The organism is Amycolatopsis anabasis, assembly GCF_009765355.1.
Classification (GTDB): Bacteria; Actinomycetota; Actinomycetes; order Mycobacteriales; family Pseudonocardiaceae; genus Amycolatopsis; species Amycolatopsis anabasis.
Window position 1 is genome coordinate 56941 of the sequence record NZ_VTHK01000023.1, and the last position, 57671, is coordinate 114611.

The following is a 57671-nucleotide window of genomic DNA, read 5'->3' on the forward strand; positions in this document are numbered from 1 at the left end:
GTGGACGCGCTGCAGCTCGTCCGGCTGCCGTACCACCTGTCGGCGCTGACCCAGGCCGCCGCGCGGGCGGCGCTGCGGCACGCCGACGCCACGCTCGCGTCGGTGGCGAAACTGGCCGCCGAACGCGACCGCGTGGTGGAAGCCTTGCTGGGCCTGGGTTTCACCCCGGTGCCCAGCGACGCCAACTTCGTCCTCTTCGGACGGTTCGCCGACGCGCCGGCCACCTGGAAGTCCTATTTGGACGCAGGCGTGCTGATCCGGGACGTCGGCATCGAGGGGCACCTGCGGGTGACCATCGGCACCCCCGAGGAGAACGACGCGTTCCTCGAAGCGAGCAAGGAGGTCGTCCGATGACGAGGGTGGGCAAGGTCGATCGGACCACCAAGGAGTCGTCGATCTCCGTGGTCCTCGACCTGGACGGCACCGGCGAGGTGGAGATCTCCACCGGCGTGCCGTTCTACGACCACATGCTGACCGCGTTCGGCGTGCACGGTTCGCTGGACCTGAAGGTCGACGCGACCGGTGACGTGGAGATCGACGCGCACCACACGGTCGAGGACACCGCGATAGTGCTGGGCCAGGCGATCCGGCAGGCGCTCGGCGACAAGACGGGCATCCGCCGGTTCGGCGACGCCTGGATCCCGATGGACGAAACCCTGGCGCACGCCGCGATCGACGTGTCCGGCCGCCCGTACTGCGTGCACCTGGGCGAACCGGAGCAGTTCAACGCGTTCACCATCGGCGGGAACTACCCGTTCGTGCTGACCCGGCACGTGTTCGACTCGCTGTCCTTCCACGCGCAGATCGCGTTGCACGTGCGCGTGCTGCACGGCCGGGATCCGCACCACATCGCCGAAGCCCAGTACAAGGCGGTCGCCCGGGCACTGCGCGCCGCCACCGAACCCGATCCACGAGCGGGCGGCATCCCGTCCACGAAGGGTGTGCTGTAGGTGTCGAAAGAGATCGTCGCCCTCATCCTGCTGGCGGTCGCCGGGTTCCTCATCGGCGGCGTGTACAGCACCTGGAAGACCGTGAAGTGGCTGGCGATCGTGCTCGGCGCCGCCGCCGCTCTCGCGGTCGGCGGCGCCGTCGTCTGGCTGACCTAACGCCCGGCGGGCTCCAGCACCTTTTCGTCCGGTTCGTGCCCATCGCCGAGCCGGCGGGTCAGGCCCTCACCTTCGACGTCCACATTGGGCAGTGCGCGGTCCAGCCACTTCGGCAGCCACCACGCGCCCTTCCCGAGCAGGGACATGACCGCGGGCACGATCGTCATCCGGACCACGAACGCGTCCACCAGCACGCCGAACGCGAGCGCGAACCCGATCGACTGGATCAGCGCCTGCTCGGCGAGCACGAACCCGGCGAACACGCTGATCATGATGAGCGCGGCGGCCACCACGACCCGGGAACCGTGCCGGAAACCGGTGACCATGGCCCGGTCCGGTTCGGCGCCGTGCACGTGCTCCTCGCGCATCCGGGTGACCAGGAAGACCTGGTAGTCCATGGCCAGCCCGAACAGCACGCCGATCAGCAGGATCGGCAGCATGCTCATGATCGGGCCGGTGGACGCCACGCCGAGCACGTCGTTCAGCCAGCCCCACTGGAACACGGCGACGACCGCGCCGAACGTGGCGGCGACCGAGAGCAGGAATCCGGCGGTCGCCTTGAGCGGCACCACGACCGAGCGGAACACCAGCATCAGCAACACGAAGGCCAGGCCGACGATCAGCGCCAGGTAGGGGAGCAGCGCGCCGGAGAGCTTCTCCGACACGTCGATGTTGGCGGCGGTCTGGCCGGTGACCGACAGCTGGGCGCCGGTCGTGTCGCGCAGCCCGCCCGCCTGGCCGCGGATGTCGCCGACGAGCTGTTCGGTCTGCTCGCTGCTCGGCCCGCTCTTCGGGACCACGGTGAGCAGCGCGGTGTCGCCGGGCTGGTTGATCCGCGGCGGGGTCACCAGGGCGACATCGGGCAGCTTCGAGATCCGTTCGACCGCCTGGCGCACCGAGCCCTGCGGATCCTGGGCGTGTGCGGTGTCCACCACGACCATGAGCGGACCGTTCATGCCTTCGCCGAAGCTCGAGCTGACCAGGTGGTACGCCTTGCGCTGGCTGGACTCCGGTGCGGCGGTGCTGTCGTTCGGCAGGCCGAGCTGCATGTCCATGGCCGGAACCGCGACGATCAGCAAGCCGATCACGGACGCGAGCAGCACCGGAACCCGGTGCCGGGCCACGAAACCCGCCCACCGCTCGCCGTGGGTCGGCTTGGCCGCGTCGGCGCTCTCCTCGCGGGCCCGCTTGCCGAGCACCTTGCGCCCGGCGAAGCCCAGCACCGCGGGCAGCAGGGTCAGCGCGATCAGCACGGCGATGGCCACGGTGAGCGCGGCCGCGATGCCCATCTCGGCGAGGAACGGGATGCCGACGACGGTCAGCCCGGCCAGCGCGATGATCACGGTCAGCCCGGCGAAGACCACGGCCGATCCGGCGGTGCCGGTGGCCCGCGCCGCGGCCTGTTCGGGATCCCGGCCCTCGGCGAGTTCGTGGCGATAGCGGGAGACGATGAACAACGCGTAGTCGATCCCGACCGCCAGCCCGATCATCAGCGCCAGGATCGGGGTGTTCGCGTTCAGTTCGAGGAAGCCCGAGGCGATCGTGATCCCGGCCATCCCGACGCCGACGCCGACCAGCGCGGTCAGCAGCGGCAGCCCGGCCGCGACCAGGGAGCCGAAGGTGATCACCAGGACGAGCGCGGCGACCGCGACGCCGACGCCCTCGGTGGCCTGGGTTTCCGGCGCGCCCTGCATGGCGTCCCCGCCGAACTCCACCGCCAGGCCCGCCTGCCGGGCCGGATCCGCGGCCGCCTGGAGCGCGTCCCGGTCGGCGTCGGTCACCTCGAAGGCCTGCACGCGGTAGCTCACCTGGGCCAGCGCGACCCGCCCGTCCGGCGAGACCATCTTGGCCTGCAGGGGATCGACGACGCTCGCGACCTGCGGCGCGGACTTCAGCTTGGCGACCACCTGTTCGACGGCCGCCTGGTTCGCCGGGGTGGTCAGGCTCTGCCCCTCCGGCGCGGCGATGGCCACGCGTGCGGTCCCGCCGCCCGCCGAGGACTGCGGGAACTTCTCCTTGAGGTGGTCGATGGCTTGCTGCGATTCGGTGCCCGGGATGGAAACGGAGTTCGACATCTGACCGGACAGGGTGAGCGCGCCGAGCCCCAGCGCGAGCAGAACGGCGGTCCACACGGCGGCGACCAGCCACCTTTTGCGGAACGAGAACCGGCCGAGCCGGTACAGAAGTGTGGCCACGACAAGGACTCCGTTCGGGGCGAGCTGAAGCGCGTACCTCTTCGAAGCTAGCCAATCGGCTAGTGAGCTACAAGCCGATCGGCAAGTATGTGACTAGCCACACGGCTAGTGTGACGCTAGCCGTTCGGCTAGTGGATCGGCTTGCCGATCGGCCAGACGGCGGGGTAATGTCGGTTCGCTCGACGACGAGGAGTGCGATGACGACCGGAACGACCGTTGGGGCGCGCGAGGACACCAGGGCGCGCCTGCTGACCACGGCGCTGCGGTTGTTCACCGAGCACGGCGTCGAGGGCACCTCGCTGCAGATGATCGCCGACGCGCTCGGGGTGACCAAGGCGGCCGTCTACTACCACTTCAAGACCAAGGACGAGATCACCGAGGCGGTTACCGAACCGGTGCTGCGCGAGCTGTACGCGATCACCGAAGAGGCGGTGAAGCAACGCCGGCGGGGCGCGCAGATCGACCACATGCTGGCCGGTTTCGTCGACATCGTGGTGCGCCACCGCGCGCTGGTCGCGCTGTTCAGCAGCGACCCGGGCATCGCCCGGGCCATCGAGAAATCCCTGCACGGCGAGGAAAGCCTGAAGACCCGGCTGTTCTCCGTGCTGGCCGGGCCGGAACCGCGGATGGCCACGATCGTCGCCGTGCACGTCCTGCTGCCGGGGATCGCGCTCGCCGGGGGCGCGCCCGATCTCGCCGATCTGGACGACGAAAGCCTCCGCGAGCACCTGCTCGCCATCGGCCACAAGATGCTCGGCCGCCCACGCCGCCACTAGGCCGAACGGACGCACCCCGGGCCGACCGCACCCGGAAACCCTTGACAGCAAATGCGTGTCATAGGTCACACTGGCCGCACTGGTGGAATCAAGGAGGCTTCTCCCATGGTGCGGCCCGATGGTTATGCCTGTTTCTACTGCGCGCTTCCGGTCCGGCTGACCGGAGATCATCGGCATCCCGGTTACGGAATAGTTGATCATGTGGCCCCGGCGGTCCCGCCGATTGGTCCGGACGGGCTGCCCGATCTCCGTGTACTGCATCGGTTCTGTAACCGTGCGTTGAAGAGCCGGCTGGACAACGGGCAGTCCGGTTGCGGGCTCATCCTCCGCCGCGCGTGGCTGGGCTGGGCCACCGCCCAGTTCGAGGCCGGGGAGTCCGAAAAGCATTACGGCGCAAGGCATTATGAGCGGCTCGGGCTGCATCCGGACCAGCTCCGCAGCCCGCGCCTGTTCCCGAAGTACTGGCAGGTGCGCAAAATGCGCTGCGCGTCCCACGCCTGCCATTACTACGCCGTCGCGCGGTGATTTCCGGGCCGGAAAAATACGCTGAGTGATGCACTTCACAGCGTTGCCTACCACGGGGTAACGTCATCGCCTGCCTCACAGAGCGACAGCGGCGTGCGATGCGGAGGGCCCGTGGCGGTTCGGCTGATTCTCGGTCTCCTGATCACCGTGGTAGGACTGGCTTTCGCGGCGCACCGAGCGCGCTGGCTGTACCGCCTGGTGCGGTCCGGGCAGCCCGTCGAGGGGCGCACCGAGCACATCGGCGAGCGCGTCCGGACCCATCTGGCCGAGGTTTTCGGCCAGCGCAAGCTGTTGAAGTGGTCGGTGCCCGGTTTGGCCCACTTCTTCACGTTCTGGGGTTTCGTCATCCTCGCCTCGGTGTACCTCGAGGCCTACGGGAGCCTGTTCGACCACGACTTCCACATCCCGATCATCGGCCGGTGGGCCGTGCTGGGCTTCCTGCAGGACTTCATCGCGGTCGCGGTGTTCGTCTCGCTGGTCGTCTTCGCGATCATCCGGATCCGCCAGGCGCCCGCGCGCCGGGCCCGGGCTTCCCGGTTCTACGGTTCGCATCTCGGCGGCGCGTGGCTGATCCTGCTGATGATCTTCAACGTCGTCTGGACGATGTTCCTGTTCCGCGGTTCCTCGGCCGCGGTCGGCAACTTCCCCTACGACTCGGGGGCGTACGCCTCACTCGGCATCGGCGACCTGCTCGAGCCGCTGGGCGCGGGGACCAACGAGGTCCTGGAGACGATCGGGCTCCTGCTGCACATCGGCGTGATGCTGTCGTTCCTGATCATCGTGCTGCACTCCAAGCACCTGCACATCTTCCTGGCGCCGATCAACGTCACGGTCAAGCGCATGCCGGACGGGCTCGGCCCGCTGCTGCCGATGGAATCCGGCGGCAAGCCGATCGACTTCGAGGATCCGGGCGAGGACGACATCTTCGGCCGCGGCAAGATCGCGGACTTCACCTGGAAGGGCATGCTCGACTTCGCGACCTGCACCGAATGCGGTCGCTGCCAGAGCCAGTGCCCGGCCTGGCACACCGGGAAACCGCTGTCCCCCAAGCTGGTCATCATGGATCTGCGGGACCACCTGTTCAACGAGGCGCCGTACCTGTTGAACGGAAAGGATTCCCCGGACCACGAGGAGCGCCCCCTGGTCGGCCCGGAGAGCGACGGCGGCGTGATCGATCCGGACGTGCTGTGGTCGTGCACCACCTGCGGCGCCTGCGTCGAGCAGTGCCCGGTGGACATCGAGCACGTGGACCACATCGTCGACATGCGCCGCCACCAGGTGCTCATCGAATCGGCGTTCCCGACCGAGCTCGGCACGCTCTTCCGCAACCTGGAGAACAAGGGAAACCCCTGGGGCCAGAACAACAACGAGCGGATGGACTGGGCGAAGGACCTCGGCTTCGACGTGCCGGTGTGCGCGGGCGAGCTCGCCGAGGACACCGAGTACCTGTTCTGGATCGGCTGCGCCGGGGCGTTCGACGACAACGCGCGCAAGACCGTCCGCGCCACGGCCGAACTCCTGCACCACGCCGGGGTGAAGTACGAGGTGCTCGGCAAGGAGGAGACCTGCACCGGGGACCCGGCGCGCCGCTCCGGCAACGAGTTCCTGTTCCAGATGCTGGCCCAGCAGACCACCGAATCGCTGAACGCCGTGTTCGACGGCCGCGAACCGGGCCGCCGCAAGATCGTCACCACCTGCCCGCACTGCCTGAACACCCTCGGCCGCGAGTACCCGCAGCTCGACGGGCACTACGAGGTCGTGCACCACACCCAGCTGCTGAACCGCTTGGTGCGCGAGAAGAAACTGGTCCCGGTCACCCCGGTCGAGGGCACCACGGTCAACGGCGTCGGCCCGGTCGACGGGAAGCGGCTCACCTACCACGACCCGTGCTACCTCGGGCGGCACAACAAGGTGTACTCGCCGCCGCGCGAACTGGTCGAGGCCACCGGCGCCGAGCTCACCGAAATGCCCCGGCACGCGGACCGGTCGCTGTGCTGCGGCGCGGGCGGGGCGCGGATGTGGATGGAGGAGAAGATCGGGAAGCGGATCAACCTGGAACGGGTCGACGAGGCGATCGGCACCGAGGCGAGCACGATCGTCACCGGCTGCCCGTTCTGCAAGGTGATGATCTCCGACGGCCTTGTGCAGCGGCAGAGCGAGGACCTGGCCGCCGGCGTGGACGTCCGCGACGTCGCCCAGGTCCTCCTCGAATCCGTCCAGCGCGGCTCCTGACCTCCTGACGGGTGTCATGAGGGGACCCCTCCGGACGAAATTTGTCCGGAGGGGTCCCCTCATGGAAGTCCGGCTCGGGGTCAGGAGCCGTCGCCGAGGCGGCGGCCCGAGTGTTCGGCGGGGATCTGGCCCATCCGGCCGTGGCGGAAGTCGTCCACGGCTGCCAGGATCTCCTCCCGGGTGTTCATCACGAACGGTCCATATTGGACAACCGGTTCGCGCAGCGGCTGCCCGCCCAGCAGCAGGAACTCGAACTGGCCGGTGCGGTTGTCCTGGTGCGCGTCCGCGCGCACGGTGATCGCGTCCCCGGCGCCGAGGACCGCGAGCTGCCCGGTGTGCAGCGGTTTGCCTTCGGCGCCGGCGGCCCCCGATCCGGAGAGCACGTACACCAGCGCACTGAAGTCCGGCCGCCACGGGGTCCGCACCCGCGCGCCCGGGCTCAGCGAAACGTGCGCGTAGCTGATCGGCGTGTAGGTCAGCCCCGGGCCCTCGTGCCCGGCGAGGTCGCCCGCGATGAGCCGGATCAGCGCGCCGCCGTCGGCCGAGGTGAGCAGCTTCAGCCGGTCCGCCTTCAGGTCCTGGTACCGCGGGTCGACCATCTTCCGCGCGCGGGGCAGGTTCACCCACAGCTGCACGCCGTGGAACCAGCCGCCCTTGAGCACGAGTTCCTCGCTGGGCAGCTCGTCGTGCAGCACGCCGGAGCCGGCGGTCATCCACTGCGTGTCGCCCTCGCTGATCACCCCGCCACCACCGTGTGAATCGTGGTGCACGAGGGTGCCGTCCAGCACGTAGGTCACGGTCTCGAAGCCGCGGTGCGGGTGCCACGGCGCGCCCTTGGCCTCATGCGGTTCGTAGGCGACCTCGCCGAGGTGGTCGAGCAGGATGAACGGATCCGCCCCGGCCAGCTCGGCGCCGGGGAACGGGCGGCGCACCGCGAAGCCCGCGCCTTCCAGCTGCTGGTGCGCGGTGACGACCTGCCGGACCGGGCGGTCGGCGGCCTCGGGGAGCGGATCGGGTACCCGGGGGAGTACCAACAGGTCGGGCACGGTGATACCGGGCATGGTGTGATCCTTCCAGTGTTTCGTCAGGAGTGGAGGTGGCCGGGATGCCGCGGACCAGGCAGTCCGTATCGGCCTGGGAGTCGTTGTTCCGCGCTCAGGTTGCGGTGATGCGGCGGTTGCGGCGGGCGCACCGGAACGCCGAGATCTCGATGCGCGAGTACGACGTGCTGTACAACCTGTCCCGCTTCCCGGAGACCGGGTTGCGGCTGCACGAGCTGAACGAGCACATCCTGCTCGCCCAGCCGAGCCTGTCCCGGCTGGTCGAACGGATGGAGTCGGACGGCCTGGTCCGCCGGTTGCCGGACCCCGACGACAGGCGCGGGACCGTGGTGCGGCTCACCGAACGCGGCACCGCCGTCCAGCGCCGGGTCGGCACCGACCACGCGGCGGCCATCGGCAAGTACGTGGGCGGCGCGCTCACCGCCGACGAGCTGCGGACCCTGCAGCGGCTGTGCGACAAACTGCGGGCCGCGCAACGGGGAATCCCGGACTGACATGGTCCGCACCTCCGCCTGGTTCATGCGTTTGCATGGAATAGCACGCCGGGGCGCCCGGTTATTCCGGCTATCGGAAAGCGCGGCGAGGAGGGGCTCATGACCGACTTCGGCCGGGAGATCAAATCCGGTTACTTCCTGGTGCCCAACGCGGCGGACCCGCTCCTGGACACCGCGCGCGAGCTGGAGCGGCTGGGGTACGACTACCTCGCCGTCCAGGACCACCCGTACCAGCGGCGCTATGTCGACACGTGGTCCCTGATCGGGATGGTGCTCGGCGCGACCTCGCGCATCCACGTGTTCTCCGACGTCGCCAACCTGCCCCTGCGCCACCCCAGCGTGCTGGCCAAATCCGCGGCCAGTTTCGACCTGCTCTCCGGCGGGCGGTTCGACCTCGGCCTCGGCGCGGGCGCGTTCTGGGACGCGATCGAGGCCTACGGCGGCCCGCGGCGCACGCCGGGGGAGGCGCTGGCCGCCGAGGAGGAGGCGATCGCGGTCATCCGCGAGCTGTGGAGCGGGGAGCGCGACCTGCGGTTCGACGGCCGGTTCCACTCGCTGGCCGGTGCGGTTTCCGGACCGGTACCCAAGCGCCCGATCGGCATCTGGCTCGGTTCGGTCGGCCCGCGCGCCCTCGCGCTGACCGGGCGCGCGGCAGACGGCTGGATCATCTCCCTCTCCCGTGAGATCGCGCCGATCGCCGACAAGGTGGCGCGGCTGGACGAGGCCGCCCGGGAGGCGGGCCGGGACCCCGGCGAGATCCGCCGGATCCTCAACGTCAACGGCACGATCACCGGCGGGACCGCCGGGGGACTGCTCGACGGGCCGCCGCGGCAGTGGGTGGATGAGCTGACCGACCTCGCGGTGACCTACGGTTTTGACACGTTCGTGTTCTGGTCCGCGGCGCCGGGTGGCGAGCGGACGTTCGTCGAGGAGATCATCCCGGCGGTGCGCGAGCAGGTGGCCGAGGAGCGGGCGTAGACGCGGAGGTGGTGGATGGGTGATCTCGCCGAGCGCATGGCTCGGGAGCAGCTCAACCGGCTCGACGCGCTCACCGGCGACCTGGTCGACGAGATCCTCGTGGAGAACCCCGGTTACCACGAAGCGGCCCTGGTGTCGCTCGCCGAGCTCCGCCGCTCGTGCCGGGAGAACCTGCGGCGCGTGCTGCAACTGCTGGGCCACGAGGTGCCCGCCGGGGACGATCCGTTCGACGCGGCGATCCGCACCGGGGCCCGGCGCGCGGAACAGCAGGTTCCGCTGGATTCGGTGCTGAAGTCGTTCCGCCTCGGCGGCCGGGTGATCTGGCGCGCCCTGGTCCGGATGGCCAAGGAGGACGATCGCGCCGACCGCGACGAACTGCTGGACGTGGCCACCGCGGTGTGGAAGGTGGTGGACGACGCGTCCTCGGAGGTCGCCAAGGCCTATCGGCACACCGAACTGCGCATGCAGCAGCTCGACGAGCACCGGCGGCACGCGCTGATCGAGGACCTGCTCCGCGGTCGCGGCCGGGAAGCGGTGTTCGCCGCGCAGGCCGCGGCCGAACTCGGGCTGCCCGCGCGATCGGACTACCTCGTGCTGGTGGCCGCGCTGGCGGCGGACGGCACGCCGGGCCTCGCCATGCCGCAGGACGCGCTGGGTGTGCACGGCGTCCGTTCGGTCTGGCAGCCGCGCGGGCAGACCACGGTCGGCCTGGTGGCGCTCGAACGCCACGGCGTCGACCGGGTGCTGCACCTGCTCCGCGGCGGGGTGCGCGCAGGCGTCGGGGTGAGCCCGCGGGTGGCCGGGCTCGGCGAGGCCGGGACGGCGCACGAACTCGCCGTGCTCGCGCTGCGGACCGTGCCCGAGGGGGCGGCCCGGTTCGCCGAACTCGACCGGCACCTGCCGCAGGCGCTGGTCGCCCGCTCACCCGAACTCGCCGAACGCCTGGTCACCGGCGTCCTGGGCCCGCTGTTCGCGCTGCCGCACGGGGAGCGGGACGTGTTGCTGGACACCCTGGCCGCCTGGCTGGAGACCAGCGGATCCGCCGCGGCGACCGCGTCCCGGCTCTACTGCCACCGCAACACGGTGCTGAACCGCTTGCGGCGCTTGGAAAGCCTGCTCGGACGGTCCATGCAGACGCATGAGAGCTGCCTGACGCTGTCGCTCGCGCTCATCGCCGTCGAGGCGCGCGGCGATCGCGAGTGAGTCCATTGTGGACAAAGCGGTGCTATACCGTCTGGTATACTAGCCCCGGATGAAGTAGACGAAGGGGCTTTATGCGGCGGATCGGTGCGTGGCTTCCGCGGCACCGGTCTCTGCTCACCGCGGCGCTCCTGGCGTTGCTGCTTTTCACCCTGGCCACGCCGACCAATCCCTTCCACCACCCGCGGCACGGGTACGGCGGCGGAATCGAGGCCCTGGCCCAGCAGCCGTTGCCGCACTGCGCGCCCGCCGCGCCGCTCCCGGTCGCCGACCTCCCGCCCGCGGGTTCGGCGCCCCCGGAGTTCCGGTCGTTCGGTGTCGTTCGCGACCCCGCGCTCCGCCCGGTGCTCAGCCGCGCCCCGCGGTCCACCGGCGCACGGTCCCCGCCTCCAGCTCGCGCTCGCTGATTTCCCGTCCCGCCGCGGTTCGCGGCGGTTCCCGTCGTGCGCTGGAGGAAACGTGAATACCGGACATGCCCTGCTCGCCGTCGGCGGCGCCTTTCTCGCCGCCGGTGTCCTCGCCAGAGCCGGGGCCCGCATCGGGCTGCCGACCATCCCCCTGTTCATGCTGGCCGGATTCATCTTCGGCCCCAACACTCCTGGACTGTCCCTTGTGGACAATCCCGGCGAGCTGGGCGTGCTCGCCGGGCTCGGCCTGGTCTTCCTGCTGTTCTACCTCGGCCTCGAGTTCTCCCTGGACGATCTGGTCTCCGGCGGGCGCAAGCTCGTCCTGTCCGGGATGGGTTACCTGGTGCTCAACATCGGCGGCGGGCTCGCGTTCGGCTTCGCCCTCGGCTGGGGCACCCGGGAAGCCCTGGTGATCGCCGGGGTGGTCGGGATCTCCTCGTCGGCGATCGTCACCAAACTGCTGCTGGAAGCGCGCCGGATGAACAATCCGGAGTCCCGGCTGATCATGGGCATCATCGTGATCGAGGACCTGTTCCTCGCGCTGTACCTGGCGTTGCTGCAGCCCGTGCTGAGCGGCGCGGACAGCCTCGGCCCGGCGCTGGCCGACTTCGGCAAGGCGTTCGCGTTCCTGCTCGTGCTCGCCGCGCTGGCCCGCTGGGGTGGCCGGGTGGTGTCGAAGCTGTTCGGCTCCGCGGACGACGAGCTGCTCACCGTGTGCTTCGTCGGCGTCGCGGTGCTCGGCGCGGCGGTCGCCGAGGAGGTCGGGGTCTCCGACGCGATCGGCGCGTTCATGGTGGGCATGATGCTCGGCGGTTCGAAGGTCGCCCCGCGGATCCACAAGCTGGTGCTGCCGCTGCGGGACGCGTTCGGCGCGCTGTTCTTCTTCATCTTCGGTCTGAGCATCGACCCCGGGGCGGTGGGCACGGTCGTGGTGCCGGTGCTGATCGCCGTCGCGCTGACCGTAGTGCTGAACCTGGTGGCGGGCGCGTTCGCGGCCCGGCTGCACGCGTTCGACCGGCAGGCCGCGGTGAACATCGGGCTGACCGTGCTGACCCGGGGCGAGTTCTCGCTGGTGCTGGCGACGCTGGCCACCGCGGCCGGGCTGGACGAGCGGGTCACCCCGTTCGTCGCGGGCTACGTGCTGCTGCTCGCGATCGTCGGACCGCTCGCGGTGATCCGCTCGGAGAAGCTGACCAGACTGCTCCCGGCCCGGCTCTTCCGCGGACCCGTAGGCTACCGGCAGGTATCGCGGGCGGGGGGTGAACGAGGAGGTGTTGCGTGACCGAGCGATTCGGGAGCTACCAGAACGAGATCTACTTGCAGGGTCTCGGCGGGAGCAAACCGCCGTTCACCACCGATCCGAACAAGCTGGCGGCCGCCGCGGAGCGGGCGCTGGAGCCCGGACCGTTCGGTTACGTGGCGGGCGCGGCCGGTTCCGGTGCCACCGATCGCGCCAACCGCGCGGCGTTCGACCGGTGGAAACTGGTGCCCCGCATGCTCACCGACGCGACCGACCGTGACCTGTCGGCCACGGTCCTGGGTACCGAACTGCCCGCGCCGGTGCTGCTCGCGCCGATCGGCGTGCAGTCCATTGTGCACGCCGACGCGGAGCTGGCGACCGCCCGCGCCGCGGCCTCGCTGGGCGTGCCGATGGTCCTGTCCACCGCGGCGTCGCACACGATCGAACAGGTGGCGGAGGCGAACGCCGCCGGGCCGCGCTGGTTCCAGCTGTACTGGCCGTCCGAACCGGACGTCTGCGCGAGCCTGCTGTCCCGTGCGAAGAAGGCCGGGTTCGACACGCTCGTGGTCACTTTGGACACCTGGACGCTCGCCTGGCGGCCGACCGATCTCGACCAGACCTACCTGCCGTTCCTGAACGGGGAGGGCGTGGCGATCCCGTTCTCCGATCCGGCCTTCCGCGGCCTGCTGGAGAGGACGCCCGAGGAGGACCCGCCCGCGGCGATCCTGCGCTGGATCGCGATGGTCACCGGGACCGACAAGGGCTGGAACCAGCTGTCCTTCCTGCGGGAGCACTGGGACGGGCCGATCGTCCTCAAGGGCATCCAGCACCCCGACGACGCGCGCCGCGCGGTGGACGCCGGGATGGACGGCGTGGTGGTGTCCAACCACGGCGGCCGCCAGGTCGACGGCGCGATCGGTTCGCTGGAGGCGTTGCCCGCGATCGCCAACGCGGTGGGGGACCGGATCGAGGTGCTGTTCGACTCCGGGATCCGGACCGGTGCGGACGTGCTCAAGGCGCTCGCCCTCGGCGCCAAGGCCGTGCTGCTCGGGCGGCCGTACGTGTACGGGCTCGCGCTCGCCGGGGAAGACGGGGTGCGGCACGTGCTGCGGGGCCTGCTCGCCGATCTGGACCTGACCCTGGGCCTGTCCGGGCACCGGACGATCGCCGACCTGACCCCGGATTCGCTGGTCCGAAACTGATTCGGAACTGGCGGGAACCGATCCGATCCTGCCACCGTCGAAGCGCCGCGCGCGATCATCTCCGATCGCGGTGTTCAGGAGGTGGTTACCGTGATCAGGATCGGAATTCTGCTGGCCGTGCTGGGTTTCGGATCGGCCGGTCTGCATTACACGGACTACCAGTTCCGCCTGCTGTCGTGGAGCGAGGACATGCAGCCGCTGCTCGGCCTGGGGGTCGGCGCGCTCGGGGTGGTGCTGATCGTGGCGGCGCTGCTGCTCAAGAAGAACAAGGAGAACCAGCCCGCCGAGCAGTTCCCGCAGCCGGAGCCGAACGCCCAGTACAACCAGTACAACCAGCAGCCGGGCCAGCCGCCTTATCCGCAGCAGCCGCAGTACGGGCAGCCGCCGCGCGGCTACCCGCAGCAGGACCCGAACTCCGCGCCGCAGGGCTTCCCCGCCCAGCAGCCCGGGTACCCGCCGCGGAACCAGCCGCCGCACAACTTCGGTCCGCAGACCGGCCGGTTCTAGCGCACGATCCGATCGACGGCTGTGCGGATCGCGTCGGCCAGGGGGCGTTGTGGCGCGCGGGTCAGCAGGTCCGCGAGGGCGAACAGGTCCAGGGCTCGCGCGGTCTCGCGCCAGCCGCCGGGTAGCGGGCCGTATCCGGCGAGCACACCGCCGGTGAACGGGGTGTCCCCGAACCGCAACACGTTGCCGAGGTCGGCGAGCGGGCTGCCGCTGAACGCGAACTCCCAGTCGAGCACGGTCACCCGCCAGCCGTCCCCGGACCGTTCGGCCAGCAGGTTCTTCGGGTTGAAGTCGGAGTGCACCAGCCGCGACTCGTCGGCGATCCGCGCGATCAGCGGCGCCCCGCGTTCGGCGGCGGCGAGCAGGCCGTCCCGGTCGGCCGCGGTCAGCGCCCACCCCGGGTCGGCGCGGACCCAGCCCGGCAGATCGCCGGTTCCGGCGACCGGTTCGGGGACGAGCGTGGCGTCGGTGAAGAACCCGCCGCGGTCGAACCGGATCGTGCCGATCGCGGCCAGCACGCGCCCGGCGGTGATCCCGAGCGACTCGGCGTCGTGGCTGGGCAACTCGCGCAGTAGTTCCTCGACCGCGGTGCCGGGGACGAACTCGAGCAGCAGCGCCGAGCCGCCCGGTTCGGCGGCCACCACCTCGGCGACCGGCACCACTGGCCGCACCCGCCGCGCCAGTGCCGCCTCGACTTCCGCCCGCGCTTCGCCCAGGTACCTCCGCAGCACGTACCGCCGCCCGTCCGCGCAGGCCAGCAGCAGGTTCTCATTGCGGTAACCGCCGGAGAGCCGCCGCTCGACGACCGGTCGTTTCCCGAGGAGGGCAACGGTTTCCAGCCAGTGCCGGGTGCGTTCGGTCACCTCATGCATATTCGGAGGCTACTTCGGTCACACACCGCTATCCTTGTTCGAGGTATGTCTACGCGATCCCCCCTCGATGACCTCCGGGCCCGGCTGCCCGAGTTGATGCCGCGCGACCAGCATCGGCTGCGCCGCCGCCTCGACGGCGCGCGCAAGGCACGCAACCGGGAAGCCGTCCTGGGGCAGATCGCCGCGGATGTCGAGGCCGCGGAACTGCGGATCCAGCGCCGCCGCGAATCGCTGCCCAAGATCGAATATCCCGCCGAGCTGCCGGTCAGCCAGCGCAAGGACGATCTCGCCGCGGCCATCCGGGACCACCAGGTGGTCATCGTGGCGGGGGAGACCGGATCGGGCAAGACCACCCAGCTGCCCAAGATCTGCCTGGAACTCGGCCTCGGGGTGCGCGGCCAGATCGGGCACACCCAGCCCCGCCGGCTGGCCGCGCGCACGGTCGCCGAACGCATCGCGAGCGAGCTGAACACCGAGCTGGGCAGCACGGTCGGGTACAAGGTCCGGTTCACCGACTCCTCGGGTGACAACACCCTGGTCAAGCTGATGACCGACGGCATCCTGCTCGCGGAGATCCAGAGCGACCGGATGCTGCGCCAGTACGACACGCTGATCATCGACGAGGCGCACGAGCGCAGCCTGAACATCGACTTCCTGCTCGGCTACGTGAAGCAGCTGCTGCCGCGCCGCCCGGATCTGAAGGTGATCATCACCTCGGCGACCATCGATCCGGAGCGGTTCGCCAAGCACTTCGGGGACGCGCCGATCGTCGAGGTGTCCGGGCGGACCTATCCGGTGGAGGTCCGGTACCGGCCGATCATCGACGACACCGATCCGGATTCGATCGACAAGGACCGCGACCAGACGCAGGCGATCTGCGACGCGGTCGACGAGCTCGCGCTGGAGGGACCGGGCGACATCCTGGTGTTCCTGTCCGGGGAGCGCGAGATCCGGGACACCGCCGACGCGCTGGCGAAGCAGAACCTGCCGGGCACCGAGATCCTGCCGCTGTACGCCCGGCTGTCGGCCGCCGATCAGCACCGCGTGTTCCAGCGGCACACCGGCCGCCGGGTCGTGCTGGCCACCAACGTGGCCGAGACCTCGCTGACCGTGCCGGGCATCAAGTACGTCGTCGATCCGGGCACCGCGCGGATTTCGCGGTACAGCCACCGGACCAAGGTGCAGCGGCTGCCGATCGAGGCCGTTTCCCAGGCGTCGGCCAACCAGCGCAAGGGCCGGTGCGGGCGGACCTCGGACGGTATCTGCATCCGGCTGTACTCCGAGGAGGACTTCGAAGCGCGCCCGGAGTTCACCGATCCGGAGATCCTGCGGACGAACCTGGCCTCGGTGATCCTGCAGATGACCTCGCTCGGGCTAGGGGACATCGCCGCGTTCCCGTTCGTCGAACCGCCGGATCGCCGCCAGATCACCGACGGCGTGAACCTGCTCCGCGAACTGGGCGCGTTCGACTCCGACGGCAAGCTGACGCCGGTCGGCCGCCAGCTCGCCCAGCTGCCGGTGGATCCGCGGATGGGCCGCATGGTGGTGGAAGCCGCCGCGACCGGTTGCGTCCGCGAGGTGATGATCATCGCGGCGGCACTGTCCATTCAGGACCCGCGCGAGCGCCCGGCGGAGAAGCAGCAGGCCGCCGACGAGAAGCACGCGCGGTTCGTGGACAAGACCTCGGATTTCCAGGCCTACCTGAACCTGTGGGAGTACCTGGCCGAGCAGCAGAAAGCCTTGTCCACCAACCAGTTCCGCAAAATGTGCCGGGCCGAGTACCTGAACTACCTGCGGGTGCGCGAATGGCAGGACATCTACAGCCAGCTCCGCCAGCTCGCCAAACCGCTCGGCATCACGTTGAACAGCACACCCGCCGACGCACAGCGCGTGCACACCGCGCTCGCCGCCGGGTTGCTGTCGCACATCGGCCTGAAGGACCCGGCGGCGGGGGACTACCTCGGCGCCCGGGGCGCCCGGTTCTCGGTGTTCCCCGGTTCGGCGCTGTTCAAGAAGCAGCCGCGGTTCGTGATGTCCGCCGAACTGGTGGAGACCTCGCGCCTGTGGGGCCGGGTCAACGCCCGGATCGAGCCGGAGTGGGTGGAGCCGCTGGCCGGGCACGTCGTCAAGCGCACCTATTCCGAGCCGCACTGGGAACGCAAGCAGGGCGCGGTGATGGCGAGCGAAAAGGTCACCCTGTACGGCGTCCCGCTGGTGGCCGGGCGCAAGGTGAACTACGGCCGCATCGATCCGGAGACCTCGCGCGAGCTGTTCATCCGGCACGCGCTGGTCGAAGGCGACTGGCACACGAACCACCGGTTCTTCCAGGAGAACCGCGCACTGCTCGAAGAGGTCGAGGACCTGGAGAACCGGGCCCGCCGCCGCGACATCCTGGTCGACGACGAGACGTTGTTCGAGTTCTACGATCAGCGCGTCGGCCCGGAGGTGGTGTCCGCCCGGCATTTCGACACCTGGTGGAAGAAGACCCGTCGCGATCAGCCGGATCTGCTCAACTTCGAGAAGCAGATGCTGATCAACGAGACCGCGGAGGACGTGCGTGCCTCGGACTACCCGGACACCTGGACCCAGGGCGAACTGTCCTTCCGCCTGACCTACCAGTTCGAACCCGGAGCCGACGCCGACGGGGTGACCGTGCACGTGCCGCTCCAAGTGCTCAACCAGGTCAGCCCGGACGGTTTCGACTGGCAGGTGCCCGGGCTGCGCGAGGAACTGGTGACCGCGCTGATCAAGTCGTTGCCGAAGCAGCTGCGCCGCAATTTCGTTCCCGCGCCCGATCACGCCAAGCTCGTGCTGTCCACTGTGGATCCGTCGCGGGGCCCGCTGCTGGACGTGCTCGCCGAGGAGCTCGAGCGACTGCGCGGGGTGCGCGTTCCGCCGGATGCCTGGCAGTTGGACCAGGTGCCCGGTCATCTCCGGGTCACCTTCCGAGTGGTCGACGAGCGGAACCGGAAACTCCGAGAAGGCAAAGATCTGGATTCCTTGAAGCGCGAGCTGAGCGGCGAGGTCCGCGCCACGATTTCCGCCGCCGCCGACAGCGTCGAGAAGTCCGGCCTGCGCACCCCGGCTTTCGGTGACCTGCCGCGGGTTTTCGAGGGCAAGCGGCGCGGCCTCGCGGTGAAGGCGTTCCCCGCGCTGGTCGACGAGGGCGAATCGGTCGCCGTCCGGATGCTGGACACGCCGGAGCAGCAGCGGCACGAGATGTGGCGCGGCACCCGGAAGTTGTTGCGCCTGAACCTGCCGTCCCCGATGAAGTTCATCAACCGCAATCTGGGCAACCAGGCCAAACTGGTCCTGAACCGCAATCCGCACGGCAGCGTGGCCGCGTTGCTGGAGGACTGCGTCGACTGCGCGGTGGACAAACTCATCGCCGACAACGGCGGCCCGGTTTTCGACGAGGCGGGTTTCCAGGTGCTGCTCGACAAGGTCCGCGGCCCGTTGAACGGTCTGGTGCTGGATGTGCTCAACGAGGTCGAACGCATTTTGCGCGCCGCCAACGACGTCGAGACCCGCCTGGCCGACGCCCGGGGCCCGAAGGAATCCCTGTCCGATATCCGCCACCAGTTGTCGTCGCTGATCCAGCCGGGTTTCGTCACGGCCACCGGCATCGACCGCTTGCCCGATCTCGTCCGCTATCTCCGCGGTATCGAACGACGCCTGGACAAACTCGCCACCGGCGCCGCCCGCGACCTCGAGCACCTGCGCGACGTCCAATGGCTGGAAGGCGAATACCGGGCCCTGCTGGAAACCGTGCCGCCCGGCACTTCGCCCCCACCCGCCCTGGTCGACATCCGCTGGATGATCGAGGAACTGCGGGTGAGCTATTTCGCGCAAACTTTGGGCACCGCCTATCCGGTGTCCACCAAACGGGTCCTTCGCGCCATGGACGAGATCCCGTAGATTCCCCTCGAGCCATCGAAAGGGGATCTCCATGGAAAAGTCGCGAAGGACCGTGTTCGCCGCCACCATCGCACTGGTGATCGGGCTGGGCGGCGGCGTCGCCTCCGCGTCCGCCGTCGCACCCACCTCCGAACCCGCCGCCGCCGAGCAGTCGACCGGCCCGGGCACTCCGTTCAAGCGGACGGAACTGTACTTCGGCACGGAAAAGCCGACCGGCGGTGAGGTCACCCCGGAGGAGTTCGAGAACTTCGTCGACAAGGAGATCACCCCCGCCTTTCCGGACGGATTGACCCAGCTTTCCGCCAAAGGCCAATGGAAACGCGGCGCGGAAATCGTCAAGGAAGCAACCTACGTGGTGATCCTGTTCTATCCGTTCGCCAACCAGGATGCCAATCGCGAGATCGAGGAAATCCGCGCCGACTACAAGAAGTTCTTCGACCAGGATTCGGTGGCCCGGGTGGACACCACACAACGGGTTTCGTTCTAGCGAGGGCACGTCAGGCGGCCCGGGTTTCGTGGAGTGGTTCGGGCCGACTGATATATGTGCCCCCGGTGGGGGTGGTGATGGTGATGCTGCCGTCGGGTTGTGCGTCGAACCTCCAGCCAGGCTGATCCTTCAGGTAGTGGTGTCGTTCGCACCAGCCGCCGAGGTTGCTCTTGTCGGTGTTTCCACCCTTGGCCCAGTCCTGGGTGTGGTCGATGTCGCCGCACTGCGCGGGCCGGTTGCATCCGGGTGCGCGGCATTCGCGGTCGCGGAGGCGGATGTAGCGGTCCAGTGCTGCGGGTGGCCGGTAGCGGGTGCGGCCTACGTCGGCCGGTAGGCCGGTGATGGGGTCGGTGACGAGCCTGCGCCAGGTGGAGTTGGTGCCGTAGGCGATCTCGCGGGCGATGGATGCGGGGATGGGGCCGTATCCGGCCAACTGAGCGGGGTCGCTGTTGAGTCCGGCCAGGGTGGTGAGGTCAACATAGACGAAGATGTCGGCTTTCGGATCAGCGCTGGCGGTACCGAGGCAGCGTTCGATCAGAATGTCGGCCCGCAACTGATCCAGGGTGCGCGACTCATCCTTGGTTTTCCTCTTCCGGGCTTCGCGGTCGATGCTCTGGTAGGCGGCGCTGCCTTTTTCCGCTGGCACATCAGCGACCATGGTGGACATGCCATGGTCTTGGTGGATCAACTGCAGTTGCCGGTCGGCGCGCCTGGCCTTGCACCGGGCTTCATATCCCTCCTTGTCGACCTTGGCGATCCAGTAATTCACCACGCCTCGCAGGGCGGACGGGTTTCTGCCCTTTAACCGGCTGGCCATGATGGCATCCACCTCGCGGGCCTTCTCATCGCTCAAATACGCTGTGGGCTCGGCGACTTTGGAGGCTTTCTCCTCGTCGATCACCCCACCCTCCATGGCCTTCAAGGTCTCCGGTAGCCGGGTGGTGAGTGCCCGCGCCAAGGCGACCTTCTTCGCCGCCTTGTGCTCGACCAGATTCAGTAGCCAGGCGACTTCGACGGGTACCCCGCGGGATCTTTCCTGCAGGTTGTCCAGTTCGGCAATGGCTCTCAACTGCCGAGCCTGCGCCTGCGCAATCTCCTCCCCCTCCAACTGAATAATCTCTTTCAACTCCACAAGCCGAGTATTTGTTTCCACGTCTCCCATTTTATCGACAACGGAAGATCAACGCCCATCCCGAATGGGTGAATCGGGCACAGAAACCAACGTAACCAAACGTGCCCATTCCGTGGGGAACTGTCGCTGGTGACCAACGACGCGAATCGACACGTGGAGCGACAGTTTCCCACGGCGCGCCGAAGGCGTGCCTGAAACCCAACCCAACTCCCCAAACGCCCACCACCCCCCCACTCCCGAACGTGCAACTCGCTTGCCCGAGTGTGTAGTTCACCTACCGAGACGGGGGACTCGCGCTACCGGAACGGGGAACTCGCGGATCCAGTCAGCTCACTTGGCATCCGCGTAACAATCCACCGCCGCGACGTGCAACGGAAACCGCACCGGACAAGACTCCCCGAACAACAGCTTGCCCACTTCCTCGGCCGCCGACTCGATCACCCGGCAGACCTCGTCGGCCAGGTCCTCCGGCGAGTGGACCAGAACCTCGTCGTGCTGGAAGAAGACCAGGTGCGCGTCGCCCGGCAACCGCTGCCGCAACGTCGCCAGCAACACCGCCGCCCAATCCGCGGCCGTCGCCTGCACCACGAAGTTCCGGGTGAACCGCCCCCAATCCCGGGCCGCGCGCCGCGCCTTTCCCTCCGCGGCAACGTCCTCGCTCGCGCCCCCGGTCAACGCGCGCCACGCGTCGGAAGGTGCGGGCGAGGTCCGCCCCAGCCGCGAGCGCACCCGCTCGCCCCGCTCCCCGGCCTGCGCGGCACGCTCCACATAGGACACCGCCTCCGGGAAGCGCTGGCGCAGCAACGCCAGCAGCGACGACGCCTCCCCGGCCGTCCCGCCGTACATCGCCGACAACATCGCGATCTTCGCGCGCCCCCGGTCGTCCATCTCCTTCCCCCGGTACAAAGTCCGGGTCCCCGGAGAGAACATCGCCCGCGCCAAACTGTCGTAGAGATCCGTCGACCCCGACACCTCGGCGAGCTTCCGATCACCCGCCAGCGCCGTCAGCACCCGCGGCTCGAGCTGGGCCGCGTCGGCGACCACCAGTTTCCACCCCGGATCCGCCCGCACGCAGACCCGCAACCGGGCCGGGATCTGCAACGCCCCGCCACCCTGGCTCGCCCAGCGCCCGGAGACCACCCCGCCCACCACGTACACCGGCCGGAACCGCCCGTCCCGGATCCATTCGTCGATCCACGCCCATCCGTTCGCCGAATGCAACCGCGCGAGATCCCGGTACTCGAGCAGCGGCGGGACGGCGGGGTGGTCGATCTCCCGCAGCACGTGCGCGCGGGCCGACGGGATCTCGATGCCCTCCCGCCCGAACGCGCGCACGATCGTCGGCGGACTGTCCGGGTTGACCGGTTTGCCCCCGAACGCGTCGCTGATCCGTGCCGCCAGCTCGACCAGGCGCCGCGGCCGTTGCCCGGTGGGCACCCGGGGCCCCAGCAACTCGGTCAGCAACGCGTCGTGGACGTCGGCGCGCCACGGCAGCCCGTCCGCCGACATCTCCGCCGCGGCCAGCGCGCTCGCCGACTCGGCCGCGAACAGCAGGCGCAACCGCTCCGGGTGCTCGGCCCGCCGGATCCGCCGCTCCTGCTCCGCCAGCACCACCCGGCACGCCTCGACGACGGACACCCCCTCGGGCAGCCCGGGGCCGCGGGTTTCGAACAGCGTCGGCTGGCGCTCCGCGCCCGGGGGCGCGGGGTCCGGCGGCACCTCCAGCCCGCGCACCCGCGCATATGCCGCCGCGAGCCCGCGCGGCTCCCGCTCCCGGCCCTCGTAGGCCAGGAGCAGGCCCTCGACCAGGGTCAGATCGTGACATCGCCGCAACCGGACCCCGGCGCGCAGCAAGGTCGGGTAGGTCTCGCTGACCGACGCGAACACCCAGCGCGGCGGTTGCTCCCGTTCCTGCTCGAGGACGTATTCGACCAGCTCATCCGGGGTGAACGCATACCGGTTGGAGCCCTCGAGCACGGCAAAGGCGCCCTCCTCCTCGCCGACGATGATGTGCACCTCTTGATTCTGCTTTGACCCACCGACAATCCTCGGCCCAGGGACTAGCCCGAACGCCCGATCGCATCGGATACTGTCGAGTAACGTCCATACCGTCGGTACGGTACGTAACCGCGCGTGGACGTTCTCTCGGCCGCAGCAGCAACGGAGGTGCCCGGATGAGGAACTCGCCCCAGGTTTCCGAGGTCGCCAGCAAGGTGACGGAGACCATTCGCAGCATCGGGGTGATGTGGCAGGCGGGGCTGGTCCCGTTTCCGCGGCTGGACGAGGGGATCCGTTCGCTCTACGCGGTCCGGAAGTTCGGCCCGTTCGCCGGCACGACCCATATCGCCGCCCGGCGCGACGCGCGGGCGATCGGCCTGGTCGACGAGCTGGGGCCGGTGACCTTCAAGCAGCTCGACATGCGGTCCAACGCCCTGGCCAGGGCCTGGTCCGCGCGGGGACTGGCTCCTGGATCGGTGATCGCGGCGCTGTGCCGGGACCACCGCGGGCTGGTCATCGCGATGCTCGCCGCCGGCAAACTCGGCGCCCGGCTGCTGCTGATGAACACCGGATTCGCCAAACCTCAGCTCGCGGACGTCGCGAAGCGCGAACAGGTGCAGGCGCTGGTGTACGACCAGGAGTTCACCGGCCTGCTGGACGCCATCGCACCGGAGGTCGACCGCTACCTGGCCTGGGTCGACACCGACGGCCCGCTGGCGGACCACCAGATCCCGGTCCTGGACGAGCTGATCGCCAGCACCGACGACCGGCCGCTGCCGGCTCCGGACAAACCGGGCGGGTTCGTGCTGCTCACCAGCGGCACCACGGGGACCCCGAAGGGCGCGCCGCGCCCGCAGACCTCGGCGCTGCACTCGGCCCAGTTCCTGGACCGGATCCCGCTGCGGGCGGGGGAGTGCACCTACATGGCGGCGCCGCTCTTCCACGGCACCGGGCTGTCCCAGTTCATCCTGTCCTTCGCGCTCGGTTCCAAGGTCATCCTGCGCCGGAAGTTCGATCCGGAAGCCGCGCTGCGCGGGATCGAGGAGCACCGCTGCACCACGCTGGTGCTGGTGCCGACCATGCTCCAGCGGATCGTGGACCTGGGGCCGCAGGTGCTCGCGAAGTACGACACCTCGTCGCTGCGGATCATCTTCGCGGCCGGCTCCGCCCTGTCCCCGGACCTGGGCAACCGCGCGACCGAGGCCTTCGGCGAAGTCATCCACAACCTCTACGGCTCCACCGAGGTCGCGGTGGCCACCGTCGCCACCCCCGAGGACTGGCGGAAGGCGCCCGGCACGGTCGGCCGCCCGCCGGTCGGCTGCAAGGTGGCCCTCTACGACGACCAGGGGAACCGGATCACCGAGCCGAACGTGACCGGCCGGGTGTTCGTGGGCAGCGGGCTGAGCTTCGGCGGCTACACCGACGGGCGGAACAAGGAGATCATCGACGGGCTGCTCTCCAGCGGCGACGTCGGCCACTTCGACGAGGACGGCCTGCTGTTCATCGACGGCCGGGACGACGAGATGATCGTGTCCGGCGGGGAGAACGTGTTCCCGATCGAGGTGGAGAACCTGCTGGTCGAGCGGCCGGACGTGCTCGAGGCCGCGGTGATCGGGGTGCCGGACGAGGAGTTCGGCCAGCGGCTCAAGGCGTTCGTGGTGCCCGCCGAGGACGCGAAGCTGGACGTCGACACCATCCGGGACTACGTGAAGTCGAACCTCGCCCGGTACAAGGTGCCGCGCGAGGTCGAGTTCCTGGACGAACTGCCCCGGAACGCGACCGGCAAGGTGTTGCGGAACAAGCTGAAGTAGCCGCCGAGCGTTCCGAAGTAGCAGAGCGCAACCTACTGTGCCTTTTGAGAACGCGCGGACGCGCTCGTGCCGCCGGGGCTTGACCTGCCAAGGACCCTCTCGTTTCGCTGTTCTGGCGCCCCGCCGTCCCGATCGCGTGGCCTTCGGCCGTGGCGCGTTCCTCGGCTCCATTCATGCAGCTCAGGCTGGCTTAGACGCTGAGTCACTATCGCGAGTAGGAAATCCACCGATCGGACGCAGGCGTCATCACATCCACCCGATACCGAATACTCCCGGGCCGAAGTCGAGCGCCACGGCGTGCACCCCGTCGGCGTTGTCGACTTTGAGCTCGCGGCGGTCGTTGAGATCGTCCGGGCCTTTTCGGGAGTACTGCCAGCACCGCTGCGGCGCGGTTCCGGTGTCGAACCGGATTTCCAGCAGGTATTCGCGGACCGGGCGGCGGAACTCGCGGTAGTAGGTGTTGTCGCATTCGGGATAAGGTGGCCCCGAATTGGTGAGCGAATACTCGATCAGGTGAGTTTCGCCCCGATCGATCGGGCGGTCGAAAAGCAGTTCGGCCACCGTGATGCCGTGTTCGGAGTCGACCTCGACCCGCCCCGCGCGGCAGTTGCGCAGCGTGTGCAGCTCGGGGTTGCCCGCGCCCTGCTCGTACACCAGCAGCCAGCGGTCCTGGCCGTCGGCGTTGGCCTGGAACACCGCGCGGGCGGTCATCGCGCGCTGGCCGCCGTCCGCCGCGATGTCGCAGCGATCGTGCAGGCCGACCAGCTTGAGCTGGTGATGCTGCTCCAGGGCGTGCGGCGCGCCGACCCGTTCCAGCAGGGACTGCAGCACGTCGCGGGGGAAGTTCAACGTCTGCCCCGCGTTGCGGTTCTGCCGCCGCGAGGACGCGCCGCGCGGGCGCGGCGGCGGCAGCAGGCCGAGCAGCGAACCGGAAGCCTGGTCGAGGATCTCTTCCAGCACGCGGACCGCGGAAATCGAACTCTGCCGTTCCGGCTGCCGTTTTCCGGACTGCCAGTAACTCAATGCGGTCACACTGACCGAAACGCCCCTTGCCTGTAATCGGGCCTGAATTCTGTCAAGGCTCAGACCGCTTTGGGAAATGGCCGATCTGAGGGCGGTCGCGAAGGTGTTTTCGGACGAGTCCTCGCCCATTTCCGGATGTGCGCTCCGCCCCGACGACATGCTGTGTATGACCGCCCGACTGTCGACTTCGTGCTGGTAACAAGAACGTTATCAGTGCGCGCGGAAAATCCCCTCCAGCCCCATCGCGCGTACTGCTAGTCCATTCGGACGCAATGGATTGCGCCGAGTGGAGGCGTACTGGTAACTGTGAATCATTGCCCAACTGTACGCGCCGGGTTTGCATGTTTGGGCAGACAGCGAGCGTAACGCCGCCGACCGTGGTGCTCGGGGCAACGCCGATTGGGCGTGAGACCCACCTTCGACGGCGCCGCCCTCGTTGTTCCTACAGGTCGGGACTAGGAAGGCAGCTCATGGGCAACTCTCGAAGGCTTCGGCGCGGACTGGCGGCCGGTGTGGCCGCCGCGGGCGTCACCGCGGCGGTGGCGACGTTCAGCATGGCGCCGGTGCAGGCGGCAGAGGGGCAGATCCGCGCGGCGAACACCGCCGAGGCGGTCGACGGCAGCTACATCGTGGTGTTGAAGGACAACGCCCTGGCGAACGTCGCCGGAGCGGCGGTGAGCCAGGTCAAGGCGACCGTCAGCACGCTGGCGCAGGGCCTGGCCGGGCAGTACGGCGCCCAGGTCGCCCAGACGTTCGGCGCCGCGCTGAAGGGCTTCTCCATCCACGCGAACGAAACCCAGGCCAAGCGCCTCGCCGCCAACCCCAATGTGGACTTCGTGGTGCAGAACCAGCGCGTCCACGCCTTGGACACCCAGGAGAACCCGCCGTCCTGGGGCCTGGACCGGGTCGACCAGAAGGACCTTCCGCTCGACAAGAAGTACAACTACGAGGGCAAGGCGGACAACGTCACCGCCTACATCATCGACACCGGGGTGCGGAAGACCCACAAGACCTTCGAGGGTCGTGTGTCCGGTGGTAAGGACTTCATCGACAACGACGACGACGCGAACGACGAGAACGGCCACGGCACGCACGTCGCCGGTACCGTCGGCGGCGGCGAGTACGGCCTGGCCAAGGGCGTCAAGATCGTTCCAGTCCGCGTGCTCGACGCGCAGGGCAGCGGCACGACCGAGCAGGTCGTCGGCGGGATCGACTGGGTCGCCCAGAACGCCAAGGGCCCGTCGGTGGCCAATATGAGCCTCGGCGGCGGCGCGGACGACGCGCTGGACAAGTCGGTCAAGGGCGCCATCGACAAGGGCGTCACGTTCGGCATCGCGGCGGGCAACGAGTCGCAGGATGCCGGAAACACCTCCCCTGCCCGGGTCAAGGAGGCGATCACGGTCGCCGCCAGCGACAACAAGGACCAGCAGGCGGAGTTCTCGAACTACGGCGAGGTCGTCGACATCTACGCGCCAGGTGTCGACATCACCTCGTCGTGGGGTACCGGTGACGATGCCACGAACAAGATCAGCGGTACCTCCATGGCGACGCCGCATGTGGTCGGCGCCGCCGCGCTGTACCTGGCAGGGCACCCGGACGCGAAGCCCGCTGAGGTGTCCGACGCCCTGACCAAGGCGGCCACGCCGGACAAGATCGGCAACGCGAGCCCGGGGACCCCGAACAAGTTGCTGTACACCGGCAAGTAAGCCACGCCCGCACCCCTGGAAACCGGTGGCCCGGCGCACGCGCGCCGGGCCACCGGCTTGTTACCAACCGGTAGGCTACCGGGCATGACGTTGCGGAAGAACATCCTGATCACCGGTGCCAGCTCCGGCCTCGGTGAGGGCATGGCCAGACGGTTCGCCGCCAAGGGCCGCAACCTCGCCCTGTGCGCCCGCCGGACCGACCGGCTCGACGCGCTCGCCGACGAACTCCGGGCGGCGCACCCCGGAAGCACCGTGCTCACCCGGGCCCTCGACGTGAACGACCACGACCAGGTCTTCGCCGTGTTCAAGGAGGTCCGGGGCGAACTGGGCTCGCTCGACCGGGTCATCGTCAACGCCGGTATCGGCAAGGGCCAGCCGATCGGTTCCGGCCGGTTCGACGCGAACAAGCAGACCGTGGAGACCAACCTGGTCGCCGCGCTGGCCCAGGCCGAAGCCGCACTGGAGATCTTCCGCGAGCAGAACGCCGGCCACCTGGTGGTGGTCGCCTCGTTCGCCGCGCTGCGCGGGATGCCCGGCAACAGCACCGCCTACGCCGCCTCCAAGGCCGGGGCGGCCGCGCTCGCCGAGGGCATCGCCGCGGACGTCATCCGGACCCCGATCAAGGTCACCGCGCTGCTGCCCGGGTTCATCCGCTCGGAGATGACCGCCGACATGCCGAACAACCCGCTGATGGCGAGCGCGGAGAAGGGCGGCCGGGCGATCGTGGAGGCGATCGAGAAGGAGAAGGTGAAGGCGTACGTGCCGACCTTCCCGTGGGCGCCGCTGAGCCCGGTCATGCGCATCCTGCCGCTCGGCCTGCTGCGGAAGCTGCAATGAGCGACGAGACGATCGAGGTCCGCGCCGAGGATGGCTTCGACGTGGCCGCCGTCCACGAGTGGCTCTCAGGTGAGATAGATGGTCTGGTCACGCCACCGCGAGTACGCCAGTTCCCGGGCGGCGCCTCCAACCTGACCTTCCTGCTGCGCTATCCGGATCGCGAGCTGATCCTGCGCCGCCCGCCGTCCGGGCACAAGGCGGCCTCGGCGCACGACATGCGGCGCGAGTACCGGGTGCAGGCCGCGCTCAAACCGGTTTTCCCTTACGTGCCCACGGTTCGCGCGTTCTGTGCGGACCGCGAACTGATCGGCGAAGAGTTCTACGTGATGGACCGGCTCGACGGGCTCATCCTGCGCGGCGATCTCCCGCCGGGGCTGCCCCTGGACGCCCCGGCCGCGCGGGCGCTGTCCACCGGCCTCATCGACCGGCTGGTCGAACTGCACCAGGTCGACGTGGACGCGGTCGGGCTGCGGGATCTCGGCAAGGGCGCGGGGTACGTCGAACGGCAGGTGCGCGGCTGGTCGGAGCGCTACCGGAAGGCGCGCACGGACAACGTTCCGGAATTCACCGAGGTGATGGACTGGCTGGCCGCGAACCAACCGGGCGAGGTGCGGATCTGCTTGATCCACAACGACTTCCGGTTCGACAACGTGGTGCTCGACGACCGGCTGGACGTCGTCGGCATCCTCGACTGGGAGATGGCCACCCTCGGCGATCCGCTGATGGAACTGGGCAGCACGCTGTCCTACTGGGTGCAGGCCGATGACGACGACGTGTTCCAGGCCAGTCGCCGCCAACCGACGCACCTGCCCGGGATGCTGACCCGCGCGGAGGTCGTCGAGTACTACGCGCGGCGCAGCGGGATCGCCGTGGAGAACTGGACCTTCTACGAGGTGTACGGCCTGTTCCGGCTCGCCGCGGTGCTGCAGCAGATCTACTACCGGTACACCACCGGCGGCACGAGCAACCCGGCGTTCAAGGATTTCTGGCAGTTCGTCGGTTACCTGGACTGGCGGTGCAAGCAGGTGATCGAGAAGGGGCACGCCTGATGGGCGCGATCTATCTGATCCGGCACGGGCAGGCCTCGTTCGGCGCGGCGGACTACGACCGGCTCTCCGACCGGGGTGTCGAGCAGTCGGCGCTGGCCGGTGCCGAACTGGCTCGCCGTGAGGTCGCCTTCACCGAAGCCCGCTCGGGATCGCTGGCGCGGCAGCGCAAGACCGCGGAGACCGCGCTCGCTGTTGTCAGCGGTTGCCTTGTGGCCAAGGAAGATCCGCGCTGGAACGAGTACGACCACGTCGACATCGCGCGGCACCACGCCGGGGGAGCGGTCCAGGACAGCGCGGATCCCCGCGCCTACCAGACGCTCCTGGACACCGCGCTGGGCAACTGGATCCGGGCCGGGGAGGGCGGGCCGTGCGCGGAGACCTGGCCCGCGTTCGCCGACCGGGTGCGCGGCGCGCTCGCCGATCTGGTGGCGTCGCTGGGCAAGGGCGAGCACGGCGTGGCGTTCACCTCGGGCGGGGTGATCGCGACCCTGTGCGGCGCGCTCATCGGGGATCCGGCGGCGGGCCTGCTGAAGCTGAACCGGGTCACGGTGAACGCCGGGATCACCAAACTGGTGTCCGGCCGCGGGGGCGTGACATTGCTGTCCTTCAACGAGCATCCGCATTTCGAAGGCGACGCGGCGCGGCTGCTCACCTACCGTTAGGAGATTCGATGCGGTTCGGCGCGGTCGAGGTCATTCCGGTCAACGGCGAGGGGCCCGAGGACGTGGTCGTGGACGCCGAGGGCCGGATCTACACGGGACTCGTGGACGGCCGGATCATCCGGATCAGCCCGGACGGCGGCCGGATCGAGCCGATCACCGCGACCGGCGGGCGGCCGCTGGGCATCGAACTGCTCGGCGACGACGAACTGCTGGTCTGCGACGCGTACCGGGGACTGCTCGCCGTCCGGATCGCCGACGGGAAGGTCACCACGCTGGCCACCGAGGCACTCGGGCGGCGGATGGTGTTCTGCAACAACGCGGCGGTCGCCGCGGACGGCACCATCTACTTCACCGATTCCTCGGACCGGTTCCCGATCACGCACTGGATGAACGATCTGATCGAGCGGAACGGCGGCGGGCGGTTGCTGCGCCGTTCGCCGGACGGGGAGATCGATCTGGTCGCCGCCGGGTTGCAGTTCGCGAACGGGGTCGCGCTGGCGCCGGACGAGTCGTTCGTCGCGGTCGCCGAGACCGGTGCGTTCGGGGTGCGCCGCGTGTGGCTGACCGGTGACCGGGCCGGGCGGGCCGAGGATCTGGTGCGCGATCTGTCCGGCTTCCCGGACAACATCTCCACCGGGAGCGACGGCCTGATCTGGGTCACCCAAGCCAGTCCCCGGGTGCCCGCGCTGGACTTCGCGCGCAAGCTCCCGGCGCCGCTGCGCGCGCTGGTGCCCCGGCTGCCGGATTTCCTGCGCCCCGCACCGGCTCCGCGGGTCGGCGTCCTCGGGGTCGATGCCGAGGGTGCGATCGTGCACGACCTGAACGGCGAGATCGACGGGTTCCGCATGCTGACCGGTGTCCGGGAACGCGCCGGGAAGCTCTACTTCGGCAGCCTCGAAGAACACACCATCGCCATCACCGCGACCCCCGCGGGTTCCTAATAGGGAAGATCCAGATCTTCGGCTGGCTCGGGCACTCGCGGGACGGTATTTGTCTTGAGGTGTTTTTCGAACCGGCGCGAGAGCGCATCTTCAACCCGACGACCAGCCCGGCCGAACGGCGGGAAACCCTCGCGGACCTGTTGAGCCTGGAGGGGTGCAAGGTGGTTCCCGTCATGGGACGCCACGGCAGCATGGTGCTCCGCCTCGAAGACCTGGACGGGATGGAAGCCCGGACGTCCCCGGTGGTCATCGATCGGTCCGCCCTGCCGCCGGTGCCCCCGGAGCGGCGCGGGCACGGAGGCGCCCGGAAGCCGTGCACCGGAACATAGGAAAGGGCGTGCTTTCCGGGTACGCTTCAGCGCCATGACGTCGGGGGTGCTCAGCGAACCGGACACTCCCGTCCGTCTGGGCTGGACCGTGCGCCTGTCGGCCTCGGTGCTCGGGTTCTGGCTGGTCGTCGTCACCCCGGTTCTCGCGTTGCTGCCGCTGCACATCGAGCAGCTCGACCCGGCCGACAAGGAACGCGACCTCGCGATCGTGACCGCCGTCGCGGCCGTGGTGTCCATTGTGGCCGCCCCGATCTGCGGCGCCTTCTCCGACCGGACGACCTCGCGGTTCGGGCGGCGGCGCCCGTGGATCCTCGGCGGGGCGCTGGTCTGCGCGGCCGCGATGGCGGCGCTCGCCGCGCAGGCGACGGTGTTCGGCGTGGTGGTGTGCTGGGCGGTCGCGCAGGGGGCGCAGAACGCGCTGTACTCGGGCGTGAGCGCCACGGTGCCCGACCAGGTTCCGGTGCGCCAGCGGGGTTTCGTCTCCGCGTTCGTCGGCCTGCCGCTCCCGGTGGCGCTGGTGCTCGGCACGCTGCTGGTGACCCAGCTGGTCACCGACCGCACCGGCGGCTACTACCTGCTCGCCGGGCTGCTGCTGGTCTGCGTCCTGCCGTTCGCGCTGACCACAAAGGACACCCGGCTGCCCCGCGCGGAACGGCCGCCGTTCCGCCTGAGCCGGTTCCTCGCCGGGTTCTGGATCAGCCCGCGCCGCCATCCCGACTTCGCGTGGGCCGCGGTGTCCCGGCTGGCCATCCAGCTCGCCAACTCCATCGCCACGCTGTACCTGCTGTACTTCCTCCGCGACGAGGTGAAACTGCCCGATCCGGGCAGCGGGGTCTTCGTCCTGATCGTGGTGTACACGGTCGGCATCCTCGGCACCAGCGTGGTCGCCGGGCGCCTGTCCGATCGCAGCGGCCGCCGCAAGGTCTACGTCATCGCGTCCTCGTGCGTGATCGCGGTGGCCATGCTCATCCTCGCGCTGTGGCCGACCTGGCCCGCGGCCATCGTCGCGGCGGGCGTGCTCGGCCTCGGGTACGGGGTGTACGCGGCGATCGACGCCGCGCTGATCACCCAGGTCCTCCCGCGGGCGAGCGACCACGGCAAGGACCTGGGCGTGCTCAACCTGGCCAACACCGCGTCGCAGGCCCTCGCCCCCGCCATCGCGGGCGCGATCATCGCGACCCTGCACAGCTACTCGGTGCTGTACCTGGTCGCGGGGGCGATCGCACTGGTCGGGGCGCTCCTGGTCCGGCCCATCCGCTCGGTCCGCTGACACAGCACCCGCACTCACGACCCCCAGTACTCGGCTCCCGCCGAGGCGCGCACGCCGCCGCCAGGAATACGCAAATCCACCGATGTGGTCGGTGCTCAACCGGCGGACACTGCATTCCGTTCGCAACGCCGCGAACCCGCAGGAAAGGTGATCCTCGATGCGCTTCACCCGTACGGCCGCCAGGCTGCTCGTCGCCACCCTGACGCTCACCGGAGCCGCGGTGGCCACGGCGGTTCCCGCCGCCAGCGCCGCGGGCTGCTCGGACCTCGACGTCATCGTCGCCAGGGGCACCGGGGAACCCGGCAACCTCGGCGTCATCGTCGGCGACCCGTTGTACTCCGCGATTCAGGGCAAGATCACGACGAAAACCCTGAGCAGCTACGCGGTCGACTACCCCGCCAGCATCACGCCCGGCTCGGTCACCCAGGGGAACGAGGACCTGGTCGAGCACGTCCAGCAGCAGGCCGCCGCGTGTGCGAACCAGCGGTTCGTCCTGGTCGGCTACTCGCAGGGCGCCAACGTGGTCGGCAACTCGATCGGCATCAGCAGCGAGGGCGCGGTCGTCGGCGGCCCGATCGTCGCCACCATCCCCGCGGAGCTAGCGCCCAGGGTCGCCGCCCTGCTGGTGTTCGGCCCCCCGATCGGCAAGCTCGGCAAGCACATCACCGGCACCTACCAGGGCCGCACCAAGGAGTTCTGCGCGCAGGGCGACAACATCTGCGAGCCCGGCGGCAGCAGCGTCCCGGCGCATCTGAGCTACCGCCGCAACGCGGGCGAGGCGGCCGACTTCGTCGCCGGGACGGTCGGCTGAGCGCTATCCCGAAAGGATCCGCTGGGTGTAGGGCCAGAGTTCGGCTAGTTTGCGGCGCCAGGTGGTCCAGAAGTGGATGCCGGGTGAGAAGTTCGTGGTCACGTCGACGCCGTGCGCGGTCAGGCGTTCGGCCAGGTCGGCGGACATCGCGCGGGCGTACCGTTCGACCAGGCCCATCCCGGCGACGAACTCCTCGCCCGGCACCCGCGTGCCGTCGCCCGCCGCCAGGTAGACCGGGGTGCCCGCGAACGCCTCGGGGAACCGGAAGGGGTCGTTCGCCGCCCAGGTGTCCAGGCCGTACCGGCGCGGACCCCAGACCCGGCCCGGGCGCATACCCTCGCGGACCGACAGCAACCCGAGCAGCCCGCCCATCCCGCGCCGGGTCAGGTGCATGAGCCCGCTCAGCGACGCGACCGCCCGGAACATCCCGGGGTGGCGCATGCCGTACCGCAGCGCCCCGTAGCCGCCCATCGAGATGCCCGCGACCATGCGCCGGTCCGAAGCGCCGTAGCGGTTTTCCAGCAGCGGCAGGAGTTCGGTGAGGTGGAACGTCTCCCAGCCGGGCACCGTGCCCTGCCGATCGGGCACCCGCCAGTCGGTGTAGAAGCCCATCCGGCCGCCGTCGGGCATGACGATCAGGGTCTGCGACGCGGACGAGAGCGCGGCGAGGTCGGTGTGGGTCAGCCAGCACCGGTGGTCGTCCGACGAACCGTGCAACAGGTACAGCACCGGGTACTCCCGGTCCGGGCGCCAGCCGGGCGGGGTCAGCAGGTTCACCGAGACGTCCCGGCCGAGCGCGGGGGAGTGCAGGCGCAGTTCGCGCACCCGGTCCCCGGTCACCTCCTCCGCGAGGACGGTCAGCTCGGTCACCAAGGCGACCCGACCGGGTACCGGGTGGTGGCCAGGATGTTGTCCAGGTGCTTGCCGATCTGGTCCACATTGGGCGGATCGAGCAGCGACAGGTGGTGACCGGGAATCGTGATCACCTCGAGGTCGGTGCACACCGCGTCCCAGCCGCGTGCCGGATCGGTGCGGTCGAACCGGTGGTCGCGCAGCCCGCCGGGCACCAGCTCGGCGGCGCTGAAGTAGACCACCCGCCCGTCGAACCGGCCGGGCGCGTAGCGTTCCAGCGATCGGGTGTCCAAAAAGGACGTACGCTGGTGGTTCAGGATGGCCTCGCTGACCGTGCTGCTGACCAGCCCTTCGGCCAGCATGGTGTCGATCAGCAGCTGCACCTGCTCCTCGTCGTCGAGCCGGGCGAGCCGTTCGTACGGCAGCTCGATCTTGCGGCCGTAACTGCTCTCCAGGAACTCGCCGAACCGTTCGAACCGCTTCTCGGTCAGCTGCACGTCGGTGAGCCCGGTGGTGTTGGGCAGCGGGATGATCGAGTCGATCAGCGCGACGATCTCCACCTGCTCGCCGGCGCGCTGCAACTGCTGCGCCATCTCGTAGGCCAGGAACCCGCCGAACGACCAGCCGGCCAGCCGGTACGGCCCGCGCGGCTGGATCCGGCGCAGTTCGGGCAGGTAGTGCCGCACCCGGTCCTCGACCGAGGAAATCCCTTCCAGGCGGTCGAATCCGTACACCGGCACGTCCGGATCCAGCAGTTGCACGAGTTGCCGGTACACGGCCGTGTCCCCGCCACCGGGGTGGAAGAAGAACAGCGGGCGCTTCGAACCCCGCCCGTTCAGGGTCCGCAGCGGCGAACCGCCCCGCTCCTCCTCGCGCAGGTGCGCCGCCATCCGTTCGACGGTCGGATGCTCGAACAGTTCGGAGATGGTCAGCTCGCGGCCGCTGCGCTCGGCCAGCAGCGCGGTGATCTCTTCGGCCCGCTGGCGGTTGCCGCCGACCCCGTAGAAGTCCTGCGTCACGCCGACCTCGATGCCCAGCACGTCCCGCCAGGCGCTGGCCACCAGCCGTTCGGCGGCGTCGCGCGGCCCGATCTTCGGCGGCTGGACCGGACGCGGACGGGCACCGGGCGTCTCGGAGGCGATGCCGAGCTCGCCGAACAGCCACTGCTCGGCCTCCTCGACGCTCGCGCCGCGCAGCAGCAGCGAAACCGGCAGGGACAGCTCGAAGTCGTGCTGCACCGCGTTGCGGATTCGCACGGCCAGCAGGGAATCCACGCCCAGCGCGGACAGCGGCGACACGGTGTCGAGCCGGTCCGCCGCGAAGCCGAGCACCGACGCGACCCGGGACCGCAGCTGCGCGGACGCCGAATTCCGGGCCACCGCGGGGTCGAGCTTGCGCAGCCCGGCCACGCCGTCCCAGTCGTCGCGATCCTGGGCCGCCTGCGCGTAGTCGCCGAAGAGCGCCTCGAAGAACGGGATCTTCAGCAGGTGCGGGAAGGCGGACGCGAGGCGGGGCGTGTTCAACCGCAGCGCACCGGTGATCGCGCGGTCCGCGCCGATCGCCTCGGCGAGGACGGCCAGCCCTTCACCGGGCCGGATCGCGTGCATCCACGGGATGTCCAGGTTCGCCGCGGCGCCGATCTCGGCCCAGGTGCCCCAGGCGATCGAGGTGCCCGGCAGGCCCTGCGCCCGGCGCGCGGCGATCAGCGCGTCCAGGTACGCGTTGCCCGCCGCGTACGCGGGCTGGCCGGGGGAGCCGTGCAGCGCGGCGGCCGAGGAGAACCCGATCCACCAGTCGAGTTCGCGGTCGCGGGTGGCCTCGTGCAGCCGCCAGGCGCCGTACGCCTTCGGCAGCCAGGAGCGGTGCAGTGTGTCGGCGTCCAGCCGGGTGGTGGTGCGGTCGTCGAGCACGGCGGCGGCGTGCAGGACCCCGCGCAGCGTGAATCCGGTGTCCGCGGCGCGCACCAGGGATTCGGCGACGCCCGGCTCGGCGATGTCGCCGAGCACGACCTCGACCTCGGTGCCGGACGCGGTGAGTTCGTCGATCACCCGCCGGGCTTCCGGTTTCGGCGCCGACCGTCCATTGAGGACGATCTTGCCCGCACCGTTCCCGGCCAGCCAGCGGGCGATGAACAGGCCCAGCCCGCCGAGCCCGCCGGTGACCAGGTAACCGCCGTCCGGGTAGGCGACCGGCGCGGCGCCGTCGCCGGGTTCGTCGACCCAGTCCAGGCGCAGGGCGTGCCGTTCGCCCGCGCGCCAGGCGACCTCGTCGTCGGCGCCGGAAGCCAGTTCCCGCGCCAAGCAGGCCGCGGACTCGAGAGCAGGCGCCGCGGGGTCCAGGTCGACCAGGCTCGCCCGCAGTTCGGGGTGTTCGCAGGCCAGCACCCGGACCAGGCCGCGCAGCGCGGCGAACGCGGGTGCGTCCAGCGAATCCGCCGGGGTGACGGCGGCCGAGCCGGTGGTGACCAGCCAGAGCCGGGCGGGCCGGGACGAATCGGCCTCGACCGTGCGCCGGACGACCGCGCAGACGGCGAGCATCGCGCGTTCGGCCTCGGCGAGCGCTGCGACGTCCGCGCCCTGCCCGGGGAGCAGGAACACCACGGATCCGGCCGGTTCGGCCAGCGCGGCCGCCACGGCGTCCGGGTCGCGGTAGTCGGCCCGGCGGGTGTCGACGCCCAGTTCGGTCAGTTCCGCGCCGACCGCGGTCTCGCCGCGGTCCAGCACCAGCACCGGGCCGTCCGGCCGCCCGTGCGCCGGGATCCCGGCCGGGCGCCAGGACGTGGTCAGCAGCTTCTCGGTCAGCGGCGCGGCGATCTCGTCGTGCGCGAGCTCCCGGACGAAGACGTCGGTGATCTCCAGCAGGATCCGGCCGTCGCCGTCCACCAGGTGCAGTTCGCCCTGCAGCCCGGCGCCGCGTTCGTTCGGCTCGGTCACCGAGACGTACACCAGTTCGCCCTGCGCCGGATCGCCGTAGACCCGCACGGCCCCGTACTCCACCGGCATGTGCGCGGTGCCGGAGTCGGCGTCCGGGTCGAACAGGGCGGCGGCGAACACCTGCAGGCAGGATTCGACCAGCGCGGGGTGCAGCCGCAACTGGTCCGCGCGCCCGGCGGCCTCGGGCAGCGCCACCCGGGCGACCGCGCGCAGCCGCCCGTCCCCGGCGCGGGTGCTCGCCCGCGCCTCGCTCATCCCGGTGAACGCCGGGCCGTAGCTCAGCCCGAGCGCGGCGAGCCGCTGGTACACCTCGGCCGTGGGCACCGCCGCGAATTCCGAATCGTCCACTTCGGACAGGCAGAAGCCCGCGTCGGTCCGCTCGGCGACCGAGACCTCGGCGGTCGCGTGCAACTGCCAGGTGCCGTCGCTCGCCTTGGTGTGCACGGTGACCCGGCCGCCGGTCTCACCCGGCGCGCAGGTCGTGGTCACCGCGGTGTGCTCGGCCAGCCGCAGCGGCTGGTACAGCGTCACGTCGTGCAGCACGATCTGCTCGGCGGGCAGGTCGAACACCGTGCGCGCGGCCGCGGAAGCCATCTCCAGGAAGGCGGCGCTGGGCAGCACCGGGCGGCCGTCCATCCGGTGTTCGGCCAGCCACGGCCGCACCGCGGACCCGAGATCGGCCCGCCACAGGTGCTTGGTGTCGTCGGGCAGTTCCACGTGCGTGCCGAGCAGCGGATGCTCGCCGGACGCCACCGGCACGGCCGGTGCGGCGGCGCGGGGCAGCCAGTGCCGTTCGTGCCGCCAGGGCGCGGACGGGACGCCGGTCAGCTCGCCGTCGCGCGGCGCGGCGGCGACCCCGGCCAGTTCCAGGGCGCCGAGCTGGCCGTGCCAGTGGGCGGCCTCGTCGTCGCAGTGGCGGAGCGTGGACACCACGAGCGCGTCGGTGGCGCCGTGCGCGGCGAGGTTGTCCGCGAGCGCGTGCCGGAGCACGGGGTGCGGGGAGACCTCGACGAACGTCCGGTAGCCGTCGGCCAGCGCGGCGTCGACCGCGCCCGCGAACCGCACCGGCTGGCGCAGGTTCCTCGCCCAGTAGCCGGGGCCGAAGGCCGGGGTTTCGCGCGGATCGGCGAGCGCGGTGCTGTAGAAGCGGATCTCGGTGTCCGTTGTGGACAGTCCGGCCAGCCCGTCGCGAAGCGTGCCGGTGACGCGGTCGACGATCGGGGAGTGCGCGGCCACGTCGAGTTTGACCAGTTTCGCGAGCAGGCCGCGCGCTTCCACGGCCGCCACGATCCGGCGCACCGGCTCCGCGCTGCCCGCGATCACCGTCTGGCGGGGCGCGGTCAGCACCGCGACATCCACGTCCGGCAGGCCAGCCACGAGTTCGGCCGCCTCCTCGGCGCCGACCTCGAGCAGCGCCATCGCGCCGTCCCCAGCCAGCGAAGCCAGCAGCCGCGACCGCAGCGCCACGATCTTCGCGCCGTCCGCCTCGGCCAGCGCACCGGCCACCACCGCGGCGGTGACCTCGCCGAACGAATGCCCGATCACCGCGCCCGGGCGCACACCGTAGGAGCGCAGCAGCTCGGCCAGCGCGACCTGCAGCCCGAACACCAGCGGCTGGACGTGGTCCATGGTGGTGGCCTCGACCCCGGCCAGCAGGTCCGCGCGCAGCGAGAACCCGGCCTCGGCCCGGATCAGCGGATCGAGGCGATCGATCGCCGCGGCGAACACCGGCTCCTCGGCCAGCAACTTCCGGCCCATCCCGGCCCACTGGGAACCGTGGCCGGAGAACACGAACACCGGCCCCGGACCGGGCCGTCCCGGACCGCCGGTGACCACCGCCGGGGACTCCTCGCCCAGGGCGAGCGTGCGGAGCGCGCTCACCAGTTCGTCCCGGTCGCCCGCGACCACCGCGGCGCGGTGCCGTCCGCCGAGTCTTCTCGCGAGGGTGCGGTCGATGTCGGCGAGCGGCACCTCGGCGCCGTCGCCGGTGAGCCAGCCGGCGAGCGCACCGGCGGATTCGGCCAGCCGGTCCGGGGTGGACGCGCCGAGCAGGAACCGGCTCCTGCCCGCGCGGGGCGCCGCCTCGGCGGGTGTCCCGGTGGCCTGCTGCAGCACCACATGGGTGTTCGTGCCGCCGAAGCCGAACCCGGACACCCCGGCCAGCGCGGGCGCTCCGGCGCGCGGCCACGGGCGTGCGGTGTCCGCGACCGACAGCCGCAGCTCGTCGAAGGCGATGTGCGGATTCGGCCCGGCGTAGTTCAGGCTCGCCGGGATGACGCCGTGGTGCAGCGCGAGCACGGTCTTGATCAGGCCGACGATCCCGGCCGCGGCCTCCAGGTGGCCGACGTTGCTCTTGACCGAGCCCAGCAGCAGCGGGTGGTCTTCCGGCCGGCCCGCGCCCAGCACGGCGCCGAGCGCGCGCGCCTCGATCGGGTCCCCGAGCAGCGTGCCGGTGCCGTGCGCCTCGACGTAGTCCACCTCGGCGGGATCGACCCCGGCGCTCTGGTACGCGGTGCGCAGCAAGGCTTGCTGCGCCTCGGGATTGGGCGCGGTGAGCCCGTTCGAGCGGCCGTCGGAGTTGGTCGCCGAGCCGCGGATCAGCGCGAGCACCCGGTCGCCGTCCGCGCGGGCGTCGGAAAGCCGCTTGAGCACGACCATCCCGACGCCCTCGGCGCGGGACATGCCGTTGGCGTCGGCGGAGAACGGCTTGCACTTCCCGTCCGGCGCGGTGATGCCCATCTCGTCGAAGTTCGCGGTGACCCCGGGGCCGAGCAGCAGGTTCGCGCCGCCGACGAGCGCGACCTCGCTCTCGCCGGAGCGCAGGCTCTGCGCGGCGAGGTGGATCGCGGTCAGCGAGGAGGAGCAGGCCGTGTCCGTGGCCAGGCTCGGGCCGCGCAGGTCGAGCGCGTAGGAGAGCCGGTTCGCGGCGATGGACAGCGCGGCCCCGGTGCCCACCCAGGCGTCTACATCGGACAGATTGGCGAGCGAGAGCGCGCCGTACTCGGTGCCGCTGATCCCGACGAACACGCCGGTGTTGGTGCCGCGCAAGGCTTCCGGCGCGATCCCGGCGTGCTCGAGCGCTTCCCAGGCGACCTCCAGGACCATCCGCTGCTGCGGGTCCATCCGCGCGGCTTCCCGGGGCGCGATGCCGAAGAACTCCGCGTCGAAACCGGCCACGTCGTCCAGGAACCCGCCCCAGCGGGTGGTGTTCTCGGGGTAGCCCGAGTAGTCCGCCCAGCGTTCGCCGGGCACCTCGGTGATGGCGTCCCGGCCCTCGGTGAGCATGCGCCAGAACTCGTCCGGCCCGGTCACCCCGCCGGGCAGGCGGCAGCCGAGGCCGACCACGGCGATCGGATCGTCCGCCGGATCGCCGGGTTCGGCGGCCTCGGGCGCGGCGGATTCGGGAGCCGCGGCTTCCGGTTCGCCGGTCAGCGCCGCGGCCAGCCGGTCGATCGTGGGGTGTTCCCACAGCAGCGTGGTCGGCAGGGTGCGGTCGAGCAGCTCCTCCAGCGCACCGGAGAGCTCCACCGCGTCCCGGGAGGACAGTCCGTATTCGTCCAGTGGTTTCCCGGTGTCGACCTCGTCCTCGTCGACGAAGGCGGCCTCGGCGACCCGCTCGATCAGCCAGCGGCGGAGATCCTCGGCGTTGATCATGCTTCCTTGCCCAGCCAATGGCGTTCCTTGGTCGCCGCCCGCGCGATCTTGCCGCTGGACGTGCGCAGCACGCTGCCTGGTGGAACCAGCTTGAACCCGCGCAGTTTGACGTCGTGCGCCGCGGCGACCGCACGCTTCACGGCCTTGGCGATCTCGGCTTCGTCGAGTTCCTCCGCGCCGGCCTTCCGGCTGAACTCGGCGACCACGGCCGCGCCCTCGCCCCCGTCCGGGGTCTCCACGGCGAACGCGGCGACGTGGTCCTTGCGGATCGCCGGATGCGCGTTCTGCACGGTGACCTCGAGGTCCTGCGGGTAGTGGTTCTTCCCGTCGATGATGATCAGATCCTTGATCCGGCCGGTGATGTAGAGCAGGCCGTCGTGGATCAGGCCGAGATCGCCGGTGCGCAGCCAGGTCTGCGCCGGGGTGCCCTCGGGCGGGTCCACGATGCGCCCGCCGAAGGTCTCGTCGCTGCGTTCGGGTTGCTGCCAGTAGCCGTCCGCCACATTCGGCCCGTGCACCCAGATCTCGCCGACCTCGCCGTCGGCGCGCACGGTCCGCTCGGCCGGGTGCACGATCCGCACGAGCTGGGCCTGCGGGGTCCCGGCGGCGACCAGCTCCAGCGATCCCTCCGCACCGGGTTCGGTCACCACACCGCGGTCGGCCGCCAGGGCGGCGCGGTCGAAGCTGGTGATCGTCGGGCCTTCCTCGCTGGTGTTCGTCACGAACACGGTCGCCTCGGCGAGGCCGTAGGAGGGCCGGTGCGCCGCGGCCGGGAAGCCGTGCGGGCCGAACGCCTCCTGGAAGGCCGCGATCGTGGTGGCGCGGACCGGCTCGCTGCCGTTGACGACCGCCTTGACCCCGGACAGGTCCAGTTCCGCCCGATCCGCTTCCTTCACCTTGTGCAGGGCGTATTCGAAAGCGAAATTCGGCGCCGCGGCGAACGTATTCGGAAAACCGCCCAGCTGCTTCAGCCACCGCAGCGGGCGCATGATGAAGCTGAATGGGGTCGCGAACACCGATCGCGCACCGGAATACACCGGCAGGGCCAGCAATTGAATGAGTCCCATATCGTGGAAGAACGGAATCCACCCGGTGCAGGTCCAGGTGTCGTTCACGCCGAATGCGGCGCACGCCTGCCAGGTGTTCGTGACCACCGCGCGGTGCGTGATCACCGCGCCCGCGGGGGTGCGGGTGGACCCGGAGGTGTACTGCAGGTAGGCGGGCTCGTCGAGGCCGGGCCGGGGCGCCTGGTACCCCGCGCCGGTCGCGTCGTCGATCTCGTCCACCGCGAGGATCTGCTTGGGCATCGGGAGCGGGTTGTTCTCGGCCAGCTCGCGTACGGTGTCCAGCGCGCCCGCCGAGGTCAGCCAGACCTCCGGCGCGCAGTCTTCCAGGGCGTTGACCAGGCGTCCGCCGTGCTGGCTGACCTCGGGCGCGAACAGCGGGACCGCGATGGTCCCGGCGTGCAGGGCGCCGAGGAAGGCGACGACGTAGGTCAGGTCCTGCGGCGCGAGGATCGCGACGCGCTGCCCGTGGGTGGTGATCCGGCTCAGCTCGGCGGCGGTGGCGCGCACCTTGGTGGCGAGCTCGGCCCAGGTGATCGTGTGCTCGGTGCCGTCACGGTCCGTCGCGTAGTCGAGGAACGTGAATGCCGGTTCCGCCGAGTCCGCCCGGTCGAACAGAAAAGTGGTGAGCGGGCGCTGGGGTGGCACGGGGCCGTCCGTCGGCTCGGGGGACCGGCGCTCAGCCAACGACATATGCATTCACCCACACATTGATAGTCGGACGTCCGAGAAGTTGCTCACCATACGCCAGGGAATGACCTGCCTCGCGCTGCCGGAATGTGCTCGGTTCCGTCGCGGAATCACTGGTTGATTCGACAACGACCACGCCTTCGTGGGGACACCGTGGACGGACTGGAATCACGCTTTCGGCTGATAAGCGGGCTTTACCGTAGCTACACCCGCAACTGCGCGCAAGGCGGGGTAGGGGTTTATCACCAACCGGGTGGTGATCTTTTCGGTAGGCAGGTAACTCTGTGCAACCAAGACTGGGGGACATGAATGCTTTTCGTATCGAGTGGGTGAGTATCCCGGGGTGCCGGCGAGTGGCCGACCACCACCCGTCATGCTTGGCCGGATGGAACGCGTAGACGTCACAGACGGAGCAAGCCGGGTGACGACGAGCCGCGGATCCGAGCGGCAGTCGACTGGCCGGGGCGGGCGCCCCGGCAGGCCGTGGCTGACGCTGGTCGCGACCGTCCTCGGCGGTGCGATGGTCGGGCTTGACGGCACCGCGACGACCATAGCCGCCCCGTACATCTCGCAATCGGTCGGTGCGACGCTCGGCGAACTGGAGCTGATCGCCAACGGGTACCTGGTGGCGCTCGCGGTCTGCCTGCTGCCCGCCGGCCGGCTCGCCGACCGGATCGGCCGCCGCCGCACGTTCGTGATCGGCGTGGCCGCTTTCGGGCTGGCCTCCCTGGGCATCGCGCTGTCCGGCACGGTGTGGGCGCTGGTGGTGTTCCGGATCGCGCAGGGCATGGCCGGCGCGCTGCTGCAACCGGCCGCGCTGGCCGTGCTGCGCAGCGCCTTCCCGGCGGACAAGCTCGGGCTCCCGCTGGGCGTCTGGGGCGGGGCGAACGCCCTGGCCATCGGCCTGGGGCCGGTCATCGGCGGGGTCATCGTGCAGGGGCTCGGCTGGCCCGCGGTGTTCGCGCTCAACCTGCCGGTCGCGGTCATCACGGTCGCGCTGGCGTACTTCGCCGTGGTCGAGTCGAAGGGACCGCGCGAGGGGACGCCCGGTGCGCTGCGGTCACTGCTCGCGCGGCGGTCGGTCACGCTCGGTTCGGCCATGGTCGGGGTCAGCTCGTTCGGGGTGTTCGCCCTGCTGTTCCTGCTCACGCTCTACTTGCAGAACGTGCGCGGGCTGTCCCCGATCGCCGCCGGGGCGTGGATGCTGCCGCCGACCTGCGTCGTGCTGCTGTCCGCGCCGATCGGCGGGCTGCTCGCGCAGCGGTTCGGGCCGCGCTGGCCGGTGTTCGGCGGCCTGGTGATGATCTCCGCCGGGCTGACCAGCCTCACCCTGCTCGACATCGGCTCCGGGTTCACCGAACTGCTGTACCCGGGAGCGCTCGTCGGCTTCGGCACCGGGCTGTGCGTGATCGCGGCGACCGAGGCGATCATGGGCGCGACGCCCGAGGAGTCCACCGGGAGCGCTTCGGCGATCCAGCAGGTCGCCTCGCAGGTCGGCGGGGTGCTGGGCATCGTCGTGGTGGGTGCGGTGATGTCCTGGCAGGTGTCGTCGAACCTGCCCGCGCAGATCGCACAGGCCGGGTTGCCGGGCCCCGCGGGCGACGCCGTGGCAGGCGGCACCGGCGCGATCGCGCAGGGCGCCATGCCGCCCGGGTTCGACGCGGCCGCGGTCGGCGAGGCGCTGTCCGGGGCGGTGCGGGTGATCAGCCGGTTGACCTTCGTCGACGGGATGGGCGTGGCCCTGCTGATCGCCGCGTGCGTGAGCCTGCTCGGCGCCTGCTGCGCCCTCTGGCTACCCAACGTGATCTCGAAGCCCAGCACCCCGGAATCGGACACCGCCACCACCGCGGCGCATTAGGAAAACCTAGTTCGTAAGAGAGGGCAATTCGTCGCCGAACGACGGGGTGCTTGCACGCGAAAGGGAGCCGAGTCGTCGGGGTCGTGAGTGTTCGGGCCGGTTCTAACCGGCTTGGCCACTCACGCCCCGGTGTCTCGCTTGCGGGACAGGCGGCCGGGCCACCAGATGAACTTGCCGATGTCCACCACGAGTGCGGGCACCAGCAGCGAGCGCACGATGAACGTGTCGAGCAGGACGCCGAACGCGACCAGGAAGGCGATCTGCGCGAGGAACAACACCGGAATCACCGAAAGCGCGGCGAATGTCGACGCGAGCACCACCCCGGCCGAGGTGATCACCCCGCCGGTGACCTTGAGCGCGTCCAGCGTGCCGCGTTCGGTGCCGAGCAGGCTCGCCTCCTCGCGGGCCCGGGTCATCAGGAAGATGTTGTAGTCGATCCCCAGGGCGACCAGGAACACGAAGGCGTACAACGGGATCGCCGGATCCGCGCCGGGGAAGTCGAACACGTCGTTGAACAGCAGCGCGCCGACGCCGACGGTCGCGCCGAAGGACAGCACGACCGTCGCGATCAGCAGCAGCGGCGCGACCAGCGCGCGCAGCAGCAGCGCCAGGATCGCGAAGATCATCACCAGCACGATCGGGATGATCAGGTCCCGGTCGTGCGTGGCGGCCACCAGCATGTCCGACTGCTGCGCGGTCTGCCCGCCCACCTTGGCCTGCGCGCCGGGAATCGCGTGCAGGGTGTTCCGCAGTTTGTCCACAACGGACACCGCCGCCGGTGAATCCGCCGCGTCGCGCAGGGTCGCGCTGATCTCGACCATGCCGTCGACGATCTTCGGCCCGGCCGCCGGGTTCCCGGGGTCGGCCGGGGTGGGGAGCGGATCGAGGACGCCGTCGGTGGCCTTGACCGCGGCGAGCACCTGGGGCGCCGATTCGCTCTTCGCGGTGATGATCACCGGGCTGCCGGTACCGCCGGGGAAGTGCGCGGTGAGCACGTTCTGCCCGGTCACCGCCTCGACCTCGTTGAGGAACAGCGCCTGCTGCGAGGTCCCGCTCGCCTTCAAGGACGGCACGAAGGCCACCCCGACCAGCAGCACCAGCGAGGTCAGCAGCCAGGTCCAGCGCGGCCGCTTGCGCACCAGCCGCGCGATGTGGTCGAAGATCCCGTGCGTGACCTTGCGGTGCTTGCGCGGCACCGGTTCCGCGGGCCAGAACGCCGCCCGCCCCACCAGCACCAGCGCCGACGGCAGGAAGATCAACGACGACAGCAGCGCCCCGGCGATGCCGATCGAGGCGACCGGGCCGAGGCTGCGGTTCGAGGTCAGTTCGCTGAACAGCATGCACAGCATGCCCAGGATCACCGTGCCGCCGGACGCCCCGATCGGCTCCAGCGACGCGCGCAGCGCGACCCGCATCGCCTGCCAGGTGCTCTTGGTGCGCATCAACTCCTCGCGGTACCGCGCGACCAGGAGCAGCGCGTAGTCGGTCGCCGCGCCGAACACCAGGATCAGCAGGATGCCCTGGGTCTGCCCGTTCAGGGTGAGCAGGCCGTCCCGGGCCAGGAAGTAGATGACCGCCGACGCCGAGCACAGCGCGAGCCCGGCCGAGATCAGCACGATCAGCGGCAGCAGCGGGCTGCGGTAGACCATGATCAGGATCAGCGCGACCACCGCGGTGGTGACCAGCAGCAGCATCCCGTCGATGCCGCCGAACACCTCGGCGAAGTCCGCGTTGTACCCGCCGGGCCCGGTGACCAGCGCGCTCAGGCCGTCCGGCAGCCCGGCCTTGGCCAGCACCCGGATCTCCTTGACCGCTTCGCCCGCTTTGAACGGATCCACTCCGGACACCGGCATGATCACCTGGGCCGCCTTGCGGTCGTCCGAGGGGATCGGCGGCGTGATCTGGCCGTCCAGCCCGGGTGCCTTCGCCAGTTCGGCGGCCTTCGCGGTGATCGCCGCGGTGTCGGCGGGAGTGAGCCCGGACGGGCGTTCGAAGACCACCACGGTCGGCATCAGGCGGTTCTGCGCGAACCGTTCCTGCAGTTCCTGCACCGCGGTCGATTCCGCGCTCGCGGGCAGGAACGAACCGGGATCGTTCTTCGAGACTTCGCTCAGCTTGCCGAGAAAGGGGTTGGTCACCCCGCCGACGATCAGCCAGAGCAGCACCAGCAACGCGGGCAGCACCCAGCGACGGGCCTTGCGGCGTGGTTCGCCGAGTTCAAGGGTGCCCGTGAAATTCCCGGTCTGGTGCGCCATTCCCGCCCACGTCGATCGTCATCGTATGGGCAAACCTTCTCATATCGGGAAAGTGAACGTCCCGTTGCCGGTCAGCTGAATCTTCGCGCCCAGCGGGTCGGACTCGGTGAGTCCGGCGATCACGTCCGGGGCCTCGCTCGCCGCCACGGCGCGGGCGCCACCGGGCAGCCCGCACAGCACGATCCCCCGCTCGGGTTCCCCCGCGCGGTCGTAAACCACGGTGTAGGTCTCCACGGTGGCGTCGCCGGTCGCGCCGGTGGCTACGGTCCGCTTGGGCAGCGCGGCGACCTCGGCGGTGACGTCGTGGTGGGCGTACGCGGTCACCGGCGGGCGGCCGGAGAGCACCACGGCCCCGTGCTTGGTGAGGAACCAGCCGACCGCGGTGGCCAGGGCGTACTGGTCCGGTTCGGCGCGCAGCCGCCCGGTCAGCGCGGCGAGCGAATGCGTGACGTAGTTGCTCCCCGGGCCGCCGGCGAAGGTCAGCCCGCCGGTGACGGTCGCCGGACGCGCCGGATCGGCGAGGTCCACGCCGAGTTCGGCCGCGGCCACCTGCACCGCCGAGGGGAAGCACGAGTACAGGTCGAGCAGGCCGAGGTCGTCGATGCCGAGCCCGGCGTGCCCGAGCACCGCGCGCCCGAGGGCGGCGATCGCGGGGGAGCGGTGCAGCTCCGGGCGTTCCGAGACGAACCAGTGGTCCTGCGCCGAACCGCTGGCGTGCACGAAGACCCAGTTGTCCCGCGGGATCCCAGCCGCCTGCGCGGTTTCCGCCGAGCAGAGCACCAGCGCCGCGCCCTGGTCGACGAAGATGTTGGCGGTCATCAGCTTGCGGTAGGGCAGCGCCGCCATCCGGTTGCGGTCGCCGACCGCCGCGATCTCGGCCGCGCCCGGCGGATCGGCGACCCAGGCGTGCGGATTGGTCCGGGCCACCTCCGCGAACCGGCCCCAGATCCGGGCGATCCGGTCCACGTGCGACGGCAGGTCCCGCCCGGCGTCGGCCCGGAGGGCGTTCTCGAAGAGCGGGTAGAAAGCCAGCGGCAGCAACAGGTTCGCCTGAGCTTCGGCCGCGTGGGTCGCGTCCCGGTCGCTGCCGAGCTTCCGGGTCGGCGCGGTGCCCTCGGGCTGGTGCGGGCCACCGGCGTGGTGCCCGGAACGCATCGATTTGACCGCTTCGGCGCCGGTGATCAGCACCGCGTCCAGCGCGCCCCGCTGGATCCGGGCCGCCGAATCGGCCAGCAGGTCCACCGGGCTGGTGCCGCTGGTGTGGGTGTAGACGGTTTCGGCGGGCGTGAGGCCGAGGTCGGCGGCGAGGATGCTGCCGGGGTCGGCGGTGCCCCAGGAGAAGCTGTCCACCACGCCGACGCAGCCGATCCGGTGCGCCAGGTCCGCCGAGCCGGTGTCGGCGAGGGCCGCTTCGGCGGCCTGGCGCATCAGCTCGCGCGGGGTCGTCCCGCCGGTGCGCACGGTGTGCTGACCAGCGCCGACGAGTACCGGAGTTCGCGGATCCATCGGCCGACCGTAGCAGTTGCTGGCGGAACGCCAATAGATTGCTGTGCGGAATTCAACTTTCCGCGCGGTCCTTGCCCTGTACCACCGGGAAGACCTCGCCGACCAGCGTCACCAGTGATTTGCTGAGCAGGGCGTGCACCTGTTGCCGGTTCAGCTCACCCCGCACCAGCCACTCCCGACCGGCCGATTTGACCATCCCGCCGAACGCCCGGACCAGGGCGTTGAGTTCCTTGCCGTGCTCGCTGTCCCGGGACAGGCCCACGGCCTCGAGCACCAGGTCGGCGGATTCCTGATCGGCTTCCTCGACGATCCGGTCCACATCGGGATCGCGGCCGATGCCCTCGGGGGTGATCGCGGTGAGCCACATCTGCCCGCGGCTGGTGATCAGGTCGAGGAACCAGTGGATGGCGCTGTCGGCGCGTTCCTCCAGCGAGCCCGCGGGCAGGATCTCGACGCCGACGTGCGGCACGGTCAGCGCCCGGCGGACGACGGCGAGGTAGAGCTCGCGTTTGGTCCCGAAGTAGTGGTTGATCAGACCTCGCGCCACCCCGGCCTCGTTGGCGATGTCCGAAGTGGACACCTCGGTGTAGGGGCGCTCACCGAAGAGCCGGGCGGCGCAGGCGAAGATCTGTTCCTTGCGCTCGTCCGGCTCCAGCCTTCGCCATTTCGGCGCGGGGTCGGTACTCATGACGGATATCGTCGCACGGGTGACTCAGTCGGGTAGCTCAATCGGCGCAATGTCGTCGAAGACATCGCCCGGTCCAGGGTTCGTCGGGTCGGTGGTACCGCCGAACCGGTGCATTACTCCCCAGATCGCGTTCAACGCGGTCTGGACCGCGCCCTCCGCCCAGCCGGCGGTCCAGGAGATGTCGTCCCCGGCCAGGAACAGGCCCCGGAACCGTTCGTCGAGCCGGTCCTGCATGAAATGGGTGAACAGGCGGCGCTGGTACCGGTAGTGGCCGGGCAGGTTCGCCTTGAACGCGCCCATGAAGTTCGGTTCGGCCTCCCACGACACGGTGACCGGATCGCCGATGATGTGCCGCCGGACGTCGACGCCCGGGTAGATCTCGCGCAGCGACTGCAGCATCACCTCGACCCGTTCGGTGACCGACAGCGGCAGCCACTTCAGCGAATCGTCGGCCCAGGTGTAGGACAGGCAGATGACCGCGGGCCGGTCCGGGCCGTGGTCCAGCAGGTAGGTGCCGCGGGTCATCCGGTCGGTCAGCGTCATGCTCATCGCGTCCCGCCCGGTGACCGGATCGGCGTCGCGCCAGAACGGCCGGTCGACCGGGACGAACACCTTCGACGACTCCATGTAGTGGGTGCGCTCGATCGCGGTCCAGTGGTCGATCGGGAACAGCGATTCGTCGCAGGCGATCTTGGACAGCAGCATCCAGCTCTGCGCGGTGAACACCGCCGCCGGGTAGGTCCGGATGCCGCCTTCGACATCGGTGACCGTGATGTTGTTCGGCGCGGTGCGGTGCAGCCGGGCGACCCCGGGCCGCGGGCCGCCGCCGTGCAGGGTGCGCAGGCTGGTCCCGGCGGGCCAGCCGACCAGCTTGTCCGGCACCCGGTCCCACAGCCGCAGCGGCAGCTGGCGGCTGCCGCCGACGATGCTGCGGTGCTCGTCGTCGGCGCCGGTGTAGACCACCCGCAGGATCTCCAGGATCGAGTTGGGGAAGTCGGTGTCCCAGCCGCCGGTGCCGAAGCCGACCTGGCCGAAGATCTCGCGGTGCCGGAAGGAGGCGAACGCGGGGGAGTCGCACAGGAACCCGTAGAACGTCTGGTTGTCCAGCCGTTCCACGAGGTCGTTCCAGATCCGCTTGATCCGCGGGACGTCCCGGTCCCGGATCGCGGCCTGCATCTCGCCGAACGCGGCGTGCTCGGCGAGCGTGCGGTGCCAGGCGTCCGACACCTCGCCGAAGATCGGCGGCAGGTCCTCCGGGGTGGTCGCGTAGTGGGTCTCGCCCTTGAGGTCGACGACGGTGCTCGGGGTGTCCGGGGCGAGCGGGTTGGGGAACGGGGTGGTCCGCAGGCCGACCTTGTCGATGTAGTGGAACAGCGCGGTCGACGAGGGCGGGAACCGCATGGCGCCCATCTCGGCGACCACGTCGTCGCCGCAGCCGTCGAACCGCAGCGTGCGCAACCGGCCGCCGAGTTCGTCGATCTCGTAGACCACCGGGCGCAGGCCCATTTTCATCAGCTCGTAGGCGGTGATGACGCCGGACAGGCCGCCGCCGATGACCGCGACCTCGGTGCCGTGCCGGTCGGCGGGGATCGAACCGAGCCCGGCCGGATGGGCCAGGTAGTCGTCGTAGGCGAACGGGAAGTCCGGGCCGAACATCGTGATCGGGCGCCCGGGCGGTTCCGGCGTGTGGATCGCGGTGGGCACGGCGGAGGTCATGCTTTGCTTCCTTCGGTGATCGTGCGGTACAGCTCGGGTCTTCGGTCGGTCAGGTGGGTGTTCTCGGTGCGGGAGGCGCGCAGCGCGGCCGGATCGACCTCGGCGATCAGCAGCCGCTCGCCCGCGCCCGCCCGGGCCAGGACTTCGCCGGTGGGGGAGACCACGCAGCTGCGGCCGCAGTAGGTGAGTTCGCGTTCGGTGTCGCAGCGGTTCGCGTACACGGCGAAGAGCTGGCTCTCGTAGGCGCGCGCGGGCACCACGACATCGGCCACCACCTCGTAGGGCCGCATGAGCGCGGTCGGCACGAGCAGGAGTTCGGTCCCGGCGAGCGCGTGCGCGCGGACCAGTTCGGGGAACTCGACGTCGTAGCAGATCAGCAGGCCGATCCGGAGCCCGGCGAGGTCGGCCTGGACGACGGCAAGGGCGCCCGGGGTGAACCATTCCCGGTCCAGGTCGCCGAACAGGTGCGTCTTGCGGTAGTTCGCCAGGCGCCCGTGCGGGGCGACGAGCTGGACGCTGTTGTAGACCCGGTCGTGGTCGCGTTCGGGGTAGCCGTAGGCGATCGCGACCCCGGTGCCCGCGGCGATGCCGGCGATCCGCCGCGCGGTCGGGCCGTCGGCCGGTTCGGCGAGCTCGTGCGCCCGCGCGCCGATGTGGTAGCCGGTGGTCACCATCTCCGGGCACACCAGCAGTTCCGCGCCCGCTGCCGCCGCCCCGGCCGCGGCGGTGGCGAGCGCGCCGAGCACGTCGCCCGCGGCCGCGGGGCCCTGGAAGACGGCGGTGATCATGTTCTGGCCAGCCGGGAGCGCCGCATGCTGTAGCCGAAGTAGATGCCCAGCCCGGCCAGCATCCAGACGCCGAACACGATCCAGGTCGCGACGTCCAGGCTGAACATCATGTACCCGCAGCACACGACCCCGAGCAGCGGCGTGACCGGCGCGAACGGCACCCGGAAGGTGCGCGGCAGATCGGGCCGGGTGCGGCGCAGCAGCAGGACCGCGATGTTGACCAGGCCGAAGGCGAAGAGCGTGCCGATGCTCGTCGCGTCGGCCAGCTTGCCGAGCGGGACGAACGCGGCGAGCACGCCGACGAACGCGGAGACCACCACCGTGTTGATCCGCGGCGTGCCGGTGCGGGGATCCACTTTGGACAATGCCTTCGGGACCAGGCCGTCGCGCGACATCGCGAACAGGATCCGGGTCTGGCCGTAGAGCACGGTGAGCACCACGCTGGAGATCGCCACGATCGCGCCGACCGCGAGCAGGGCGGACCAGAGCTTGTTGTCCAGCACGGTGGTGAGCACGTGCGAGAGCGCGGCCTGCTCGCCGTCGAACTGCTGCCACGGCAACGCGCCGACCGCCGCGACGGCGACCAGGCAGTAGAGCACGGTGACGATGCCGAGCGAGAGCAGGATCGCGCGGGGCAGATCGCGCTGCGGGTCGCGCGCCTCCTCGCCCGCGGTCGACGCGGCGTCGAAACCGATGTAGGAGAAGAACAGTTTCGCGCCGCCCGCGCTCATCCCGGCCAGGCCGAGCGGGAGGAACGGGCTGAAGTTCCCGGCGCGCACCGCGGTGAACGCCACCGCGCAGAACAGGACGAGGGTCGCGACCTTGATCACCACCATGACCGCGTTCGCCCGCGCGCTCTCCTTCGCCCCGGCCAGCAGCAGGAACATGGCCAGCAGCACGACCGCGATGGCCGGCACGTTGACCAGCCCGCCCTCGCCGGGCGGCTGGCTGAGCGCGTCCGGGATGGCGAAGCCGAAGACGACCTGCAGCAGCTCGTTGAGGTACTGACCCCAGCCGACCGCCACCGAGGCGACCGAGACGCCGTATTCCAGGACCAGGCACCAGCCGCAGACCCAGGCGACCAGTTCGCCCAGCGTCGCGTAGGCGTAGGAGTACGAGGAGCCGGACAGCGGGATCATCCCGGCGAGTTCGGCGTAGGACAGCGCGGAGAAGAGCGCGGTGATCCCGGCCAGGACGAACGAGACGACGACCGCCGGACCGGCGACCGGCACCGCCTCGCCGAGGACGACGAAGATGCCGCTGCCCAGGGTGGCGCCGATGCTGAGCATGGTCAGCTGGGACAGGCCGAGGGAGCGGCGGAGATCGCCGCCCTGGCCGTGGCCGCCCTCGGCGACGAGATCGGCGACCGGTTTGCGGCGCAGCAACGCGGCCCGCACTCCCGGGCGCGGCGCTTCGGCGGGCCGGTCCCGGGTCGTTTCCTGATTCACGGTCGGTTACGTTATCGATCGGTAACGAGCGCGAAAACACCGATCCGTTGCTCGCGTGAGTTACAACACGGCGATTCGTTGCATGCTTTGGCGATATCGGTGACGAATTCGACCGGTACGACCGGTGGGTTGCCCGCGACTTCCATCCAACCATCCCAGCGGGGTCGTGAGTGTTCGGGCCGGTTAGAGCGGGTTCTCGTTTGGTCGCCTACTGGTGACCTGGCGTTTCCGTTCGACGAGCCGCACTTGGCCGGCAAAGTGCGAATCCGCGCGGGTGGTGGTGCTCGGAGGTACCCAATGCGGCGTTCGGTACCTTCAACGCCCCGAAAGCCACATTGGTGTCCTCCGGGTACCGGAACGGGGAACTCGGCCTACCGGAACGAGGAACACACGTCTCGTGTATGGGAACCAAGTCTGAGGGTCGTGAGTGTTCCGGCCGGTTAGAACCGGCCGGAACACTCACGACCCGCGCGCATGTTCGGGGTCAGGTGTCGTCTTCCGGGCCTTGCCAGTCCTTGGTTTCGTCGGCCGGGATGGTGAAGAAGCGGGTGTGCACCGGCCGGGCGCCGGGCGGCGCTTCTTCCTTGGTGTTGCCGTACTTGTGCAGCAGTTCCAGGAACTCCGCGTACAACGCCTCGACTTCTTCGAGTGTGTAGTGGTGGTAGCCGCGGGAAACCCGCACCCAGTTCCCGTGCTGGTTGTACTCGGCCATCAGCCGCTGGAACAGCTTGACCTCGCCGGGCATCCGGAGCCGGGCCCAGGCGTCGTAGGCGGCTTTGTCCTCTTCGGACAGTGCGTCGTAGTCCGGCGCCCGGCGGTCCGTCGGCACCGTGCGGTACCAGCGTTCCCGGCCGACCGCGCGTTCCGGGATCTCTTCGATGATGTCCGCGTCGGCGAGGATTCGCAGGTGGTAGCTCGTCGTCCCGGTGTTCTCGCCGAGCGCCTCGGCGATGGTCGTGGAGTTCGCTTCGCCCCGTTTGCCCAGTTCGGTGAGGATCTTCGCGCGGCGCGGATTGGCCAGCGCCTTCAGCGCCTTGCCGTCGCTGACCACTCGCCGGATCGGGGTCTTCTTCGCCATCCGACCACCCTACCGCACTCGCAGAAGAACCTCTGCAGAGAAAACCTTGCAGAAAAACTTCTGCAACTCTACGGTGGTGGTCAAGGAGGAATCGGAGGGATGGGGATCATGGCGGTGTTGACGTTGGCCAGGCCGAGGGTGGCGGCCATGGCGGGGAAGTGGGTGCCGAGGGTGCTCGGCGCGGTGGCCGCGGGCCTGGTGCCGTGGCTGGTGGTCCTGGGGGCGACGCTGCCCAGCACGATCGAGGTGCGGCACTGGCCGGCGGCGTGGATCGGCCTGGACCTGATGATCGCGCTCGGCTGCGCGGCGACGGCCGTGCTGTACCGCCGGGGCGACGCGCGCGCCGGGCTGACCGCGGCCGCGGTGGCCGCGCTCGCGGTGATGGACGCCTGGTTCGACGTGCTGACCGCGCAACCCGGCTCGCCCCTTGTCCAAGCGTCGGCTTGCGCGGTCGGGGAACTTGGGCTGGCCGCCTTCTGTGTGGCGGTCGCCTTGCGGGCTGGGGGTCGTGCGTGGTGCGGGCGGTGCTAACCGCCCGGAACACCCACGACGTGGTTGCGGTAGGAGGAGATCACCTGGGCGAGGACTTCGGCGCCGGGGCGTTGCCAGAGGTCGGCGTTGAACACCTCGACCTCGATCGGACCGGTGTAGCCCGCCGCATCGACGCAGGCGCGGAGGGTGCGGTGGTCGATCGGACCCGCGCCGGGGAGGGCGCGGGCGAGGAGGGGATCGGTCAGCGGGACGAGCTGGTCGCAGACGTGGAAGCCGACGATCCGCCCGGCCGCCCGGGGGATCGACTCGGCGATGCCCGGATCCCACCAGACGTGGAACTCGTCGACGACCACGCCGACCGCTTCGGGCGGGTAGGGTTCCGCGATCGCCACCGCCTGGTCCAAAGTAGACAGCACCGAGCGTTCGGCGCACTGGATGGGGTGCAGCGGTTCCAGGCCCAGCCGGACTCCGTGCCGGAGGGCGACCGGGGCCAGCTGGTCCACGGCCTCGGCGACGCGGCGGCGGGAGCCCGGCAGGTCGCGGTTCGCCACCCCGCCGACGACCAGCACCAGCACGTCGGTGCCCAGGCGCGCCGCGTCCTCGATCGCCTGCCGGGTGTCGGCGACCCCGTCGACCGGGGCGCCCTCCGGGGTGACGCCGGTGAAGAAACCGCCGCGGCAGAGCGAGGAAACCCGCAGGCCGTGCGACCGGACCAGGCGGGCCGCTTCGGCGACGCCGACCTCGGCGACCTTGTCCCGCCACAGACCGATCCAGCCGACCCCGGCTTCCGCGCACCCAGCGACGGCTTCGCGCAGCGACCAGGTTTTCGTGGTGATCTGGTTGAGGCTCAGCCGGTCCATCACGGTATCCCGGCGGCGGCGAGCAGCGGGCGCATGCGGGCGACGGCGAGGTCCGGATCGGGCAGCAGCCCCGCGGCGTCGGCGAGGCGCAGGACCTCGGCGAGGTGCACGATCGAGCGCGCGGATTCCAGGCCGCCGACCATCCGGAAGTGCCGCTGCTGCCCGGTGAGGTAGGCCAGGAAGACCACGCCCACCTTGTAGTACCGGGTCGGCGCCCGGAAGATCTCCCGGGCGAGCGGGACGGTCGGGTCGAGCAGGGCGTGGTAGCTCGCGGTGTCGCCTTCGTCCAGTGTGGACAGCGCGGCGGCGGCGACCGGGGCGATCGGGTCGAAGATGCCCAGCAGCGCTTCGCTGTGTCCCCGCTCGTCGCCTTCGATCAGGTCCGGGTAGTGGAAGTCGTCGCCGGTGTAGCAGGCCACGCCGTCCGGCAGCGCGCGGCGGAACGCGGTTTCGGTGTCCGCGTCGAGCACGGACACCTTGACTCCGGCGACGACCGAAGCGTGCTCCGCGCACAGGGCGGCCAGTTCGTCGGCGGCCGCGGAAACGTCCCGGTGGCCCCAGTAGCCCGCGAGCGCGGGGTCGAACTGCTCGCCGAGCCAGTGCAGCAGCACCGGTGTCTCCGCGGCGGCGAGCAGTTTCCCGTACGCCGCGCGGTAATCGCCCGGACCGGAAGCGGCCGCCGCGAGCGCGCGGCTGGCCAGCACGACCGGGGTCGCCCCGGCGCCGGTGACCAGCTCGAGCTGCTCCCGCCACGCGTCCACCACATCGTCTACTGTGGACGGACCGGGTGGGAGCTGGTCGGTGCCGACCCCGGCCGCCCAGCGCCCGCCCGCCGCGCTCGCCTCCGCGCCGGTCCGGCGGATCAGCTCCCGGGTGTTCGCCCAGTCCAGGCCCATTCCGCGCTGCGCGGTGTCCATCGCCTCGGCGACTCCGAGCCCGCAGGCCCACAACCGGTGCCGGAAGGCCAGGGTCGCGTCCCAGTCGATCGCGCAAGCGTGCCCCGGGGAAAGCGGGTCGGCGACCACATGTGCGGCGGCGTAGGCGATCCGCGAACGGAACGGGCGGAACGGGGGAGCGGGCGGGCGCGGCCCGGAAGGTGACCATTCCCGCAACGTGCCGTCCGGGCGGGGGAGCGAAAGCGCGGTCATCAGGCGGCCCCATCGATCGAGTGAAAGCGCTTTCTTTCACGGTAGGGCAAGGAGACGAGCGCGACAAGGCAACGATCAGCGGGGCGCGGTGCTCGCCCGGAGCACGACCTCACCGGCGAGTTTCCGGATCCGGCTCCGGGACCCGCGGGTGCGGTCGCGCGCGAGTTCCATGGCCAGTTCGCCGAGGCGTTCGAGCGGGAGCGCGACCGTGGTCAGCGCCGGGGTGAGGTCCCGCACCACCGGGATGTCGTCGAAACCGGCGAGCGAAACGTCTCCGGGCACGGACACCCCGGCCTCGCGCAACGCGGTGAGCGCGCCGATCGCCATCACGTCGGCCACCGCGAACACGCAGGTCGCGGTGAGGCCGCGGGCGAGCAGTTCGGACATCGCCGCGTAGCCGCCGTCCCGGGTGAAGGGCGCCTCGACGATCTCGGTTTCGGCGAGTTCGACGCCCGCCTCGGCCAGCGCCTCCCGGAATCCGCCGAGCCGGTCGACCACGGTGGTCAGCGTGCGCGGCCCGGCGAGCACGGCGAACTTCCGGTGGCCCAGGCCGAGCAGCGCCTCGGCGAGCGCGGCCGCGCCCTTCCGGTTCTCCGGCTGCACGGTGTCCACCTTGAGGCTGCGGTGGCGGCTGACCACCGCGACCTGCCCGCCGCCGCGGCGGTACGGCTCCAGTTCGGCGGCCATCGCGCGTTCCCAGTCGCGGTCCTCGAAACCGGAGCCGATCAGCAGGATCGCCGAGGCCCGCTGCGCGCGCAGCATGGACACGTAGGCGATCTCCTTCCGCGGATCGCGGAACGTGCTGGCCAGCATGACCAGCAGACCGCTGTCCCCGGCCACGCGCATCACGCCGCGCGCGATCGCGGCGAAGTAGGGGTCGCTCACGTCGTGGCAGATCACGCCGACCGTGCGGTGCGAGGCGCCGGCGAGCGCCTGCGCGTGCGCGTTCGGGGTGTAGGCGAGGTCCGCGGCGGCCGAGAGCACGCGTTCGCGGAGATCGGACCGGACATTCGTGGTGCCGTTGAGCACCCGCGACGCGGTCGCCAGGGACACCCGCGCGGCCCGGGCCACGTCCTCGAGTGTCACGTGCGGCCGGCCGTGCATCGCACCTCCCCTGGCTCCCCAGCCGGTTTTCCGGCCGCGCCCACCCTAGTGGGGACGGGGCTGGGGAAAGCGCATTCCCGCGTCGAGCGCGCCCCTTCGGGCATTGCGCCGATCGGCCCAATGCAGAACCGGTCATTTGGCGTTTGTCCAGCTTTGTCCGGGAAGTTCACCTTGACGAGTGGTCCAGGTCACCTTACTTTTGCATGCATCACGAAGAAGTGAGGCTCAGGTGGACACAAGTGTGCACGGTTCGAGCAGTCACCCGGATCCACTGCTGTCCATGCGGGGCATCGTCAAGACCTTTCCCGGCGTGCGCGCGCTGGCCGGGGTGGACCTCGAGGTCCGGCCCGGTGAGGTGCACTGCCTGCTCGGCCAGAACGGCGCCGGGAAGTCCACGCTGATCAAGACCCTCGCCGGGGCGCACCGGCCGGACGCCGGGGAGATCCGGTGGCGCGGCGAACCGGTGAGCTTCGGTTCGCCGATCGCGGCGCTGCGCCACGGCATCGCGACGATGTACCAGGAACTCGATCTCATCCCGGCGCTTTCCGTGGCGGAGAACGTGTTTCTCGGCCACGAGCGGTCGCGGTTCGGGTTCACCCGCCCCGCCGCCGCCCGGTCCGCCGCGCACGCGCTGCTGGCCCGGCTCGGCCATCCGGAGATCCCGGCCGAGGCCGAGGTGGGCCGCCTCCCCGCGGCCGCGCGGCAGCTGGTCTCCCTGGCCCGCGCGCTGGCGCACGACGCGCGGCTGATCGTGCTGGACGAGCCGAC

The 57671-nt window shown here is 70.3% G+C and carries 46 protein-coding genes (2 of these 46 only partly in view); 27 read left to right on the forward strand and 19 right to left on the reverse strand.

What is annotated here, in order from left to right; translation table 11 throughout:
• The 3 genes in view from FXO23_RS27665 to FXO23_RS50820 are tightly spaced (each overlapping or abutting the next) and all read left to right on the forward strand, a layout consistent with a single transcriptional unit that may run on beyond the window.
• Positions 1-354 carry the 3' end of a histidinol-phosphate transaminase gene (locus FXO23_RS27665; protein ID WP_158888380.1) on the forward strand. 747 nt of this gene lie to the left of the window's left edge, so only the last 354 of its 1101 coding nucleotides appear in the window; its start codon lies beyond the left edge, outside the window; it ends in the stop codon at positions 352-354.
• A complete protein-coding gene (hisB, locus tag FXO23_RS27670; RefSeq protein WP_158888381.1) occupies positions 351-950 on the forward strand; it encodes an imidazoleglycerol-phosphate dehydratase HisB in 600 nt (199 codons plus the stop codon). The genes FXO23_RS27665 and hisB overlap by 4 nt, the downstream gene beginning before the upstream one ends.
• Positions 951-1106 carry a hypothetical protein gene (locus tag FXO23_RS50820; RefSeq protein WP_179956889.1) on the forward strand — a complete coding sequence of 52 codons (156 nt, stop codon included), beginning with the start codon at positions 951-953 and terminating at the stop codon, positions 1104-1106.
• Here the strand turns inward: FXO23_RS50820 and FXO23_RS27675 are convergent.
• Positions 1103-3301 (reverse strand): MMPL family transporter, encoded by a 2199-nt coding sequence (locus tag FXO23_RS27675; protein ID WP_158888382.1) that lies wholly within the window; start codon positions 3299-3301, stop codon positions 1103-1105. The two genes, FXO23_RS50820 and FXO23_RS27675, sit on opposite strands and share 4 nt — an antisense overlap.
• A gap of 197 nt (positions 3302-3498) precedes the next feature.
• Here FXO23_RS27675 and FXO23_RS27680 point away from each other — a divergent pair, with 197 nt between their 5' ends.
• The 3 genes from FXO23_RS27680 to FXO23_RS27690 all read left to right on the forward strand — a co-directional run bounded on the left by FXO23_RS27680 (position 3499) and on the right by FXO23_RS27690 (position 6834).
• A complete protein-coding gene (locus FXO23_RS27680; protein ID WP_158888383.1) occupies positions 3499-4077 on the forward strand; it encodes a TetR/AcrR family transcriptional regulator in 579 nt (192 codons plus the stop codon).
• A 105-nt stretch (positions 4078-4182) separates the two neighbouring features.
• Positions 4183-4602, forward strand: a complete 420-nt coding sequence (locus tag FXO23_RS27685) for a hypothetical protein (protein WP_158888384.1) — start codon at positions 4183-4185, stop codon at positions 4600-4602.
• Between the two features lie 111 nt (positions 4603-4713).
• The gene (locus FXO23_RS27690) at positions 4714-6834 is read left to right on the forward strand and encodes a (Fe-S)-binding protein (protein WP_158888385.1); all 2121 of its coding nucleotides are present in this window, start codon (positions 4714-4716) and stop codon (positions 6832-6834) included.
• Positions 6835-6914: 80 nt separating this feature from the next.
• Here the strand turns inward: FXO23_RS27690 and FXO23_RS27695 are convergent, their stop codons facing one another.
• The gene (locus FXO23_RS27695; RefSeq protein WP_158888386.1) at positions 6915-7895 is read right to left on the reverse strand and encodes a pirin family protein; all 981 of its coding nucleotides are present in this window, start codon (positions 7893-7895) and stop codon (positions 6915-6917) included.
• A 44-nt stretch (positions 7896-7939) separates the two neighbouring features.
• On the opposite strand from FXO23_RS27695, the gene FXO23_RS27700 reads away from it, so the two are divergent.
• The 7 genes from FXO23_RS27700 (at position 7940) to FXO23_RS27730 (ending at position 13923) form a co-directional block, all read left to right on the forward strand.
• Entirely contained in the window at positions 7940-8389 is a 450-nt protein-coding gene (locus FXO23_RS27700) for a MarR family winged helix-turn-helix transcriptional regulator (protein WP_158888387.1), read from the forward strand.
• Between the two features lie 99 nt (positions 8390-8488).
• Positions 8489-9367 (forward strand): LLM class flavin-dependent oxidoreductase, encoded by an 879-nt coding sequence (locus FXO23_RS27705; RefSeq protein ID WP_158888388.1) that lies wholly within the window; start codon positions 8489-8491, stop codon positions 9365-9367.
• 15 nt (positions 9368-9382) lie between these two features.
• A complete protein-coding gene (locus FXO23_RS27710) occupies positions 9383-10570 on the forward strand; it encodes a PucR family transcriptional regulator (RefSeq protein ID WP_158888389.1) in 1188 nt (395 codons plus the stop codon).
• Between the two features lie 71 nt (positions 10571-10641).
• Positions 10642-10974, forward strand: a complete 333-nt coding sequence (locus FXO23_RS27715; RefSeq protein WP_158888390.1) for a hypothetical protein — start codon at positions 10642-10644, stop codon at positions 10972-10974.
• A 52-nt stretch (positions 10975-11026) separates the two neighbouring features.
• Positions 11027-12256: a cation:proton antiporter gene (locus FXO23_RS27720; RefSeq protein WP_158888391.1), complete on the forward strand. Its 1230-nt coding sequence runs from the start codon at positions 11027-11029 to the stop codon at positions 12254-12256.
• On the forward strand, positions 12253-13416 hold the full coding sequence (locus FXO23_RS27725) for a lactate 2-monooxygenase (protein ID WP_158888392.1): 1164 nt from the start codon (positions 12253-12255) through the stop codon (positions 13414-13416). The genes FXO23_RS27720 and FXO23_RS27725 overlap by 4 nt, the downstream gene beginning before the upstream one ends.
• A 90-nt stretch (positions 13417-13506) precedes the next feature.
• Positions 13507-13923 carry a hypothetical protein gene (locus FXO23_RS27730; protein ID WP_246257908.1) on the forward strand — a complete coding sequence of 139 codons (417 nt, stop codon included), beginning with the start codon at positions 13507-13509 and terminating at the stop codon, positions 13921-13923.
• Here the strand turns inward: FXO23_RS27730 and FXO23_RS27735 are convergent.
• Complete coding sequence (locus FXO23_RS27735) at positions 13920-14795, reverse strand: phosphotransferase (RefSeq protein ID WP_158888393.1); 876 nt, start codon at positions 14793-14795, stop codon at positions 13920-13922. The genes FXO23_RS27730 and FXO23_RS27735 overlap by 4 nt on opposite strands.
• A gap of 45 nt (positions 14796-14840) precedes the next feature.
• Here FXO23_RS27735 and hrpA point away from each other — a divergent pair, with 45 nt between their 5' ends.
• Together hrpA and FXO23_RS27745 are read left to right on the forward strand one after the other, a co-directional pair.
• Positions 14841-18713, forward strand: a complete 3873-nt coding sequence (gene hrpA / locus FXO23_RS27740; RefSeq protein WP_158888394.1) for an ATP-dependent RNA helicase HrpA — start codon at positions 14841-14843, stop codon at positions 18711-18713.
• A gap of 31 nt (positions 18714-18744) precedes the next feature.
• Positions 18745-19200, forward strand: a complete 456-nt coding sequence (locus FXO23_RS27745) for a DUF3574 domain-containing protein (protein WP_158888395.1) — start codon at positions 18745-18747, stop codon at positions 19198-19200.
• 10 nt (positions 19201-19210) lie between these two features.
• On the opposite strand, the gene FXO23_RS27750 is transcribed toward FXO23_RS27745, so the two are convergent.
• Positions 19211-20332 carry an HNH endonuclease signature motif containing protein gene (locus FXO23_RS27750; protein ID WP_343034518.1) on the reverse strand — a complete coding sequence of 374 codons (1122 nt, stop codon included), beginning with the start codon at positions 20330-20332 and terminating at the stop codon, positions 19211-19213.
• Between the two features lie 330 nt (positions 20333-20662).
• Positions 20663-22348 (reverse strand): bifunctional 3'-5' exonuclease/DNA polymerase, encoded by a 1686-nt coding sequence (locus FXO23_RS27755; RefSeq protein ID WP_158888397.1) that lies wholly within the window; start codon positions 22346-22348, stop codon positions 20663-20665.
• 158 nt (positions 22349-22506) lie between these two features.
• On the opposite strand from FXO23_RS27755, the gene FXO23_RS27760 reads away from it, so the two are divergent.
• Positions 22507-24141 (forward strand): acyl-CoA synthetase, encoded by a 1635-nt coding sequence (locus FXO23_RS27760; protein WP_158888398.1) that lies wholly within the window; start codon positions 22507-22509, stop codon positions 24139-24141.
• Between the two features lie 246 nt (positions 24142-24387).
• On the opposite strand, the gene FXO23_RS27765 is transcribed toward FXO23_RS27760, so the two are convergent.
• Positions 24388-25293 carry a hypothetical protein gene (locus tag FXO23_RS27765; protein ID WP_158888399.1) on the reverse strand — a complete coding sequence of 302 codons (906 nt, stop codon included), beginning with the start codon at positions 25291-25293 and terminating at the stop codon, positions 24388-24390.
• Positions 25294-25634: 341 nt separating this feature from the next.
• Here FXO23_RS27765 and FXO23_RS27770 point away from each other — a divergent pair, with 341 nt between their 5' ends.
• The 8 genes from FXO23_RS27770 to FXO23_RS27805 all read left to right on the forward strand — a co-directional run bounded on the left by FXO23_RS27770 (position 25635) and on the right by FXO23_RS27805 (position 32769).
• Positions 25635-26870 carry a S8 family peptidase gene (locus FXO23_RS27770; protein WP_158888400.1) on the forward strand — a complete coding sequence of 412 codons (1236 nt, stop codon included), beginning with the start codon at positions 25635-25637 and terminating at the stop codon, positions 26868-26870.
• An 84-nt stretch (positions 26871-26954) separates the two neighbouring features.
• Positions 26955-27707 carry an SDR family oxidoreductase gene (locus FXO23_RS27775; protein WP_158888401.1) on the forward strand — a complete coding sequence of 251 codons (753 nt, stop codon included), beginning with the start codon at positions 26955-26957 and terminating at the stop codon, positions 27705-27707.
• Positions 27704-28756, forward strand: a complete 1053-nt coding sequence (locus FXO23_RS27780) for a phosphotransferase family protein (protein ID WP_158888402.1) — start codon at positions 27704-27706, stop codon at positions 28754-28756. Before FXO23_RS27775 ends, FXO23_RS27780 begins: the two co-directional genes overlap by 4 nt.
• Complete coding sequence (locus FXO23_RS27785; RefSeq protein WP_158888403.1) at positions 28756-29418, forward strand: histidine phosphatase family protein; 663 nt, start codon at positions 28756-28758, stop codon at positions 29416-29418. The genes FXO23_RS27780 and FXO23_RS27785 overlap by 1 nt, the downstream gene beginning before the upstream one ends.
• Positions 29419-29426: 8 nt before the next feature.
• Positions 29427-30359 (forward strand): SMP-30/gluconolactonase/LRE family protein, encoded by a 933-nt coding sequence (locus tag FXO23_RS27790; protein WP_158888404.1) that lies wholly within the window; start codon positions 29427-29429, stop codon positions 30357-30359.
• Positions 30360-30418: 59 nt separating this feature from the next.
• On the forward strand, positions 30419-30688 hold the full coding sequence (locus tag FXO23_RS27795) for a hypothetical protein (protein WP_158888405.1): 270 nt from the start codon (positions 30419-30421) through the stop codon (positions 30686-30688).
• A 34-nt stretch (positions 30689-30722) separates the two neighbouring features.
• Positions 30723-31958, forward strand: a complete 1236-nt coding sequence (locus tag FXO23_RS27800) for an MFS transporter (RefSeq protein ID WP_179956890.1) — start codon at positions 30723-30725, stop codon at positions 31956-31958.
• A 157-nt stretch (positions 31959-32115) separates the two neighbouring features.
• The gene (locus tag FXO23_RS27805) at positions 32116-32769 is read left to right on the forward strand and encodes a cutinase family protein (protein ID WP_158888406.1); all 654 of its coding nucleotides are present in this window, start codon (positions 32116-32118) and stop codon (positions 32767-32769) included.
• A 3-nt stretch (positions 32770-32772) separates the two neighbouring features.
• Here the strand turns inward: FXO23_RS27805 and FXO23_RS27810 are convergent, their stop codons facing one another.
• From FXO23_RS27810 to FXO23_RS27820, 3 genes are read right to left on the reverse strand one after another with little or no spacing between them, the layout of a single operon-like run.
• Positions 32773-33639, reverse strand: a complete 867-nt coding sequence (locus FXO23_RS27810; protein ID WP_158888407.1) for an alpha/beta hydrolase — start codon at positions 33637-33639, stop codon at positions 32773-32775.
• Positions 33636-40208 (reverse strand): type I polyketide synthase, encoded by a 6573-nt coding sequence (locus FXO23_RS27815; RefSeq protein WP_246257916.1) that lies wholly within the window; start codon positions 40206-40208, stop codon positions 33636-33638. The genes FXO23_RS27810 and FXO23_RS27815 overlap by 4 nt, the downstream gene beginning before the upstream one ends.
• Positions 40205-41965, reverse strand: coding sequence for a fatty acyl-AMP ligase (locus tag FXO23_RS27820; protein ID WP_158888408.1), 1761 nt, complete (start codon positions 41963-41965; stop codon positions 40205-40207). Before FXO23_RS27820 ends, FXO23_RS27815 begins: the two co-directional genes overlap by 4 nt.
• A gap of 418 nt (positions 41966-42383) precedes the next feature.
• On the opposite strand from FXO23_RS27820, the gene FXO23_RS27825 reads away from it, so the two are divergent.
• Complete coding sequence (locus FXO23_RS27825; RefSeq protein ID WP_246257917.1) at positions 42384-43820, forward strand: MFS transporter; 1437 nt, start codon at positions 42384-42386, stop codon at positions 43818-43820.
• A gap of 119 nt (positions 43821-43939) precedes the next feature.
• On the opposite strand, the gene FXO23_RS27830 is transcribed toward FXO23_RS27825, so the two are convergent.
• The 7 genes from FXO23_RS27830 to FXO23_RS27860 form a co-directional block, all read right to left on the reverse strand.
• Positions 43940-46075 (reverse strand): MMPL family transporter, encoded by a 2136-nt coding sequence (locus FXO23_RS27830; RefSeq protein WP_158888410.1) that lies wholly within the window; start codon positions 46073-46075, stop codon positions 43940-43942.
• 39 nt (positions 46076-46114) lie between these two features.
• On the reverse strand, positions 46115-47581 hold the full coding sequence (locus FXO23_RS27835) for an acetyl-CoA acetyltransferase (RefSeq protein ID WP_158888411.1): 1467 nt from the start codon (positions 47579-47581) through the stop codon (positions 46115-46117).
• A 52-nt stretch (positions 47582-47633) separates the two neighbouring features.
• Positions 47634-48269, reverse strand: a complete 636-nt coding sequence (locus tag FXO23_RS27840; RefSeq protein ID WP_158888412.1) for a TetR/AcrR family transcriptional regulator — start codon at positions 48267-48269, stop codon at positions 47634-47636.
• A gap of 24 nt (positions 48270-48293) precedes the next feature.
• A complete protein-coding gene (locus tag FXO23_RS27845) occupies positions 48294-49985 on the reverse strand; it encodes a flavin monoamine oxidase family protein (protein WP_158888413.1) in 1692 nt (563 codons plus the stop codon).
• Positions 49982-50773, reverse strand: coding sequence for a carbon-nitrogen hydrolase family protein (locus FXO23_RS27850; protein WP_158888414.1), 792 nt, complete (start codon positions 50771-50773; stop codon positions 49982-49984). The genes FXO23_RS27845 and FXO23_RS27850 overlap by 4 nt, the downstream gene beginning before the upstream one ends.
• Complete coding sequence (locus FXO23_RS27855; protein ID WP_246257919.1) at positions 50770-52221, reverse strand: amino acid permease; 1452 nt, start codon at positions 52219-52221, stop codon at positions 50770-50772. The genes FXO23_RS27850 and FXO23_RS27855 overlap by 4 nt, the downstream gene beginning before the upstream one ends.
• A gap of 484 nt (positions 52222-52705) precedes the next feature.
• Complete coding sequence (locus FXO23_RS27860) at positions 52706-53299, reverse strand: ArsR/SmtB family transcription factor (protein WP_158888415.1); 594 nt, start codon at positions 53297-53299, stop codon at positions 52706-52708.
• 147 nt (positions 53300-53446) lie between these two features.
• Here FXO23_RS27860 and FXO23_RS27865 point away from each other — a divergent pair, with 147 nt between their 5' ends.
• Positions 53447-53830, forward strand: a complete 384-nt coding sequence (locus tag FXO23_RS27865; protein ID WP_158888416.1) for a hypothetical protein — start codon at positions 53447-53449, stop codon at positions 53828-53830.
• Here FXO23_RS27865 and FXO23_RS27870 read toward each other — a convergent pair.
• From FXO23_RS27870 to FXO23_RS27880, 3 genes are all read right to left on the reverse strand, one after another.
• A complete protein-coding gene (locus tag FXO23_RS27870; protein ID WP_158888417.1) occupies positions 53827-54651 on the reverse strand; it encodes a sugar phosphate isomerase/epimerase family protein in 825 nt (274 codons plus the stop codon). The two genes, FXO23_RS27865 and FXO23_RS27870, sit on opposite strands and share 4 nt — an antisense overlap.
• The gene (locus tag FXO23_RS27875) at positions 54651-55799 is read right to left on the reverse strand and encodes a dihydrodipicolinate synthase family protein (RefSeq protein WP_158888418.1); all 1149 of its coding nucleotides are present in this window, start codon (positions 55797-55799) and stop codon (positions 54651-54653) included. The genes FXO23_RS27870 and FXO23_RS27875 overlap by 1 nt, the downstream gene beginning before the upstream one ends.
• 75 nt (positions 55800-55874) lie before the next feature.
• A complete protein-coding gene (locus tag FXO23_RS27880; protein WP_158888419.1) occupies positions 55875-56903 on the reverse strand; it encodes a LacI family DNA-binding transcriptional regulator in 1029 nt (342 codons plus the stop codon).
• A 280-nt stretch (positions 56904-57183) separates the two neighbouring features.
• On the opposite strand from FXO23_RS27880, the gene FXO23_RS27885 reads away from it, so the two are divergent.
• A protein-coding gene (locus FXO23_RS27885) for a sugar ABC transporter ATP-binding protein (protein WP_158888456.1) crosses the window boundary here: on the forward strand, positions 57184-57671 show its 5' end (the start). It continues 994 nt past the right edge of the window; only the first 488 of its 1482 coding nucleotides appear in the window; it begins with the start codon at positions 57184-57186; its stop codon lies beyond the right edge, outside the window.

Coding starts and splice junctions, on each gene's coding strand:
- FXO23_RS27815 (WP_246257916.1), bottom strand. CDS start 40,208: ATGATCAACGCCGAGGATCTCCGCCGCTGGCTGATCGAGCGGGTCGCC.
- FXO23_RS27870 (WP_158888417.1), bottom strand. CDS start 54,651: ATGGACCGGCTGAGCCTCAACCAGATCACCACGAAAACCTGGTCGCTG.
- hisB (WP_158888381.1), top strand. CDS start 351: ATGACGAGGGTGGGCAAGGTCGATCGGACCACCAAGGAGTCGTCGATC.
- FXO23_RS27685 (WP_158888384.1), top strand. CDS start 4,183: ATGGTGCGGCCCGATGGTTATGCCTGTTTCTACTGCGCGCTTCCGGTC.
- FXO23_RS27775 (WP_158888401.1), top strand. CDS start 26,955: ATGACGTTGCGGAAGAACATCCTGATCACCGGTGCCAGCTCCGGCCTC.
- FXO23_RS27800 (WP_179956890.1), top strand. CDS start 30,723: ATGACGTCGGGGGTGCTCAGCGAACCGGACACTCCCGTCCGTCTGGGC.
- FXO23_RS27695 (WP_158888386.1), bottom strand. CDS start 7,895: ATGCCCGGTATCACCGTGCCCGACCTGTTGGTACTCCCCCGGGTACCC.
- FXO23_RS27765 (WP_158888399.1), bottom strand. CDS start 25,293: ATGGGCGAGGACTCGTCCGAAAACACCTTCGCGACCGCCCTCAGATCG.
- FXO23_RS27860 (WP_158888415.1), bottom strand. CDS start 53,299: ATGGCGAAGAAGACCCCGATCCGGCGAGTGGTCAGCGACGGCAAGGCG.
- FXO23_RS27760 (WP_158888398.1), top strand. CDS start 22,507: ATGAGGAACTCGCCCCAGGTTTCCGAGGTCGCCAGCAAGGTGACGGAG.
- FXO23_RS27735 (WP_158888393.1), bottom strand. CDS start 14,795: ATGCATGAGGTGACCGAACGCACCCGGCACTGGCTGGAAACCGTTGCC.
- FXO23_RS27700 (WP_158888387.1), top strand. CDS start 7,940: ATGCCGCGGACCAGGCAGTCCGTATCGGCCTGGGAGTCGTTGTTCCGC.
- FXO23_RS27865 (WP_158888416.1), top strand. CDS start 53,447: ATGGCGGGGAAGTGGGTGCCGAGGGTGCTCGGCGCGGTGGCCGCGGGC.
- FXO23_RS27745 (WP_158888395.1), top strand. CDS start 18,745: ATGGAAAAGTCGCGAAGGACCGTGTTCGCCGCCACCATCGCACTGGTG.
- FXO23_RS27850 (WP_158888414.1), bottom strand. CDS start 50,773: ATGATCACCGCCGTCTTCCAGGGCCCCGCGGCCGCGGGCGACGTGCTC.
- FXO23_RS27785 (WP_158888403.1), top strand. CDS start 28,756: ATGGGCGCGATCTATCTGATCCGGCACGGGCAGGCCTCGTTCGGCGCG.
- FXO23_RS27880 (WP_158888419.1), bottom strand. CDS start 56,903: ATGCACGGCCGGCCGCACGTGACACTCGAGGACGTGGCCCGGGCCGCG.
- FXO23_RS27770 (WP_158888400.1), top strand. CDS start 25,635: ATGGGCAACTCTCGAAGGCTTCGGCGCGGACTGGCGGCCGGTGTGGCC.
- hrpA (WP_158888394.1), top strand. CDS start 14,841: ATGTCTACGCGATCCCCCCTCGATGACCTCCGGGCCCGGCTGCCCGAG.
- FXO23_RS27780 (WP_158888402.1), top strand. CDS start 27,704: ATGAGCGACGAGACGATCGAGGTCCGCGCCGAGGATGGCTTCGACGTG.
- FXO23_RS27830 (WP_158888410.1), bottom strand. CDS start 46,075: ATGGCGCACCAGACCGGGAATTTCACGGGCACCCTTGAACTCGGCGAA.
- FXO23_RS27845 (WP_158888413.1), bottom strand. CDS start 49,985: ATGACCTCCGCCGTGCCCACCGCGATCCACACGCCGGAACCGCCCGGG.
- FXO23_RS27710 (WP_158888389.1), top strand. CDS start 9,383: ATGGGTGATCTCGCCGAGCGCATGGCTCGGGAGCAGCTCAACCGGCTC.
- FXO23_RS27680 (WP_158888383.1), top strand. CDS start 3,499: ATGACGACCGGAACGACCGTTGGGGCGCGCGAGGACACCAGGGCGCGC.
- FXO23_RS27805 (WP_158888406.1), top strand. CDS start 32,116: ATGCGCTTCACCCGTACGGCCGCCAGGCTGCTCGTCGCCACCCTGACG.
- FXO23_RS27790 (WP_158888404.1), top strand. CDS start 29,427: ATGCGGTTCGGCGCGGTCGAGGTCATTCCGGTCAACGGCGAGGGGCCC.
- FXO23_RS27715 (WP_158888390.1), top strand. CDS start 10,642: ATGCGGCGGATCGGTGCGTGGCTTCCGCGGCACCGGTCTCTGCTCACC.
- FXO23_RS27835 (WP_158888411.1), bottom strand. CDS start 47,581: ATGGATCCGCGAACTCCGGTACTCGTCGGCGCTGGTCAGCACACCGTG.
- FXO23_RS27875 (WP_158888418.1), bottom strand. CDS start 55,799: ATGACCGCGCTTTCGCTCCCCCGCCCGGACGGCACGTTGCGGGAATGG.
- FXO23_RS27705 (WP_158888388.1), top strand. CDS start 8,489: ATGACCGACTTCGGCCGGGAGATCAAATCCGGTTACTTCCTGGTGCCC.
- FXO23_RS27840 (WP_158888412.1), bottom strand. CDS start 48,269: ATGAGTACCGACCCCGCGCCGAAATGGCGAAGGCTGGAGCCGGACGAG.
- FXO23_RS27820 (WP_158888408.1), bottom strand. CDS start 41,965: ATGTCGTTGGCTGAGCGCCGGTCCCCCGAGCCGACGGACGGCCCCGTG.